Origin of the sequence: Siminovitchia sp. FSL H7-0308, assembly GCF_037980985.1 — a bacterium.
Lineage (GTDB): Bacteria > Bacillota > Bacilli > Bacillales > Bacillaceae_C > Siminovitchia > Siminovitchia thermophila.
In genome coordinates, this window is sequence record NZ_CP150282.1 from 1,211,102 (window position 1) to 1,268,772 (window position 57,671).

General features: G+C 42.3%; 46 protein-coding genes and 1 other annotated feature (2 of these 47 running past the window's edge). Of the genes, 39 read left to right on the forward strand and 7 right to left on the reverse strand.

The features are described 5' to 3' along the window. Nucleotides 1-1,110 carry the 3' portion of a C45 family peptidase gene (locus MHB50_RS05700; RefSeq protein WP_340084998.1) on the forward strand. It extends 24 nt beyond the left edge of the window, so only the last 1,110 of its 1,134 coding nucleotides appear in the window; its start codon lies beyond the left edge, outside the window; its stop codon occupies nucleotides 1,108-1,110. 174 nt (nucleotides 1,111-1,284) lie between these two features. On the opposite strand, the gene MHB50_RS05705 is transcribed toward MHB50_RS05700, so the two are convergent. Beyond that, entirely contained in the window at nucleotides 1,285-3,405 is a 2,121-nt protein-coding gene (locus tag MHB50_RS05705) for a sigma 54-interacting transcriptional regulator (protein WP_340084999.1), read from the reverse strand. Nucleotides 3,406-3,990: 585 nt separating this feature from the next. On the opposite strand from MHB50_RS05705, the gene MHB50_RS05710 reads away from it, so the two are divergent. The 14 genes from MHB50_RS05710 to MHB50_RS05775 all read left to right on the forward strand — a co-directional run bounded on the left by MHB50_RS05710 (nucleotide 3,991) and on the right by MHB50_RS05775 (nucleotide 18,482). After that, the gene (locus tag MHB50_RS05710; protein WP_340085000.1) at nucleotides 3,991-4,182 is read left to right on the forward strand and encodes a hypothetical protein; all 192 of its coding nucleotides are present in this window, start codon (nucleotides 3,991-3,993) and stop codon (nucleotides 4,180-4,182) included. Between the two features lie 12 nt (nucleotides 4,183-4,194). Continuing rightward, a complete protein-coding gene (locus MHB50_RS05715; protein ID WP_205178313.1) occupies nucleotides 4,195-4,980 on the forward strand; it encodes an enoyl-CoA hydratase-related protein in 786 nt (261 codons plus the stop codon). 11 nt (nucleotides 4,981-4,991) lie between these two features. Continuing rightward, a complete protein-coding gene (locus MHB50_RS05720) occupies nucleotides 4,992-5,207 on the forward strand; it encodes a biotin/lipoyl-binding carrier protein (protein WP_339165616.1) in 216 nt (71 codons plus the stop codon). Between the two features lie 25 nt (nucleotides 5,208-5,232). Continuing rightward, nucleotides 5,233-6,597, forward strand: coding sequence for an acyclic terpene utilization AtuA family protein (locus tag MHB50_RS05725; protein ID WP_340085001.1), 1,365 nt, complete (start codon nucleotides 5,233-5,235; stop codon nucleotides 6,595-6,597). Nucleotides 6,598-6,603: 6 nt separating this feature from the next. After that, nucleotides 6,604-6,939, forward strand: coding sequence for a hypothetical protein (locus tag MHB50_RS05730; RefSeq protein ID WP_340085002.1), 336 nt, complete (start codon nucleotides 6,604-6,606; stop codon nucleotides 6,937-6,939). A 25-nt stretch (nucleotides 6,940-6,964) separates the two neighbouring features. Then, nucleotides 6,965-8,122, forward strand: a complete 1,158-nt coding sequence (locus tag MHB50_RS05735) for an acyl-CoA dehydrogenase family protein (RefSeq protein WP_340085003.1) — start codon at nucleotides 6,965-6,967, stop codon at nucleotides 8,120-8,122. 14 nt (nucleotides 8,123-8,136) lie between these two features. Next, entirely contained in the window at nucleotides 8,137-9,282 is a 1,146-nt protein-coding gene (locus MHB50_RS05740; RefSeq protein ID WP_340085004.1) for an acyl-CoA dehydrogenase family protein, read from the forward strand. A 101-nt stretch (nucleotides 9,283-9,383) separates the two neighbouring features. Beyond that, nucleotides 9,384-9,815: a MaoC/PaaZ C-terminal domain-containing protein gene (locus MHB50_RS05745; RefSeq protein WP_340085005.1), complete on the forward strand. Its 432-nt coding sequence runs from the start codon at nucleotides 9,384-9,386 to the stop codon at nucleotides 9,813-9,815. A 150-nt stretch (nucleotides 9,816-9,965) separates the two neighbouring features. Beyond that, nucleotides 9,966-11,309 carry an acetyl-CoA carboxylase biotin carboxylase subunit gene (locus MHB50_RS05750; RefSeq protein ID WP_339162517.1) on the forward strand — a complete coding sequence of 448 codons (1,344 nt, stop codon included), beginning with the start codon at nucleotides 9,966-9,968 and terminating at the stop codon, nucleotides 11,307-11,309. Between the two features lie 14 nt (nucleotides 11,310-11,323). Continuing rightward, a complete protein-coding gene (locus tag MHB50_RS05755; RefSeq protein WP_339162519.1) occupies nucleotides 11,324-12,859 on the forward strand; it encodes an acyl-CoA carboxylase subunit beta in 1,536 nt (511 codons plus the stop codon). 79 nt (nucleotides 12,860-12,938) lie between these two features. Next, nucleotides 12,939-14,495: an AMP-binding protein gene (locus MHB50_RS05760; protein ID WP_340085006.1), complete on the forward strand. Its 1,557-nt coding sequence runs from the start codon at nucleotides 12,939-12,941 to the stop codon at nucleotides 14,493-14,495. A gap of 43 nt (nucleotides 14,496-14,538) precedes the next feature. Further along, nucleotides 14,539-15,306 carry a 2,4-dienoyl-CoA reductase gene (gene fadH / locus MHB50_RS05765; RefSeq protein WP_205178287.1) on the forward strand — a complete coding sequence of 256 codons (768 nt, stop codon included), beginning with the start codon at nucleotides 14,539-14,541 and terminating at the stop codon, nucleotides 15,304-15,306. A gap of 143 nt (nucleotides 15,307-15,449) precedes the next feature. Beyond that, nucleotides 15,450-17,006 carry an AMP-binding protein gene (locus MHB50_RS05770; RefSeq protein WP_205178285.1) on the forward strand — a complete coding sequence of 519 codons (1,557 nt, stop codon included), beginning with the start codon at nucleotides 15,450-15,452 and terminating at the stop codon, nucleotides 17,004-17,006. Nucleotides 17,007-17,324: 318 nt separating this feature from the next. Next, on the forward strand, nucleotides 17,325-18,482 hold the full coding sequence (locus tag MHB50_RS05775) for a saccharopine dehydrogenase C-terminal domain-containing protein (protein WP_340085007.1): 1,158 nt from the start codon (nucleotides 17,325-17,327) through the stop codon (nucleotides 18,480-18,482). Between the two features lie 386 nt (nucleotides 18,483-18,868). On the opposite strand, the gene MHB50_RS05780 is transcribed toward MHB50_RS05775, so the two are convergent. Both MHB50_RS05780 and MHB50_RS05785 read right to left on the reverse strand, forming a co-directional pair. Further along, nucleotides 18,869-20,062, reverse strand: coding sequence for an acyl-CoA dehydrogenase family protein (locus MHB50_RS05780; RefSeq protein ID WP_205178282.1), 1,194 nt, complete (start codon nucleotides 20,060-20,062; stop codon nucleotides 18,869-18,871). 12 nt (nucleotides 20,063-20,074) lie between these two features. Then, complete coding sequence (locus tag MHB50_RS05785; RefSeq protein ID WP_205178524.1) at nucleotides 20,075-21,262, reverse strand: CaiB/BaiF CoA-transferase family protein; 1,188 nt, start codon at nucleotides 21,260-21,262, stop codon at nucleotides 20,075-20,077. Nucleotides 21,263-21,453: 191 nt separating this feature from the next. Between MHB50_RS05785 and MHB50_RS05790 the strand changes: the two genes are divergently transcribed. The 6 genes from MHB50_RS05790 to yihA all read left to right on the forward strand — a co-directional run bounded on the left by MHB50_RS05790 (nucleotide 21,454) and on the right by yihA (nucleotide 30,286). Next, a complete protein-coding gene (locus MHB50_RS05790) occupies nucleotides 21,454-22,440 on the forward strand; it encodes a tetratricopeptide repeat protein (protein ID WP_340085008.1) in 987 nt (328 codons plus the stop codon). 128 nt (nucleotides 22,441-22,568) lie between these two features. Beyond that, nucleotides 22,569-23,858 (forward strand): trigger factor, encoded by a 1,290-nt coding sequence (gene tig / locus MHB50_RS05795; protein ID WP_205178280.1) that lies wholly within the window; start codon nucleotides 22,569-22,571, stop codon nucleotides 23,856-23,858. 328 nt (nucleotides 23,859-24,186) lie between these two features. Beyond that, nucleotides 24,187-25,437 (forward strand): ATP-dependent protease ATP-binding subunit ClpX, encoded by a 1,251-nt coding sequence (clpX, locus tag MHB50_RS05800; protein WP_077111233.1) that lies wholly within the window; start codon nucleotides 24,187-24,189, stop codon nucleotides 25,435-25,437. 120 nt (nucleotides 25,438-25,557) lie between these two features. Then, complete coding sequence (gene lonB, locus MHB50_RS05805; protein ID WP_339162530.1) at nucleotides 25,558-27,225, forward strand: ATP-dependent protease LonB; 1,668 nt, start codon at nucleotides 25,558-25,560, stop codon at nucleotides 27,223-27,225. Nucleotides 27,226-27,380: 155 nt separating this feature from the next. Continuing rightward, a complete protein-coding gene (gene lon / locus MHB50_RS05810; protein ID WP_340085009.1) occupies nucleotides 27,381-29,705 on the forward strand; it encodes an endopeptidase La in 2,325 nt (774 codons plus the stop codon). Beyond that, nucleotides 29,702-30,286 (forward strand): ribosome biogenesis GTP-binding protein YihA/YsxC, encoded by a 585-nt coding sequence (gene yihA, locus MHB50_RS05815; RefSeq protein ID WP_205178276.1) that lies wholly within the window; start codon nucleotides 29,702-29,704, stop codon nucleotides 30,284-30,286. The genes lon and yihA overlap by 4 nt, the downstream gene beginning before the upstream one ends. 663 nt (nucleotides 30,287-30,949) lie before the next feature. Here the strand turns inward: yihA and MHB50_RS05820 are convergent. Continuing rightward, nucleotides 30,950-31,438 carry a DUF5668 domain-containing protein gene (locus MHB50_RS05820; protein WP_340085010.1) on the reverse strand — a complete coding sequence of 163 codons (489 nt, stop codon included), beginning with the start codon at nucleotides 31,436-31,438 and terminating at the stop codon, nucleotides 30,950-30,952. Nucleotides 31,439-32,178: 740 nt separating this feature from the next. On the opposite strand from MHB50_RS05820, the gene hemA reads away from it, so the two are divergent. From hemA to ysxE, 8 genes are all read left to right on the forward strand, one after another. Continuing rightward, a complete protein-coding gene (gene hemA / locus MHB50_RS05825) occupies nucleotides 32,179-33,534 on the forward strand; it encodes a glutamyl-tRNA reductase (RefSeq protein ID WP_205178272.1) in 1,356 nt (451 codons plus the stop codon). 12 nt (nucleotides 33,535-33,546) lie between these two features. Further along, a complete protein-coding gene (ccsA, locus tag MHB50_RS05830) occupies nucleotides 33,547-34,377 on the forward strand; it encodes a cytochrome c biogenesis protein CcsA (RefSeq protein ID WP_340085011.1) in 831 nt (276 codons plus the stop codon). 28 nt (nucleotides 34,378-34,405) lie between these two features. Further along, complete coding sequence (gene hemC / locus MHB50_RS05835) at nucleotides 34,406-35,338, forward strand: hydroxymethylbilane synthase (protein WP_205178266.1); 933 nt, start codon at nucleotides 34,406-34,408, stop codon at nucleotides 35,336-35,338. Beyond that, nucleotides 35,335-36,135: a uroporphyrinogen-III synthase gene (locus MHB50_RS05840; RefSeq protein ID WP_205178257.1), complete on the forward strand. Its 801-nt coding sequence runs from the start codon at nucleotides 35,335-35,337 to the stop codon at nucleotides 36,133-36,135. Before hemC ends, MHB50_RS05840 begins: the two co-directional genes overlap by 4 nt. Before the next feature lie 2 nt (nucleotides 36,136-36,137). After that, nucleotides 36,138-37,121: a porphobilinogen synthase gene (gene hemB / locus MHB50_RS05845; RefSeq protein ID WP_340085012.1), complete on the forward strand. Its 984-nt coding sequence runs from the start codon at nucleotides 36,138-36,140 to the stop codon at nucleotides 37,119-37,121. Between the two features lie 12 nt (nucleotides 37,122-37,133). Next, nucleotides 37,134-38,423, forward strand: a complete 1,290-nt coding sequence (hemL, locus tag MHB50_RS05850; protein ID WP_339162534.1) for a glutamate-1-semialdehyde 2,1-aminomutase — start codon at nucleotides 37,134-37,136, stop codon at nucleotides 38,421-38,423. 321 nt (nucleotides 38,424-38,744) lie between these two features. Next, nucleotides 38,745-39,920: a stage VI sporulation protein D gene (gene spoVID, locus MHB50_RS05855; protein WP_340085013.1), complete on the forward strand. Its 1,176-nt coding sequence runs from the start codon at nucleotides 38,745-38,747 to the stop codon at nucleotides 39,918-39,920. A gap of 136 nt (nucleotides 39,921-40,056) precedes the next feature. After that, nucleotides 40,057-41,079 (forward strand): spore coat protein YsxE, encoded by a 1,023-nt coding sequence (gene ysxE / locus MHB50_RS05860; protein WP_340085014.1) that lies wholly within the window; start codon nucleotides 40,057-40,059, stop codon nucleotides 41,077-41,079. Nucleotides 41,080-41,094: 15 nt separating this feature from the next. Here ysxE and MHB50_RS05865 read toward each other — a convergent pair whose 3' ends face one another. Both MHB50_RS05865 and MHB50_RS05870 read right to left on the reverse strand, forming a co-directional pair. Then, complete coding sequence (locus MHB50_RS05865) at nucleotides 41,095-41,286, reverse strand: hypothetical protein (protein ID WP_340085015.1); 192 nt, start codon at nucleotides 41,284-41,286, stop codon at nucleotides 41,095-41,097. Between the two features lie 299 nt (nucleotides 41,287-41,585). Continuing rightward, nucleotides 41,586-41,780: a hypothetical protein gene (locus MHB50_RS05870; protein ID WP_205178233.1), complete on the reverse strand. Its 195-nt coding sequence runs from the start codon at nucleotides 41,778-41,780 to the stop codon at nucleotides 41,586-41,588. A 482-nt stretch (nucleotides 41,781-42,262) separates the two neighbouring features. Between MHB50_RS05870 and MHB50_RS05875 the strand changes: the two genes are divergently transcribed. Continuing rightward, complete coding sequence (locus tag MHB50_RS05875) at nucleotides 42,263-42,442, forward strand: hypothetical protein (RefSeq protein WP_205178232.1); 180 nt, start codon at nucleotides 42,263-42,265, stop codon at nucleotides 42,440-42,442. 757 nt (nucleotides 42,443-43,199) lie between these two features. Here MHB50_RS05875 and MHB50_RS05880 read toward each other — a convergent pair. Further along, entirely contained in the window at nucleotides 43,200-43,334 is a 135-nt protein-coding gene (locus MHB50_RS05880; RefSeq protein ID WP_340085016.1) for a hypothetical protein, read from the reverse strand. Nucleotides 43,335-44,600: 1,266 nt separating this feature from the next. Next, nucleotides 44,601-44,835, forward strand: a binding site (T-box leader). A gap of 98 nt (nucleotides 44,836-44,933) precedes the next feature. Between MHB50_RS05880 and MHB50_RS05885 the strand changes: the two genes are divergently transcribed. The 9 genes from MHB50_RS05885 to mreC form a co-directional block, all read left to right on the forward strand. Continuing rightward, nucleotides 44,934-47,582 carry a valine--tRNA ligase gene (locus tag MHB50_RS05885; RefSeq protein ID WP_205178230.1) on the forward strand — a complete coding sequence of 883 codons (2,649 nt, stop codon included), beginning with the start codon at nucleotides 44,934-44,936 and terminating at the stop codon, nucleotides 47,580-47,582. Between the two features lie 72 nt (nucleotides 47,583-47,654). Beyond that, the gene (locus tag MHB50_RS05890; RefSeq protein WP_339162541.1) at nucleotides 47,655-48,968 is read left to right on the forward strand and encodes a folylpolyglutamate synthase/dihydrofolate synthase family protein; all 1,314 of its coding nucleotides are present in this window, start codon (nucleotides 47,655-47,657) and stop codon (nucleotides 48,966-48,968) included. A 98-nt stretch (nucleotides 48,969-49,066) separates the two neighbouring features. Then, entirely contained in the window at nucleotides 49,067-50,782 is a 1,716-nt protein-coding gene (locus MHB50_RS05895) for a sensor domain-containing diguanylate cyclase (RefSeq protein WP_340085017.1), read from the forward strand. 37 nt (nucleotides 50,783-50,819) lie between these two features. Next, nucleotides 50,820-51,560: a prepilin peptidase gene (locus MHB50_RS05900; protein ID WP_339162546.1), complete on the forward strand. Its 741-nt coding sequence runs from the start codon at nucleotides 50,820-50,822 to the stop codon at nucleotides 51,558-51,560. A gap of 121 nt (nucleotides 51,561-51,681) precedes the next feature. Further along, nucleotides 51,682-52,701 carry a hypothetical protein gene (locus MHB50_RS05905; RefSeq protein ID WP_339162548.1) on the forward strand — a complete coding sequence of 340 codons (1,020 nt, stop codon included), beginning with the start codon at nucleotides 51,682-51,684 and terminating at the stop codon, nucleotides 52,699-52,701. Nucleotides 52,702-52,799: 98 nt separating this feature from the next. Further along, entirely contained in the window at nucleotides 52,800-53,381 is a 582-nt protein-coding gene (locus MHB50_RS05910; RefSeq protein ID WP_340085018.1) for a Maf family protein, read from the forward strand. Nucleotides 53,382-53,402: 21 nt separating this feature from the next. Continuing rightward, complete coding sequence (gene radC / locus MHB50_RS05915; protein WP_340085019.1) at nucleotides 53,403-54,089, forward strand: DNA repair protein RadC; 687 nt, start codon at nucleotides 53,403-53,405, stop codon at nucleotides 54,087-54,089. Between the two features lie 1,660 nt (nucleotides 54,090-55,749). After that, nucleotides 55,750-56,760, forward strand: a complete 1,011-nt coding sequence (locus tag MHB50_RS05920) for a rod shape-determining protein (RefSeq protein ID WP_077113066.1) — start codon at nucleotides 55,750-55,752, stop codon at nucleotides 56,758-56,760. A gap of 135 nt (nucleotides 56,761-56,895) precedes the next feature. Continuing rightward, nucleotides 56,896-57,671, forward strand: the 5' portion of a protein-coding gene (gene mreC, locus MHB50_RS05925; protein ID WP_077113065.1) for a rod shape-determining protein MreC. 88 nt of this gene lie beyond the right edge of the window; the window shows 776 of its 864 coding nt (coding positions 1-776); its start codon is at nucleotides 56,896-56,898; the stop codon falls past the right edge of the window.

Consider the following 57,671-nt stretch of genomic DNA (forward strand, 5'->3'; position numbering starts at 1 on the left):
CCTATGATATTTGACATCCATGTGGCTGAGGGAAGCCATTATGAGGTAGGAAAACAGCGGGCCATTACTTTAAAAGAGAATTATCCGGAAGATATCTCTTATTTTATTAGTCCCATGGAAGGACGGGACTATCTATCTCCGGCAATTGCCCATAAGAGAATGATGTTAATAGATAAAATATGTCCCGGTTTTGTGGATGAAATCCAAGGGTTTGCTGATGTAGTAGGGATAGAATCCGAAAAAATAATTGGTTACGCGAATTCATATCACGACTCTCCTCATTGCTGCCAATTTGCGGTGCTCCCTTCAAACACGAGCGATGGACATTTTTATGTGGGAAGGAGCTATGAATATTTCGTAAGGGATGAAAGAAGCTTATGCATTACCCGGGTAACTGGAAAGCCAAAGCATATTGGTTTTTCGCTGCAAAATGCGGGCAGAATGGACGGCATGAATGAATATGGACTCGTTGTTTCCATGTCCAGTACCGCCTACTTGAAACCTCTCGCTGGAAACGGTTGCGAGTTTTGGGTTGCCATTCGTGCCATTTTAGACCGCTGTAAAGATGTTTATGAAGCGAAATGTTTGCTTGAAGAAATCCCGTTGTGTACGAATGCGAACTTTTTAGTAGCAGATGCTTCGCATCATGCATCTGTTTTTGAGGTGGCAAGTTTTTCAACCGACAAGAAAAGAATTTCCGAACGGAAACCTTTTGGTGATGTATTAGTCGCCACCAATCACTATACAAGCCCAGAAATGAAAGAATTTGATGAATATCATTTTTGGCATTCCGAAATGCGTTATTCTTCCGTGTGGAATTCATTATTGCGAGAAGCCCCTTATTTGAATGATGAAAAGATAAGGAAGCTGCTTTCTACATGCTATCCAGATGGTCCCTGTTGCCATTTTTATTCCAGTGGAATGGGTACACTTAGAAGCATGGTATTTGATATAACTGAAAAAAACCTGAAGGTTAGCTTTGGTCCGCCAGACAAAAATCCTTGGTATGAAGTTGATTTTGACGCGCCAATCGGTCTTGAAGAGATTGTATGCGAATATGATGATGTGAAAATAGAGAATCCAGAGCAATTTTGGAGAGAAATGTATTAATCGTTTGCGGAAGCGGGCTACTGGATAGAGGGACTGGAGTGAACTGCGTGGGAAAGAAAACGGGGCGGCCCATGATGGGTTCCCCGTTTTTGTTTGGGATAAGTGTTTGTCTTGAACCAAAGCCACCAAGTAACAGGTGGAACAATCATCATGTTCATCAAAAAGAAAAAGCCGCTAATGGAAATCGTTTAACTCTTTAATATGATATTTTTTCATCTTGTAATAGAGAGCAGAGCGGCTAATATGTAATAGTTTGGCGGCCTCTGTTCGATTTCCGTTTGCTGTAGTAAGGGCTTGAATAATCAGTTTTTTCTCCGTATCATCCATTATTTTTTTAGCATTGGACAAGTTGTTTTTATGATGATTGCTTTCCGCTTTAATTGTTTTTCTTTCTTTTGGGAGATCTAGAAGTATATTCTCGGGAAGAATCCATTGTTTATTGCAAAAGTGAAAAGCACGCTCTAAAATATTTTCTAACTCTCTTATGTTCCCTGGCCAATGATAGTCTTTTAACATGAGCAATGCTTCGGGTGTGACCCCGCGAATTTTTTTATTCATTTTCTGATTGAATTTTTGGATAAAATAGTCACAAAGATAGGGAATGTCTTCTTTCCTTTCTCTCAATGGCGGAAGGTGTAGATGAATGACATTAATTCGATAATATAAATCTGCCCTAAATGTTCCCGCTTGTACCATACTAAGTAAATCTCTATTAGTCGCGGAAATGATTCTTGCATCTGTATAAATGGTGTTTGTGCCGCCGATCCGTTCGAATTTTTTATCTTGAAGAACACGTAACAGCTTTACTTGTAAAGAAATCGGCATATCTCCAATTTCATCCAGAAACAGAGTCCCTTCATTGGCAAGATCGAATTTTCCTGCCTTTCCGTCTTTTTTTGCCCCCGTAAAGGCTCCTTCTTCATAACCGAAAAGTTCAGATTCCAGTAAGTCAACGGGAATGGCGGCGCAATTAATTTTGACAAATTGTCCCGTTCTGCCGGAAGCATTGTGAATACCTTGGGCAAATAATTCTTTTCCTGTCCCGCTTTCACCTGTCATTAATATATTAGAGAATCCTTTGGCAGCAACATGAGCATTACTTTTTAAGCTTTGAATGAGTGGACTGGATGAAATGATGTGATTAAAATGTGCTTCTTGTTCGGAGACTTCCTTTAATTTGCTCCGATAGTAAGATATTTCTGTTTCCAGCCGATCCATGTGATGAAATAAATCTTTCCATAATTCTAGTTGTCTAAAGATGATTTTAATGATGATTCCAATATTTTCATTATTTCGATATATCGGTGTTTGCGTCACTACAGATTTATAGCCGTTGATATGTATGTATTCACCTTCTATTTGTTTTCTTTGTTTAATACTTTTTTCGCTTGGTATTTCAGGAGCGATGGTTTCTATCGGTTTTCCGATTAGTTCATTCTCATGATGGTAATCCAGTAATTCTAAAAAGCCTTGATTCACTTTCATGATCTTTCCGTTTGGGTCTGTGATGACTATGCCGTCGTAGGCGGCTTCCAAAGCACTGTCGAGCATTTTTTCAATTCTTTTTGTTGTTTCCAATTCACTGGCGATTTTTTCATATTTTGAAACATTTTCTAAAACGATCATGACTCCGTTTATTTGTCCCCACGCTTTAATGGGGATAAAAGAACTGATATATGTGGTGTTGTTGATCACGGTGTTTTCAAAGTCGATTAATTGATCTGTTTGAATGACATCTACAATATGTTGCGTTAGCTCCGGAAGAAAATGTCCAATATGTGTACCAATACAATTTTTGTTCGATGATCCAATGATTTTTTTCGCTGAATGATTAAGGGTTGTAATCGTGAGGTTTAGATCGACCGAAATGATCATCGTTTGCAGGTTGTTCATTAAATTATTTAACTTCTTTGATAAATGTTGTGTTTCCGCCACGAGTCCTTGAAATATATTAGCTCTGGAAATAATCCCGACAACATGGTTGCGATCATCAACAACGACGGCATGGGCGACTTTCAGATTCACTAGCTTCTCTCTTGAACGATAAATGTTATCGTTTTGATTTAATGTGATGGGATTGTAAATGATGGCCTCTTTAACGGGGTGATGAATGTCGTTTGTCGTTAAGAGCAAACGATATAATGAATATTTGGTCACAATCCCGATTAGGCGGCGCTTTTCTACGACACAAGCAATATCCTGATGCTTTTTTAAAAATAAACTTAACACATCTTTTATCTTGTGGTGTTTGGATAAAGAAATGAAGTTTGTAGAAAGGATTTTTTTCACTTTCATTATGACACCTTCTTCCCCATTCATGTCTCATTTATCCCGCATGTAAGGTGCCGTAAGACTCCCACTTCAAAATCTGAGTTGATACAAAAGGTCCAAGTGGTAGAAAACGGCACCTAAATGCCCGATTGGTTCAACTAACATTCAGTAGGAGCCCTACTGAATGAAGTTTCACTTTATCCCGCATGTAAGGTGCGTAAGACTCCCACTTCAAGACCTGAGTTGATACCAAAAGGTCTAAGTGGTAGAAAACGGCACCTAAATGCCCGATTGGTTCAACTAACATTCAGTAGGAGCCCTACTGAATGAAGTTTCACTTTATCCCGCATGTAAGGTGCGTAAGACTCCCACTTCAAGACCTGAGTTGATACCAAAAGGTCCAAGTGGTAGAAAACGGCACCTAAATGCCCGATTGGTTCAACTAACATTCAGTAGGAGCCCTACTGAATGAAGTTTCACTTTATCCCGCATGTAAGGTGCCGTAAGACTCCCACTTCAAAATCTGAGTTGATACAAAAGGTCCAAGTGGTAGAAAACGGCACCTAAATGCCCGATTGGTTCAACTAACATTCAGTAGGAGGCTACTGAATGAAGTTTCACTTTATAATCAAATATACAATAAACGACACAATTGTACAAATATTAAAACAAATGAGCGGGACGTTTTTGAACAGGGGAGAGGCTATCTTCTGGGCTTTGTTCTATGTTATCTATTTGGCATGTAAATTGCATTATATATTTGCAACTAGCTCATTCGCAACAACACTTTATGCAAAGTGAGGGGAGAAGAGGATGGCATATGAAACCGTTTTATATGAACAAAGTGATCATGTTGTAAAAATACAATTAAACCTCCCGAAATTAAGGAATCCATTGACAGAACAGCTGGCGGGAGATTTGGTGAACGCTATTCGAAGAGCTGATCGGGACAAAACAGTTCGGGCCATTGTTGTTACTGGCAGTGGAAAAGCATTCTCGGCAGGTGGTAACTTGAAAGAGTTTAAAGAGAACTTTGTGAAGCCGGTGCCACAATTATATGATGAGGGAATAAAAAGTAATGAATTATTTCGGTTAGGGGCCGAGGTTTCAACTCCCATTATTACGGCTGTAAATGGCCCGGCTTTGGGTGGCGGGACGGGTTTGGCAGCAATGAGCCATATCGCCATTGCTTCAGATCAGGCCACACTTGGTTTAACTGAATTGCGATTAGGATTAGTTCCTTTTGTGATATTACCGTGGGTTCGGCGTGCTGTTGGGGAAAGAAAAGTAATGGAAATGATGCTCACCGCGAAAGTGTTATCTGCAAAGGAAGCCGAGGAAGTAAATCTTGTTCATAAAGTCGTTCCGCACGCTCAATTAGAGGAAGAGACTTGGAAAGTAGCAGAAACGATCTGTTCGTATAGCCCCCTTGCAGTAAGATTGGCATTGGATGCATTTTATACAACAGAACAAATAGATTTGGCTAAGTCGTTTGATTTATTATCGACACTTCGCTTGGTATCATTTCGCAGTGAAGATTTAAAAGAAGGCGCTTCAGCCTTTTTAGAAAAACGGAAACCGGAATGGAAAGGTAAATAGTGAGGAGGAAAATAAAAATGAAGGCATATGCACCAATGGGGGGTACTGTATGGAAGATTCAAGTTGGCGAAGGAGATCTGGTGAATAAAGGTGATGCTTTGATTATTTTGGAGTCCATGAAAATGGAAATTCCAGTGGAAGCACCGCTGGACGGAAAAGTATCGAAAATAAATGTACAGGAAGGAGATTTTGTTCAGGAAAATGATGTAGTCGTAGAAATGGAATAACGAGTACTTGAAAGGATGACCTTACTTGAAATCAATCAGAGTAGGTGCTGCCCAAGGATTTTATGGAGATTCAGTAGATGGCGCCATAGCCAACGCAAAGTATGGAAATGTCGATTATTTGGCTTTTGATGCTTTAGCTGAATTAACGATGGCCATTCTTGCCAAAGATAAAGACAAAAATCCGGATATGGGGTATACACGTGATTTATACCTATTTATGAAAGCGCTTTTACCTTATGTAAAAAAGAAAAGGTTTAAAATACTGACGAATGCAGGCGGGTTAAATCCAAAAGGGGCACAAGCAATCGTATTGCAGATGGCAAAGGAACTGGGCATAACGGATTTGAAAGTCGCGGTGGTCACCGGTGATAACATTTTATCCGATAGTGATCCATTAAAGGAAAAAGGGGTCTTTTTTCAAGATGTGGAGACAAAGCGGCCTTTAGCGAAAAATATTCAAGAAAGATTGCTGTTTGCCAATGCTTACCTTGGAGCGCAACCGTTAGTGGAGGCGTTAAGGCAAGGGGCTGATATTGTAATTAGTGGCCGGACAACGGATACTGCGCAGTTTTTAGCTCCGTTGATATATGAATTTGGCTGGCTGGAAGATGAATGGGACCGGTTGGCAAGCGGCGTTTTTATGGGACATTTGTTAGAATGCTCCGCTCAGTCGACGGGAGGAAATTTTATCGGCGGTTGGCAAGAGGTCGAAGGGTATGAAACGATTGGCTACCCCATTGCCGAAGTCAATGAGACCGGGGAATTCGTCATCAGTAAGGTGGAAGAGTGTGGCGGGATCGTGAACAAGAAAACGATCAAAGAACAAATGCTATATGAAATTCATGATCCGGCGGCATATGTGACACCGGATGTTGTGATGGATGTGACAAATGTCCAGTTAGAAGAAATCGTGCCCCATAAAGTGAAGGTAACAGGTGTAAAAGGGAAAGAAAAACCGCCAGATTTAAAAGTCGTGATGGGATATGCGGACGGCTTTTTGGGGCAAGTGCTTATTGGCTATTGTTGGCCCGACGCATTACAAAAGGCAAAGTTGGCCGAGCAAATTATTTATCGGCAGATGGAAAGAAAAAAGCTTGAATTTGATGAAATCCGAGCGGATTATGTCGGCTATAACTCTTTGCATGGACCTCTGTCTCATGAGCCGGAAGGAGAGCTGAATGAAATATACTTGCGCATGGCTGTAAAATCCGAATGCAAGCAAAAGGCGGATTCTTTCTTTCGCTTATTTCCGCCGCTGGGATTAAACGGCCCGCCATCCATGTCATATATCGGGAATATACCGACGAGACAGCAAATTGGTATGTGGTCATCTCTTATACCGAGAACGTTGATTGAAGAGAGGGTAACAGTTGAAGTAAAGGAGGTGTGATATTTAGTGGCTAAGGTTAGGTTAAAAGAAATTGCCCATGCTCGTTCAGGAGATAAAGGAAATACGGTGAATATCGCGGTGTTTGCCAATCACAAAGATTACTATCCCCTTCTTGTTGAACAAATGACTGTTGCTAGAATGACAGCTTTTTTTAAAGGCCTTGTGTTAGGGGAGATCAATCGGTATGAACTTCCAAATATTGAAGCGTTAAATTTCGTTTGTTATGAAGCGTTGGATGGTGGAGGTTCTTCTTCGATGCGGATTGATCATTTAGGAAAATGCTTTGGATCGAATATTTTACGTTTTGAAATAGAAGTTCCTGATTCATTTAACGTGAAGTGAGGGGGAAAAGCAAGGTGATGAATCGATGAATTATGCGCCCTATTTTACAGAGGAACATCGTTTATTGAGAAAAACAATTCGGCAATTTTTAGAGAAAGAGGTGACGCCATTTTTAGGCGAATGGGAGGAAAAAGGTGAATTTCCAAGAGAGATTCTACAAAGGATGGGCGAGCTTGGTTTTTTAGGCCTCCGCTATCCGAAAGAGGCCGGCGGGCAAGGATGGGATTATTTCGCGGGAGTTATTTTGGCGGAAGAGTTAAGTCGCACGGGCTTTGGCGGTTTTCCAATGGCGATCGGTGTCCAAACCGATATGGCGACCCCACCAATACTAGAGTTTGGTAATGAGGAGCAAAAGGAGCGTTTTTTAAAACCGGCTCTTCAAGGTGAAAAGCTGGCGGCCATTGGTATTTCGGAACCTAATCATGGCTCTGATGTCGCATCGATTCAGACGAGAGCGGTGAACGACGGGAATGATTGGGTCATTAATGGAGCAAAAATGTTTATTACAAATGGGCCGCGAGCTGATTTCATTACTCTTGTCGTTCGCACGTCTGATGCGCCAGGGTATAAAGGGCTGAGCATGATTCTTGTTGAGATGGATAGGCCGGGAATTACGGTGAGTAAAAAACTAGATAAGGTCGGTATGAGGTCAAGTGATACAGCCGAAATTGTGTTTGAAAATGTCCGAGTTCCTTTGGACAATATACTTGGAAAAGAAGGGAACGGATTTGCTCAAATTATGTGGGAGTTGCAAGGTGAAAGAATGATCTCCGCCGCCGGCTCGATCGGGATATCCGAATATGCGTATGAATATGCTTATCGTTATGCAAAAGAGCGAAAACAATTTGGACAGCCAATCGCCAATTTCCAAGTGATCAGCCATTTGCTTGTCGACATGAAAACAGAAATCGAAGTGTGTAAAGAAATGACGTATGCACTTGCTTACCGCTTTTCAAAAGGTGAAATTCCGAGTAAAGAAATTTCAATGGTTAAAATGGCGGCTGCGCAAACAGCTCATTGGGTGGCGGATCGCGCTTTGCAAATATTAGGCGGAAACGGCTATATGATGGAATATCCGATTCAGCGAGTTTGGCGGGACACCCGGCTGCATCGAATAGGCGCCGGAACAGACGAGGTTATGAAAGAAATTATCGCAAAACAACTGGGATTAGAAGAATATTGAAGGGGTGTGCCAGGGTGAAGCATTGGATGTTTCAAGAAGAACATGAGATCTTCCGCAAGGCGGTGCGCCGCTTTGTCGACAAGGAAATATCTCCACATATCGAGCGCTGGGAACAAGAGGGCCAAGTTCCGAGAAGCCTGTTTAAAAGGTGTGGGGAGCTTGGATATTTAGGAATTAAATACCCGGAAGAATACGGTGGAATGGGTTCGGATTTCATTATGGAAACCGTCTTTGTGGAGGAGTTAATGAATTGTGGTTCGGGAGGAGTAAGCGCCTCGATCGGCGGCCATGTCGGAATTGCCTCTACACCCATTTGGCGCTTTGGCAATGAGGAACAAAAGAGAAAGTACTTAATTCCGTCTGTAAAAGGAGAGATGGTGGCGGCATTGGGCATTACAGAGCCATATGCAGGAAGCGATGTCGCGTCTATACAATCAACTGCCAAAAAGCAAGAAGAGTACTATATTTTAAATGGAACAAAGACATTTATTACAAATGGGGCAAATGCCGATTATGTTGTCGTCGCGGCCAAAACGCGGGAGCGTCCCGTTCACGAAAATATAAGCCTGTTCATCGTTGAAACCGACTGGGAAGGCTTTTCAATTGGAAAGAAGCTGCAAAAGTTAGGATGGCGGGGCTCGGACACTGCGGAGCTGTTCTTTGAAAACGTGAAAATACCAAAAGAAAATTTACTCGGAAAAGAAAATGAAGGCTTTAAATATTTAATGGAAAACTTTCAGTGGGAGCGCCTTACTCTTGCTTTATCGAGCATTGCTTTAGCGGAAAAGGCGCTAGAAGAGGCGATGAAGTATAGCAAAGAACGCATTCAATTTGGGAAGCCGATCCGCCAGTTCCAAGTGTTGCGCCACAAAATGGTTGACATGGCTGTCGATATCGAAAAGGCAAGATATATCACATACCGTGCCATTTACAACTATAACAAAGGTGAAAATGTCATAACCGAAGCAACGATGGCAAAAGCTTATGCGGGCGAAATGGGTAGTAGAGTATGTGATGAAGCTGTGCAAATCCACGGCGGAAACGGCTATATGATGGAATTTCCTGTACAGCGTTACTGGCGGGATGCAAGAATTCAAGCGATCGGCGGCGGTACGACGGAAATCATGAAGGAGATTTTAGTGAAGCAACTTGATATATAGATATAAGGAAGATGGCGTTAACTTTGAGAAACGCGACTGGGAAAGTATTAAAGATTGTTCTGCGTAAAAAAGCCATCGAGCATGATGAGGAGGCATAACAATTGTTCGCAAAATATTTTGAAGAGTATCAAATCGGTGAGTCATGGCAGTCAAAAGGGAGGACCATTACCGAAGCGGATATTGTAAATTTTGCTTCTCTAAGCGGAGATTGGTATCCGCTCCATACGGACGCTGAATATGCACGGCAAACACCTTTTCAACAACGAATTGCCCACGGTTTGCTCGTTCTTTCTGTTGGATCGGGATTACTGCATTTTGAACCTGGTATTGTAGTTGCTTTTTACAGTATGGATGTGGTGCGTTTTTATCATCCAACTTTTATTGGTGATACGATTCACGTAAACCTGGAAGTGACGGAATTAACAGGGCATAAGAATGAAACAGGTTTGGTGACGGTCCGTCAACAGTTGGTCAAGCAAACGGAAGAGGAAGTCGCCACATCAAAAGTGAAAATACTCGTAAATAAAAAATGAATGAACAAGATGTAGTACTTGAACGTTGTAAGTTTCTATAGCTTGCTGAAGATGTAAGCAGTCGGGTTTCTAAAAAGACAAAGTTGTTCAAGCTGAAAAAACCAGATTGATGTAGGGATATTTATACCGCGAATAAAGAGGGAGATACAAATGATGTTGCAGAAAGTTTTAGTGGCTAATCGTGGTGAGATTGCGTCCAGGATTATTCGCACGTTGAAGAGATTGAATATTCAATCCGTAGCTGTTTATTCCGAAGCTGATAAAGATGCCCCGTTTGTTCAGATGGCTGATGAAGCCTATTATATTGGGGAACCACAGGTGCAAAAAAGTTATTTGAATGTGGAGGCAATCATGGAAGCAGCTCGAAAAGCAAATATTGATGCGATTCATCCGGGATATGGCTTTTTATCTGAAAGCAGTGATTTTGCCATGGAGTGTGAAACTAATGGGATCACTTTTATCGGTCCCCAGGCGGGGATCATTCAAAAAATGGGCGATAAATTAGAAGCGCGTAATTTAATGAAACAGGCTGGTGTTCCAGTCGTTCCCGGCTCTCAAAAGAGTTTACAACATATTGGAGATGCGAAACAACTGGCCAAAGAAATTGGTTATCCAATTATGCTGAAAGCAAGTGCGGGAGGCGGGGGAATTGGCATGTCGGTCATTCATTGTGAAGCTGAATTAGAGAAACATTTTAATCCTAGCCAAAAAAGAGCCGAAATGTATTTTGGCAATGGAGCGTTGTTCATTGAGAAATGGATTGAACATCCCCGCCATATTGAAGTACAAATTGCATGTGATCAAAAAGGAAATGCCCTTCATTTATATGAAAGAGAATGTTCCATTCAAAGACGGCATCAAAAGGTGGTTGAAGAATCGCCCACCCCCGCTTTGTCAAAAGAAGTAAAGGAGAATCTATTAAGGACAGCTCTTAAGGGCGCCAAGGAAATCGGTTATCAGAATATAGGAACGATGGAATTCATTTTTGATGAACATATGAACTTCTATTTTCTGGAAATGAATACGAGGCTTCAAGTGGAGCACCCAATAACAGAAGAAACGACTGGGGTTGATTTAGTTGAAATGCAAATAAACATTGCGGCAGGATACGAATTGGATGTTGAACAAACAGATATTAAACAACATGGACACGCCATCGAATGCCGGTTATACGCAGAGGATCCCGTGCGCTTTTTCCCATCTCCCGGCATGTTGACAACATTAAAATTACCTGAACATGGAGCCCGTTTTGATTTTGGTGTGGCAGAAGGAAATGTCATAACGCCATTTTACGATCCAATGATTGGAAAAATCATTACCCATGGCGGTACGAGGGGTGAAGCCATTGCAAAAATGAAAGAGGTTTTAGCAAAAATTGAGATTACAGGGGTAAAAACGAATTTGCCCATTTTAATAGACACAATGAATGATAGCCGTTTTACGGAAGGAATGTATACAACGAGCTTTTTAAATAAAGAAAAAAGGTACAGATGAAAGGTTGAGTGGTGATGAATCGAGAGCAAAACGTAATGAATGAAATAGAGCGGATTCGAAAAGGAGGGCCGCAGCGAAATCATGAGAAATTAAAGAAAATGGACAAGCTGTTTGTCCGGGATCGGCTTAGGCTCTATTTCGGCGAAGATAATATATATTATGAGACGGGCACATTTGCAAATGTTTTTGAGAAAGAGTTACCTAATGATGGCATCATAACGGGTGCTGGAAAGCTGGACGACAGACTCATTTATTTTACAGCAAGTGATTTTACGGTCAAAGCAGGGTCTATTGGAAAAAAACACGGTGAAAAAATTTTGCGCGCACAAGAAGCTGCGTTAAAAGGAAAGAGGCCTATTCTTTATTTAATCGATTCTTCTGGTGGAAGAATTGATGAGTCGAATGGCTACCATGTTGAAAAATACTCTGGCGGTAAAATTTTCTATAATCACAGTATTATGTCGGGGAGAATTCCCCAAATTGGCGTTTTATATGGCCCTTGCTTTGCAGGAACAGCTTATATGCCAGTGTTTTGCGATTTCGTGGTAATGGTGGAAGAAATGGCTGGGATGGCAATCGCTTCTCCGCGAATGGTTCAAATGGCGACCGGCCAAAAGGTGGATGTGGAAGAGTTGGGTGGTGCAAGAATGCACGCGGAGAAAAGCGGTTCGGTTGATTTTGTTGTCAAAACAGAAGAAGAAGCGGCCGAAACGGTCAAAAAATTACTGTCTTATTTGCCTGATCATTTTGAATTGGCGCCTGAAAGAGTAGCAGCCAAAAGCCCAAGTCGCAGTCCGGAAGAGATAGATCGGATTATCCCGCAAGAACCAAATCAGGCGTACGATGTGAAAGAATTAATTGACTGCCTTGTAGATGGAGACAGCTTTTTGGAAGTGAAAAAAGATTACGCGAAAGAACTTGTTACAGGTTTTGCAAGAATGGATGGCAGAACGATAGGAATCGTTGCCAATCAGCCCGCGGTGAAAGGAGGGGCTATTTTTCCAGAATCTGCTGATAAAGGGGCGAAATTTGTCTGGACATGTGATGCTTATAATATCCCGTTATTATTCCTTTGTGATACCCCCGGGTTTATGGTGGGTACTCAAGTGGAGCAAGCTGGTATTTTACGACGCGGGCGAAATTTTATATATGCAAGCTCCGTTGCTAATGTGCCCAAGCTATGTGTAGTTGTTCGTAAAGCGTATGGGGCTGGAATTTATGCAATGGCCGGGCCGGCATATGAACCGGACGCGACCATTGCTTTGCCATCAGCCGAAATTGCCATTATGGGTCCGGAAGCGGCGATAAATGCTGTTTATTTTAACAAGATTCAAAGCATAACCGATCCTAAAGAAAAAGTAGAAATGGTGAAAATGCTTCGGGATGAGTATAGGGCAGAATATGATATTTTTAAACTTGCCGGAGATTTAGTCATTGATGAGCTGATTATGCCCAGAAATCTAAGAAAAGAAATTTCCAATCGTTTTGAATTAATTGGAAGGAAAGATTTTCCACTGCCAACGAAAAAGCATAGTACCATTTTAAGCTAATGATTGCTTTGCGAAAACAGCAACATTCAAATGATCTCATTCTTGGACTTTTATTCACAATAGTTGGGAGGATAAAAAAATGAATGATATCTCAGTTATCAATCGTATTGCTGTTGGTGATATCGTGCGGCGTTCGGCAAGTCGGCATCCAAATAAAATAGCGATCATTGACGGGGAGACAAGAATGACATTTTCCCGGTTGGATGAAGCAGCAAATCAGTTTGCACATTATTTATTAAAAAAAGGATTCGAAAAAGGGGATCGGATTGTCACAATTAGCGCGAATTCTTGGCAGCTTATTGTGGCAATATTGGGTATTCAAAAAGCCGGATTGGTTTGGGTTCCGATCAATCCCGCTGTAAGTCTGAAAGAAAAGAATTTCATCATATCGGATGTAAAAGCGAAATTAATATTGGTCGATAAAGATTTTATTCAACAAGCCGATGTGATGAAAAAAAGCTGTCCCAACATATTATATATGCGTAGCCAAAGTAGTGACCAGAGCAGTTTTGAAGCACTCTTACATGGCGAAGATACATCAGAACCTGAAGTTCATATTCAAGATCGGGATTTGGCACAAATTATGTATACAAGCGGTACGACTGGAAGTCCGAGGGGAGTAGCCATACCCCATGTCGCCGTTTTTATTTCCAGTTTGGGCAATATTGTCGAGATGATGATTAAAAAAGATGATATCGTGGCAGTTATCTTGCCAATTTTTCATTGTGCCCTGCACTCGGTTGTGATGTCTTTTATTCATATTGGCGGTACGATGGTCGTTTTTAGGCAATTTGAACCAGCTTCCTATCTGGAAGCGGTAAAAAAAGAAAAGATTACGATTATGATCGGACTTCCGATGATGTATCGTGCGCTGCTCCATGTTCCGACAAGAACGAAGAAAGATACTGAATCGTTGCGTTATTGTGTATATGCGATGGCGCCGATGGATGAAAAAACATTAAAAAGCGGTATTGAGGAATTTGAGGCAAAGTTTTGTTTAGCTACGGGGCAAACAGAGATGTACCCGGCAACCGTTATTTTTGGGCCAGAATATCAATTGAGCAAATTCGGATCGTATTGGGGGATTCCTTCTCTTATTAATGACACAGCCATTATGGGTGAAGATGGTCATATTTTAGATAAAGGTGAAGTGGGAGAAATTGTTCATCGCGGGCCCAACGTGATGGCTTGCTATTATAATCGGCCGGATGAAACTGAGCAAAGCCGTTTATATGGTTGGCATCATACAGGAGACTTGGGATATTTTGATGAAGATGGTTTATTAGTGTTTGTGGATCGAAAGAAAGATATGATTAAAACAGGGGGTGAGAATGTAGCATCCATTCTAGTCGAGCAAACTCTGCTCTTACATGAAAAGATTGAAAACGCTGTCGTCGTAGGATTGCCACATGCCCATTGGATAGAGGCAATCACCGCTTTTGTCATTCCGAAGGAAGGCGTAAATGTCACGAAAAACGAGATTGTCACGCATTGTAAAGAACATCTCAGTGCCTTTCAAGTACCAAAAGAAGTTATATTTGTTGATAAGCTGCCGATCACTGCCACGGGAAAAATTAGAAAAAATATATTAAGAGAGCAATACAAAACGTATTATACGGAGCAAACAATAACATAAAGAATTTTTTCAAACATTTCAGCAAATACAGGGAGGATATGATATGAAAGATGAAGTTGTTATTGTTACAGGCGGTTCTAGTGGATTAGGGAAAGCGATGGCGCGGCGCTTTGCGAATGAAGGCGCGAATGTCGTCATCACGGGAAGAAATGAAGAACGTCTGCAAGCTGTAAAAGATGAATTGATGGAAACGGCAAAAGGGGAAGTAGCATATGTTCCAATGGATGTCCGCAGTATTGAAGATGTAAAACGAATGGTTGAAGAGACAATCCGCGTTTTTGGCACGATCGATCACCTTGTGAACAATGCCGCCGGCAATTTTGTCGTGGCTGCCGAGGACTTATCCATTAACGGGTGGAACTCAGTCATTGATATTGTTCTGAACGGAACGTTTTACTGTACAAAAGCAGTGGGGCAGTATTGGATAAATGAACAGAAAAAAGGGACCATTTTAAATATGGTGGCCACCTATGCCTGGGATGCCGGGGCAGGGGTTGTTCATAGTGCCGCAGCCAAAGCTGGCGTGTTAAGTTTGACTCGCACCCTTGCCGTAGAATGGGGCAGCAAGTATGGCATTCGTTCAAACGCAATAGCTCCCGGACCAATTGAAGGAACAGGCGGCGCTGATAAGTTGGTGCTTTCTGAGAAAATGGCGGAAAGAACTTTACAATCGATTCCCTTAAAAAGGTGCGGCAAACCTGAGGAAATTGCGGCACTTGCCTATTTTCTCCTCTCAGATGAGGCTTCTTTTATGAATGGAGAAGTCGTCACAATGGACGGGGGACAGCATTTAAACCAATTTCCATTTTGATCATGGAATTGTGGAGAATGAGTGAAGTAGGAAAAATGTGCTTCATTGTATTAACGTTGTACTCATTTAGGAGAAAAATAAGCAGTATATGATCTTCCAGTGCGACGCTCATACAAATCATAAACCGAAAGGAGATGGTAAAAATGAAGCAGATGCTTGTTGGCGATCCGATCAAGCTCAATTCTATTCGTTACCCGGAAAAGGTAGCGCTTTCATTTAAAGGGAAGAGATTTACCTATCGTCAATTTAATAATAGGGTCAATCAATTGGGCAACGCTTTACTGGATAGAGGAATTCAAAAAGGTGATAAAGTGGCATTTATGTTGTTTAATGGCAATGAGTTATTTGAAATCATAGTAGCTTGCAGCAAAATTGGCGCTATGTATGTCCCGATAAATTCACGTTTTACAGCGAGGGAAATAAAGCATGTGTTAGATGATTCCGGAGCTATATTATTTATGTACGACTACCGTTTTGGTGATGAGGTTTCAAAAATTCACCAAGAATTGTTGACAACAAAATATTTTGTAACTGTTGGGAATCAAGATCGCTTATCTTTTACAATATATGACGAATGGATAGAACGTTTCCCTGCCAGCGAGCCCGAAATAGCGGAACCGTTAAGCGAGTTAGATGAATTATGTTTGATGTACACGGGTGGAACAACTGGGCTTCCCAAAGGGGCTATTCATACTCATAGAAGTTTATATCTCGTACTTACACACTTTAGTATTGAATTTTCAATTAGCCGAAATGGAAAGGGACTTGCTGCCGGGCCGCTGTTTGGTGCGGCTGCGATATCCATTGCAATGCCGAATCTGTTCGTGGGAAATCCGATTCATATAGTAGAACAATTCCATCCATTAGAAGTATTAAAAGCGATCGATCAGGAAAAGACCACTACCGCTTTTTTAGCGCCACCCATGTTAGACGCGATTTTTGCATTGCCAGATGAAATAAAAAATAGTTTTGATGTATCTTCAATGAAATCAGTTATTTCAGTTGGTGCACCACTACTGACTCGTACAAAGACAAAAGCGCTCGAGTTCTTTCCGAATGCAGAACTAAATGAATTTTATGGCGCGTCTGAGCTTGGTGGCGCTGCCAATTTACATCATGAATATATGAGAAAAAAAGACCGTTGCGTCGGTTTGCCTATGTTGGGAATGGAATTAAAAATAGTAGATCAAGATGGCAACGAAGTAAAGCAAGGAGAAGTGGGAGAAATCCTTGTTAGGGGTCTTACACTTTGCAAAGGATATTATCATAATGCTCAAGCCACGAATGAAGCTTTCCGGGGGGAGTGGCTTGGCTTAGGTGATATGGCTCGACAGGACGATGAAGGCTTTTATTATTTGGTAGAAAGAAAGCAAGATATGATTATCTCAGGAGCATTTAATGTCTATCCTGCTGAAATAGAGGCCGTTTTACATGAGCATCCTTCAGTACGGGAAGCGGCAGTGATTGGAGTCCCCCATGATCAGTGGGGAGAGGTGCCAATGGCGGTTATCGCTTTACATGATGATCAAGATGTTAGTGAGAGAGAAATCATTGAATACTGTACTGGAAAAATGGCGAAATATAAAATCCCGCATAAAGTCGAGTTTGTGAAGATGTTGCCAAGAAATTTACAAGGTAAAGTATTAACATATACTTTGAAAGAAAAGTATGGAAAAGTGAATCAATCCAACATCAATTAAAAGCGCTTTCGATTTCTTTGTACAATTGCCGAGATTGGTGGTTATTGCACCAAAAAAGAGACACACTAGCTGGTAATAAAAATTATACTGTTTGGGATTCACAATGATGAAGAAGCGTTATTTGCCCCGCCCTTCATTAAGTGGTAATAAAATCCTTCCTTACTGTTTGGGATAAAGTAACCTCTTTTTCTGAAAGTCTATATGGCGAAGGCTGATTCATTCGCTAAAAGAGGTATTCGCTTGTATTTTTGCCCGCTCTTTTAATTCTTCCGTCGCCCCCGGCATAAAATGATAAAAAAGCTGGGGAGGGGAAGAAGTATGCGTGCAGCAGTATTAGGGGCAGGATTGATGGGTAAGGAAGCGGCGAGGGATCTTGTAAAAGGGAAACATGTAGAGGCGGTGGGTTTGGCGGATATCGACTTGGAACGGGCAGAGGAAGTGTGCCGCCAAATACATTCCCCGAAAATAAAGGCGTTCCGTTTGGATGCGGGCAATTCGCAAGAGCTTGTTCGATTTTTACAACATTATGATGTTGTTCTCAACGCCCTTTTTTACTCATTTAATGAAAAGGTTGCAAAGGCGGCGATTGAAGCCGGAACGAGTGTGGTGGATCTTGGGGGACATATTGGCCACATTACCGATAGAGTCCTGGCGCTTCATGAGGAAGCTAAGAGGGCGAATGTTACTTTGGTTCCCGATCTAGGTGTAGCGCCCGGCATGATCAATATATTGTCTGGCTATGGCGCCAGTAAACTGGATTCCCCGCAATCGATCAAACTATATGTCGGCGGCATTCCGCTTCGGCCGGAGCCTCCGCTTGAATATCATCATGTTTTTTCTTTGGAAGGGCTGCTCGATCATTATACAGATCCATCCTTGATTATTCGCGACGGAAAAAAACAGGAAGTTCCCTCCTTATCAGAAGTGGAGCCAATTTATTTTGAAAAATTCGGGCCACTGGAAGCTTTTCATACATCAGGAGGAACGTCGACGTTGTCCAAGTCGTATCCGGAATTAAATACATTGGAATACAAAACGATCCGCTACCCGGGCCACCGCGACAAATTTCAATTGCTTGTCGACCTCCATTTAACCCGGAATGATTATTGGGTTCAAATAGGTAAAACGAACGTAAAGCCGCGTGATGTTTTACTAAAGGTACTCAACCCCATTACGGAATTGGGGGACCGGGATGACGTTGTTTTGCTGCGTGTCATTGTCTCAGGTGAAAAGGATTTTAAAAATAGAACATTTGCATATGAGATGGCGGCATATAAAGACCGCCGGGAAAACGTGACAGCCATGGCGCGAGCCACAGCCAATACGATCTCTGTCGTGGCCCAAATGATCGGAACTGGCGTCATTAACAAAAGAGGTGTGTTTCCTCCCGAACAGATCGTTCCGGGTCCGCTTTATATAAAAGAAATGGCAGACAGGCAGGTTTTGATCAAGGAGACCGAATACGAACGAGCTTGATATTATTCGTATCCAACAAGAATGCAAGAGAAGGCGAGACATAGTTAAAAACGAATTGCTATTCGTACAAATCGTGAAAAAACCGCGTGAAATCAAGGTTTTAAATTTGATTTCATGCGGTTTACTCATTTTTATATGGTTTTGGTCCTTCCTTTTCTGCAATGTGGATCGATTCAATCGGGTATTTTTGTGCTGAACTATTTTTTTACTAGATCATATCCGCTTTTTGAGGAATACTTGCCAATTTTTTAATCACTGCTTTAAGACTATTCACTTTTCGAAAATACAATCCAACTTTTTCAAAAATGCTCAGGCACTTATCCTGAAAAACTATCTATCTAATCCAATATAAACTTTTTCCAAGCCACGAATAACGAGCAAACATGTTACTCCTCAAACGGCCAGGCCGGAAGCATTTTATTTAACGGCTTATCTTTCCTGTAGCCCAACACATAATCTGCTTGCATGATTGTATGAATTTCCCGAGTTCCTTCATATATAACTGGCGCTTTGGAGTTTCTTAAGTAGCGCTCGACGGGATATTCGTTGGAATATCCATAAGCTCCATGAATTTGCACCGCGTCGTCTGCCGCTTTATTGGCAAAATCGCATGCTTGCCATTTGGCAAGGGATGTTTCCCGTGTATTTCTAACGCCTTTATTTTTCAACTCCCCGGCCCGATATACGAGCAGCCGGCTCATTTGCAAGCCTGCTTCCATATTGGCGAGCATTTGCTTGACAAGCTGATGTTCCCCTATCTTTTTCCCGAATGTCTCTCTTTCATGGCAATACGTTAAGCTTGCTTCCAAACAGGCCATAATCAGTCCGCAGGCGCCCGCAGCTACTGTAAAGCGGCCGCTGTCCAGTGCAGACATGGCAATTTTAAAGCCTTCTCCTTCCTCGCCAAGCAAGTTTTCCTTTGGCACTTTCATATGATCAAAAAATATCTCGCCGGTATTTCCCGCGCGTATCCCCAGTTTGCCCTTGATGGCTTTTGATGAGAACCCTTCCATCGTTCTCTCTACGATGAACGCGGAAATGCCATGATGCTTTTTGCTTTTATCCGTATAGGCAAACACAAGGAAGTGATCGGCCACATCACAAAGGGAGATCCATGTTTTTTGGCCATTCAAAATATAATAATCTCCATCTTTGACAGCGGTAGACTGCATGGCGGCTACGTCAGACCCAGCATTCGGTTCGGTCAAGCCGAATGCTCCAATTTTTTCCCCTTTTGCTTGCGGCACCAAATATGTTTGTTTTTGCTCTTCTGTTCCCCATTGCAGCAGTGTCATGCTGTTTAAGCCGGTATGTACCGACACCGCCGTGCGAAAAGCCGTATCTCCTCTTTCAAGCTCTTCGCATACGATGGCGAGGGAGTTGTAGTCCATGCCGCTGCCGCCATATTTTTCCGGTATACAAACCCCCATTAATCCAAGGGTGGCAAGTCTTCTGATGATTTCCGGATGAAACTCTCCCTTCTCATCCCATTCACCGATATAAGGCATGATTTCTTTGTCTACAAAGTTGCGCACTGTTTTTCTCAATAACAATTGTTCCTCGGTAAAATCGAAATTCAATGGGACCCCTCCTCAAACGATATTGTTCATTTTCAAAGATTGTATTTGATCTTTTCCGTAGCCGAGAGCTTGCAAAACTTCTATTGTATGCTCTCCGGCATCAGGCGGGTAATATTTAATCGCGGCCGGTGTTCGTGATAGTTTTAACGGACTTCCAACCAGTTTGATTTCTCCGGCTGTTGGATGATCCATAGAATGGAACATACTTCTTGCTTGAAGCTGGGGATCGCTTTCCAATTGGTCCATACTTTGAATCGGGCCGCATGGAATGTTTTTCTCGCGGAAACGATCGATCCATTCGGCGGCCGTTTTTGTGAAAAGTTGCGTTTGCAAAAGCGGTATTAGCTGTTCGCGATGTTCGACCCGTTTTGAATTGGTCAGAAATCTTTCGTCGCATGCCAAATGGGGAACGTCCAAAATCTCGCATAATGTCATAAATTGCTTGTCAGTGCCGACAGCAATGACAACTTTATCGTCTTTTGTCGAAAAAGCTTGATAAGGAACGATGTTGGCGTGCTCATTGCCGATCAGCTTGGGAGCAACTCCCGACATTAAGTAATTGCTTGCCATATTGATTAAAGCGCTTACCGCACTGTCATATAGCGCCATGTCAATTTTTTGCCCTATTCCCGAATGCCGGCGCTCAATGAGGGCTGCCTGGATGCCAATGCAGGCATATAAACCAGTCAGTACATCGGATATGGCCACACCTGTTTTTTGGGGCCCGGAACGCTCGTCCCCCGTGATGCTCATGAGGCCGCTCATTGCTTGGATGATAAAGTCATAGCCGGCCAAATGCTTATATGGTCCTGTTTCTCCAAATCCGGTAATGGAGCAGTATACGAGTCCGGGGTTTATTTCTTTTAAAGATTCATAGCCCAATCCAAGGCGTTGCATTGTCCCGGTTTTAAAGTTGTTGATTAACACATCGCTTTTTCCAACGAGTTTTTTAATAATTTCTATGCCTTCGTCTGTTTTTAAATTGACAGTGATACTTTTCTTGTTTCTATTGGCGCATAAATAATAGGCACTCACTCCTTTTTTGAACGGGGGTCCCCATTTTCTCGTTTCATCTCCTCCATTGGGCGCTTCCACTTTAATGACTTCAGCACCCAAGTCCCCCAGTATCATGGAACAATACGGTCCTGCCAAAACTCTGGATAGGTCGAGCACTCTTATTCCTTGCAGTGCACCAGCCAGTGAATACCCCTCCTTCCAGCTTTTGAGTGAAAAATTTGCTGAATTTTGTCCTATATCATGTATATTCTATTAAAATTACAAATATTCCTTCTTATTTGTACTCTTTTCATGTTTGTTTTTGAGGGAGGCTCGTGCTAAACTATTTTTTACTATCTTATAGAAGTTGTGTCGACAGATAAGAAGGGATGGAAATGAAAAAAGATAACGTAATCCTTTTTCCGGGATTAAAAGAAAGGCTGTTCCGGAAGGGGATTGACAGCTTGGAAAATCTTCAATATGCAGATGCGGTGAATTTGCTGCAGCAGGCAAAAGAATTGTCGCCTGAAGACCCTCAAATTGATAAAGCGCTTGTAATCGCTCTTTATGAAAAGGGAGATTATGAAGAAGCGAAAGATATTGCGAAAGAAATGCTTCTGCAAGGAGCAGGAGATTATTATGAAGTATTCGATCTTTATTTAATGATTTTAATACAATTACATTTGCATGACGAGGTGGTCCACACACTGGAAACCCTTTTTGAAGAGCAGCATGTGCCGGAAGACAAAAGAGAGCACTATCAAACGCTTTTGAACTTTAGCAAAAAAACAGTTGACAATAAAAAGAACGATTTTGTTGAAAAATCCGTGTCCGCAGAAGAGGTAACCGAAGGAAGCTTTCAAGAGCAGATTATAAAACTCGGTTCGCTGGCTGATAAAAATATTCAGCCTTACTTGGAATCGGTTGTGGGGTTACTGAAGAATGGCCAGGCGCATCCGTTTTTACAGACAGTCGCTTTGAATGTTTTGAAAGAACATCACATCGAGCGAACAGTTGAAGTCAGAAAGCTAGGCTTTTCGGGGACATTCAATCCGTCAACTCTTCCAGACGTAACAGAAACACCTTTTTTTCAATCAGTTCAATCAGAGTTGGAAAAAGAACTTGAACATGAAAATCCGGTTTTGATGAGACAGGTCAAAGAAATGATAAAGCGCCATCAGTTCCTGATGTTTCCTTTTGAACCCGAATACGAAAAAATGATGCTATGGGCAGCCGTCTACCGCGGATATAGCCGAATGATGTACGGGGAGGATTGGAACAAAAAAAAGGCGGCGGAAAAACTTGGATTGGAAGAGACAGAGCTTGATGAAGTCCTCTCATTTTTGGAGCTTCTTGAACAAGTATCAGAACAAATGGGTTGAGTACATGGCTTTTCATGAAAATAATATTATGTTACAATGTAATGGTTATGCCAGTGCCAGTAATATCAAAAGTTATAAGGTTTACATAATCTTAAATAATGAAGTAATCGTGGTTGGAGGTAATAAATATGTCAGCAAAATGGGAAAAGTTAGAAGGAAATAAGGGGATTCTTACCGTGGAAGTTGATGAAGGAACGGTAAGCAAAGGACTTGACGAAGCTTTTAAGAAAGTTGTCAAGCAAGTGTCCATTCCCGGCTTCCGTAAAGGAAGAATTCCGCGTTCTTTATTTGAAAAGCGTTTCGGAGTAGAGGCCCTGTATCAGGACGCGCTTGATGTCATTCTGCCTGAAGCTTATATGGCCGCGATAAAGGAAACGGGAATCGAGCCCATTGATCAGCCGGAAATTGACATTGAGCAAATGGAAAAAGGCAAAGAGTTAATTTTCAAAGCAACTGTCCAAGTCAAACCCGAAGTAAAACTTGGTGATTATAAAGGGTTAGAAGTGGAGAAGATGGATACGGAAGTAACAGACGAAGATGTGGAGAATGAATTGAAAATGCTCCAAGAGCGTCAAGCAGAACTCGTGATTAAAGAGGAAGGCAAGGCTGAAGAGGGCGACACGGTCGTCATCGACTTTGAGGGCTTTGTTGACGGAGAACCATTCGAAGGCGGCAAGTCAGAGAATTATTCGCTTGAATTAGGTTCGGGAGCCTTCATCCCTGGTTTTGAAGAGCAGCTCGTAGGGGTTGAGCCTGGTGCGGAAAAAGATGTGGAAATCACATTCCCAGAGGAATATCATGCGGAAGAATTAGCCGGCAAGCCTGCTGTTTTCAAAGTAAAAGTTCACGAAATTAAAGCGAAAGAGCTTCCTGAGCTTGACGATGAGTTTGCCAAAGACGTCGACGATGAAGCTGAAACACTTGATGAGTTAAAAGCATCGATCAAAGAACGTTTGACAAAAAGCAAAGAGCAAGAAGCGGATCAGAAACTGCGTGACACGCTCGTTGAAAAGGCGACGGACAATACAGAAATCGATTTGCCTGAAGTGATGGTTGACAATGAATTGCAGAACATGATGCGGGAGTTTGAACAGCGTCTGCAAATGCAAGGCATGAACCTCGATTTATATTACCAATTCTCCGGCCAGGATGAAGAAGCGCTTCAGAGCCAGATGAAAGAGGACGCCGAAAAACGCGTTCGCATGAACCTAACGCTCGAGGCTATCTCTAACGCGGAAAATCTTGAAGCAAGTGATGAAGACGTCGAGAAAGAACTTCAAAAAATGGCGGATACGTATAATATGTCTGTTGAAGAAGTTAAAAAAGCGTTCGGCGAAAACCTTGATCACATTAAAGCCGACTTAAAAATTCAAAAAGCAGTCGAATTTCTTGTTGAAAACAGTAAAACTAGTGCATAATATAAATAAACATAACGTTCACTTACTCAACATACGATAGATAAAACAAGGCGCGGGTTACTTCGTGCCTTGTTTTATACCAATTACAGATTTTGCCAGTGCGGGACCGCTCCAATCATTTTTCGCTATTCAAACATAAAAAGCTTCCGAAATACATACATAATAAATTTAGCCGACATATCAAGCAAGAAACACAACATACTATTTCATGAGCGAAAAATTGTATATTTTATGAAAAAGTATGCTACAATGCAATACATAACTATTTAACAGCAGCATCATTTCCACGATGAAACCAGCGTATAGTTATTAAAGGGGTGAGAGTTCATTGTTTAAATTCAATGAGGAAAAAGGACAACTAAAGTGTTCCTTTTGTGGAAAAACACAGGAGCAGGTTCGTAAACTGGTTGCCGGACCAGGTGTATATATATGTGATGAATGCATAGAGCTCTGCACCGAGATAGTCGAGGAAGAGCTTGGAACAGAAGAGGAATTTGAGTTTAAGGATATCCCGAAGCCGCGTGAAATTCGCGAGATTTTAAAAGAATATGTAATTGGCCAGGAACAGGCGAAAAAATCACTTGCTGTAGCGGTTTATAACCATTACAAGCGGATAAATTCCAACAGCAAAATCGATGATGTGGAATTGACGAAAAGTAACATCTGTTTAATTGGACCGACTGGAAGCGGAAAAACGCTCCTTGCCCAAACACTCGCCCGGATTTTGAATGTGCCATTTGCGATTGCGGATGCGACTTCTTTAACTGAAGCGGGATATGTCGGGGAAGATGTCGAGAACATTTTATTAAAATTAATCCAAGCCGCAGACTACGATGTGGAGAAAGCGGAAAGAGGGATTATTTATATTGACGAGATAGACAAAATCGCCAGAAAGTCGGAAAATCCTTCCATTACACGTGACGTATCCGGAGAAGGGGTACAGCAAGCTCTCTTGAAAATTTTGGAAGGAACCGTTGCCAGCGTTCCGCCCCAAGGCGGAAGGAAGCATCCCCATCAGGAATTCATCCAAGTTGATACAACCAATATTCTCTTTATATGTGGAGGAGCATTTGATGGAATTGAACAGATCATCAAACGCCGCCTTGGACAAAAAGTGATTGGGTTTGGTTCTGATAATCAAGGTGATGAGGTTGAGGAAAAAGGATTACTGGCCAAAGTGCTGCCGGAAGATCTGCTTCAATTTGGGTTAATTCCGGAATTTATCGGACGCCTTCCTGTCATTTCAAGCTTGGAACCTCTTGACGAAGACGCGCTCGTTGAAATCTTGACGAAACCAAAGAATGCCCTCGTCAAGCAGTATCAAAAAATGCTTGAGCTTGACAACGTGGAACTTGAGTTCGAAGAACAGGCCCTCCGTGAAATCGCTAAAAAAGCAATTGAAAGAAAAACCGGAGCGCGCGGCCTTCGCTCCATTATTGAGAGCATCATGCTGGATGTCATGTTCGACTTGCCTTCTCGAGAAGACATCAAAAAATGTATCATTACAAAAGAGTCCGTTTTGAACGACTTGCCTCCAAAACTCGTACTGGAAGACGGTACCATTTTAAAAGGGGCATAATATAAGATGAAAGGAAGCAAAATTGCTTCCTTTTTTTGTTTGAAAGAAATGTACCGTTTATTCCTGATCGCCTACGGAGATACTACCCATATGCAAAAAAAGTGATCAGGAGGGAAGGCGATGAACTGGACAGTCATAGTTTTGTTCATTCAATTATTTTTTGGGACGGTTATCGGGCTCTATTTTTTTAACTTGCTCAAAAATCAAAGGACCCAAAAAGTAACAATTGATCGCGAATCGAAAAAAGAAATGGAGCAACTGCGTAAAATGCGCTCCATTCAATTAACGGAACCGCTATCTGAACGTGTCCGTCCAACAGACTTTGCAGAGATTGTTGGCCAGGAGGATGGAATCAAAGCACTGCGGGCAGCACTTTGCGGCCCAAATCCCCAGCATGTCATTATTTATGGCCCCCCGGGAGTAGGTAAAACAGCAGCCGCTAGGCTTGTTCTTGAAGAAGCTAAAAAAAATCCGCGTTCTCCCTTCCGTTCAAATTCCGTATTTGTTGAGCTTGATGCGACTACAGCCCGATTTGACGAACGAGGAATCGCAGACCCGTTAATCGGCTCGGTGCATGACCCCATTTATCAAGGTGCGGGGGCGATGGGTCAAGCGGGAATTCCGCAGCCTAAGCAAGGTGCTGTTTCGAATGCCCATGGCGGTGTGTTATTTATTGATGAAATCGGCGAACTTCATTCAATCCAAATGAACAAGCTGTTGAAGGTTTTGGAGGACAGAAAAGTATTCTTTGAAAGTGCTTATTATAGTGAAGAAAACAATCAAATTCCCGCGCATATTCACGAAATATTTCAAAGAGGGCTTCCTGCCGATTTCAGGTTAATCGGCGCCACTACCAGGACGCCCAGTGAAATCCCACCAGCCATCCGTTCGCGTTGTATGGAGGTTTTTTTCAGGGAACTTGATCAGCCTGAAATAATGAGCGTAGCAAAAAATGCAGCAAATAAAGTCAATCTTTCTATATCGGAGAAGGGTCTTTCCACTTTATCGTCTTTTGCTTCAAGTGGTAGAGAAGCCGTAAATATGATTCAAATTGCCGCGGGAATTGCCATCACGGAGAACAGGAACCATATTCTTGACTCTGATTTGGAATGGATTGTGCAGGCGAGCCAATTAACACCAAAATATGAAAAGAAAATAGGAAAAACGCCCACGGTGGGCATCGTCAATGGACTGGCGGTTACCGGGCCAAACAGCGGCGCACTCCTCGAAATTGAAGTTATCGTCATTCCTTCAAAGGATGCCGGCTCCATCAATATTACCGGAATCGTCGAGGAAGAAAGCTTTAATGGACAGGGAAAATCGGTTAAACGTAAAAGCATGGCGAAAGGTTCATTGGAAAATGTGTTAACGGCATTAAGGTCGATGGGAGTTCCGGCGAATCAGTACGATATCCATGTAAACTTTCCGGGAGGTATTCCGATCGACGGTCCTTCGGCCGGCGTTGCGATGGCCGCGGGGATTTATTCCGCCGTTTATAAATTGCTCGTGAAAAACACTGTCGCCATGACAGGGGAAATCGGTATCAAAGGGGATGTGAAACCTGTCGGGGGAATTTATTCGAAAGTAAAAGCGGCCAAACGGGCCGGAGCGAAAACGGTACTCATTCCAAAAGAAAACATGCAAGCGATTTTAAAAGACATTCAAGGCATTGAAATTGTTCCTGTTTCAAGAATAGAAGAGGTATTTTCAGCAGTGTTCGTCAACAACGCCGAACATGAATTTGTTTTCCCGGATATATTTGAAAAGGACAGTAAGAAAAGTGTTTAGTGCGACTTGCCGATTTGTACAAAAGCTTTGAACTTGGACCAATGTATGTAACAATGCCTGTTCCTCGACATAAACTGTCTTCATAAGCTAAAATGATATAAGCGGTCAGAACGTCTTTTTATAAAGGAAGATATTTTATTGGGAGGTGCACGAATGTGACGAAACAAAAAGAATCGTTCGTTCCCCTGCTTCCATTACGTGGAATGCTTGTGTTCCCTACAATGGTGTTGCATCTTGATGTCGGGAGGGAACAATCCGTACAAGCATTGGAACAGGCGATGCTCACCGACCATCTTATTTTTTTGACGACTCAAAAAGATACATCCATTGATGAACCCGGTGAGGACGATATATATAAAATGGGGACGCTGACGAAAGTCAAACAAATGCTCAAGCTGCCAAATGGAACGATCCGCGTTCTTGTAGAGGGGCTTACCCGGGCTGAAATGAAAAAGTATGTTTCGATGGAAAATTACTTTGCAGCCGATTTGGAGCTTTTTAAGGACGATGAAGAAAAAGATGTTGAAATTCAAGCATTAATGAGAACGATGCTTGAATATTTTGAGCAATATATCAAGCTTTCCAAAAAAATCTCGGCCGAAACATTTGCGACCGTTTCTGATATTGAAGAGCCTGGAAGAATGGCTGACATAATCGTGTCACACTTGCCATTAAAGCTGCAGGACAGGCAACAAATCTTAGAAACGATTGATGTGAAAGAAAGACTCGCCAAAGTGATTGAAATCATCCACAATGAAAAAGAAGTCCTTCATTTGGAGAAAAAGATTGGTCAGCGGGTCAAACAATCCATGGAAAGGACTCAAAAAGAGTACTATTTGCGTGAACAGATGAAAGCGATCCAAAAAGAGCTTGGCGAAAAAGAAGGGAAGACCGGGGAAATTGCGGAGCTTACCGAAAAAATTGAGAAAGCCGGAATGACCGAGCATGTCAAGATGGCCGCGCTCAGGGAGTTGGACAGGTATGAAAAGGTCCCCGCCACATCTGCAGAAAGCTCGGTTATAAGAAATTATTTGGATTGGCTTATCGCTTTGCCATGGACGAAAGCAACAAAGGATGATTTGAACATCAATAAAGCGGAGAGAATTCTGGAGCGTGATCACTACGGGTTGAAGCACGTCAAGGAGCGCGTGCTTGAGTATTTGTCTGTTAAGCAATTGACGAAATCACTAAGAGGCCCGATTCTATGTTTAGTCGGTCCCCCGGGAGTCGGTAAGACAAGCTTGGCCCGCTCCATTGCCCAATCAATGGGAAGGAATTTTGTGAGAATTTCGCTTGGTGGCGTTCGGGATGAATCGGAAATCAGAGGGCACAGGCGCACTTATGTCGGTGCGATGCCTGGCCGAATTATACAGGGAATGCGAAAAGCGGGGACCATAAATCCTGTTTTTCTTTTGGATGAAATTGATAAAATGTCCAATGATTTTCGTGGAGATCCATCTTCTGCCATGTTGGAAGTGCTTGATCCGGAACAAAATAAAACTTTCAGCGATCATTACATCGAAGAAACATACGATCTCTCCAATGTGATGTTTCTCGCTACGGCCAATGATTTGGCAACCATTCCGGGGCCATTGCGCGACCGGATGGAAATCATTACGATTGCTGGATATACGGAAGTCGAAAAAATTCATATAGCGAAAGACCATTTATTACCAAAACAAATTAAGGAACATGGTTTAACCAAAAGCCAGTTGCAAATCAAGGAAGAGGCTTTGAGGAACATCGTCCGTTACTATACGAGGGAAGCCGGCGTTCGTGAACTGGAAAGACAGCTTGCTTCAATCTGCCGAAAGGCCGCCAAAATGATTGTTTCCGGGGAAAAGAAGCGGGTGATTGTCACAGTACGAAATTTGGAGGACTTACTTGGCAAGAAAAAGTACCGCTATGGCCAAGCTGAAATGGAAGACCAGGTTGGAGTGGCGACCGGGCTTGCCTATACAACAGTGGGAGGCGATACGCTTCAAATCGAAGTGACGCTAACGCCTGGTAAAGGAAAGCTCATATTAACGGGAAAGCTTGGCGATGTTATGAAAGAATCGGCACAAGCCGCATTTAGTTATGTCCGTTCCAAAGCGGAAGAGTTGAAATTGCCCGATGATTTTCACGAAACATGTGATGTGCATATTCATGTTCCGGAAGGAGCGGTTCCTAAAGACGGGCCTTCAGCTGGAATTACGATTGCTACTGCTCTTGTGTCAGCATTGACTGGCCGCAAGGTAAAAAAGGAAGTAGGAATGACAGGGGAAATTACACTCAGAGGCAGAGTATTGCCAATCGGCGGGGTAAAAGAAAAAGCGATGGGCGCCCACCGGGCAGGCCTGACAACGATTATAATACCAAGGGATAATGAAAAAGACATTGACGATGTTCCAGAAAGTGTTCGCGCGTCTTTAACATTTTATCCCGTATCCCATATGGATGAAGTGCTTGAATTGGCATTGACAGGAGAAGCAAAATGAATGTAAACAATGTAGAGCTCGTCATTAGCGCCGTAAAACCGGAACAATATCCTAATGAAGGTCTGCCGGAATTTGCCCTTGCCGGCAGATCGAATGTGGGGAAGTCTTCTTTTATAAATAAAATGATCAACCGCAAAAGCCTGGCCCGGACTTCATCCAAGCCGGGAAAAACCCAGACGTTAAACTTTTACAAAATTGAAGAAAAGCTATTTTTTGTAGACGTTCCCGGCTATGGATATGCGAAGGTATCAAAGAAAGAGCGGGAAGCCTGGGGGAAGATGATAGAAACGTATTTTACGAGCAGAAAAGAGCTGAAAGCAGTTCTGCTGATTATTGATTTGCGCCATCCCCCGATGGATGATGATGTACTCATGTATGACTTTTTAAAGTATTATGAACTGCCTTGTATAGTTATTGCCACAAAAGCGGATAAAATCCCTAGGGGCAAGTGGCAAAAACACGTTAAAATGGCAAAAGAAACGTTAAACCTGCAACAGGAAGACAAAATCATCGTCTTTTCCTCGGAAACAGGGGAAGGCAAGGATAAGGTATGGGGAATACTGGGAGATTTTCAAAATTAAGATAGAGTTTTTTCTTGATCAGAGGCTGAGACACAACAAAATCAGCTGATGAAAAAACGAACAATAAAGTAAATTTATTCAGTAGGCGTTTTTTTCCCTCTCCTATTGATGTTAGTTGAACGAATCCGGCATTTAGGTGCCGTTATCTCCCACTTAGCCCTTTTGTATTCACTCAAGATTTTGAAATGGGAGTCTTACGGCGCCTTACATGCCGGATAAATAGTCCTAGTGTATAATACGCAAGCTTTTAGCGTAGTCAAAATAGGTAGACTCCTGCGGGAATAGCTCGAGTTGAAGATCCCGCAGGAAAGCGACCTTTGCTTTCCGAGGAAGCTGAAGAGACCTGCGGAAAGCGAAATATGTTGACGTAGTAAAATCTTGAGAATAAACCGCATGAAATCAAGGTTTTTAAACTTGATTCCATGTGGTTTATTTCATTTTTACAGGGTTTTGTTCCGGCCCTTTTGCTATTTCGTATTTGCTTATGTCCCAGCCTTTTTTACAGCTTGGCTTTTGATCTGTTGGCCATCAAAAATTGGTTATAGAGCTGCTCGGAAATTGACTGATTGAAAAGATCACGCGTCTTTGACTTTCGGGCATATAAAAAAAGCTTGTGGAGAAAATGGTTATCTCGATCAGCTGATTTGGAATATGCTCCTGCTGCTATTTTTTTCGCTGGAGAAATAGAAAGTATAATCCAACACCAATAAAGAATATGGGCCAAAAATTCCCAACGACTGAAAGATCATAACCCTTGGCGGCTGCCCACTGAGTTAAGCGGTCAAAAAACAGCAGGAGGGTTGCGGCCATTAAAAAAAGCAGCCCCAACATAAATCCTGATCCTGTTTTAATATATGTCAGCAACAACCCGACAGAGACAAGCAAAAGAAACACTCCGGCATGGTCTTGAAACAGCTCGAACTTATGGATGACATGAAAGTGAATGCCAATACCTGTTAGGACGACGCCCGGCAAAATAAATTCGTAATCTTTCTGCTTGTAAGCCTGGATGATAAAGCCGACGCCCAAAATGATGATAAGCGTCGGCCAGGTGTATAACCCGTCAAAGAATTGTACATTATATTGTTGTAACAGGAAGTATAGGCCAAAGCCCAAAAACGTAATTCCGGAAAGAATTGCCTTTTTTGTCAAAATACTCACACCCAACTCTAATTCATTGATTTCAGTATGTTTATTTGATATGTTCCATTAAGGGAATAATCCGGATTATAACTTGTGAATAGGCATGTTCACAAGCCTATCAGTAAAGGTGTTTGGCTTTCGCCCTCCAGACCTTTAGGTCATAACCCGGGGACAAATATACACTTGCGGTGATTGCCGCCAAGATGGATTGAAGTCAACAGTCTATCATATATTCGACTTTGCGGCCACGCTGAATACAGGAAGAATACACGCTTATTCGGCAAAGCTTATCCAGAGTTCACCTCGTCGCCAAGCTTCATCGTAGAAGCTTTCACGATGTGATAGAAGCCAGGTAGCCTGTCTACGCGCTTATTGCCCGTCGAAGTCATAAGGAAAGCTGAGAAGAATGCGCTCCTGCGGCACTTCCTATACAGGAGAGCGTTCACCTAGTCACAAAGCAGCACGAAGTTTATTCGAGGAATTTGTACATGAGGTGAATGAAATCAGCAGCTTGTCTCCGCATTTATATATCCGGCTGCGGCTCCTAGCCCCTCGAGGTCATGAGTCATTCAGCCTGTGCGGCAAAATACGCCGCCGTGCTGTCTGTCTTATGCTAGTCGGGGCTGATCAGTCGTCTCCGCACTTAAATATATCATATTTCGGTTTCTGTTCACATCTTTTTTAGAATTCTTCTAATCTAAATGGTATACTAGTTGTAGTAGCATTTACATGGAGGTGCCTATATTCATATGCACATCATCGTTGTAGGATTAAATTATCAAACGGCCCCCGTGGAGATCAGGGAGAGGCTTGCTTTTGCCGAAAATGATTTGTCTTCAGCCATGCTGGAGTTAAAAGGCAGAAAAAGCATTCTGGAAAATGTTATCGTATCCACCTGCAATCGGACGGAAGTGTATGCAGTGGTGGATCAACTTCATACAGGGCGCTATTATATAAAGCAATTTTTGTCTGATTGGTTCCAAATCGACAAAAGTAAATTCGAAGAGCATTTATTCATTTATGAAAGTGACGCGGCTGTCAAGCATCTTTTTAAAGTGACATGTGGTCTGAACTCCATGATTCTCGGCGAAACCCAAATTTTGGGACAAATCCGTGACAGCTTTCTTTTGGCACAAAAGAACGGAGCAACCGGCACAGTGTTTAACCATTTGTTAAAGCAGGCGGTTACATTGGCCAAGCGTGCCCATTCCGAAACGGATATTGGAGCAAATGCCGTATCGGTAAGCTATGCCGCGGTGGAGCTCGCCAAAAAAGTGTTTGGCCACTTACAGGACAAGCATGTGTTAATTATTGGCGCAGGAAAAATGAGCGAGCTTGCCATTAAAAATTTATATTCTAATGGTGCCACAAAAGTAACGGTTATCAATCGGACATTTGAGCGGGCAAAAACATTGGCCGACCAATTTTCCGGACATGCCAAATCCTTAAAGGAACTCCAATGCACTGTCATGGACGCGGATATTGTGATCAGCTCGACTGGAGCTAAAGATTACATTCTTACAAGCGGCATGATGACTGTAATGGAAAAAATGAGAAAAGGCCGTCCGCTTTTTCTCGTTGATATAGCCGTACCGCGTGATATTGATCCTGCCATATCGCAAATGGAGAACGTTTTTTTATACGATATAGACGATTTGGAAGGAATTGTCCAAGAAAATCTTGCTGAGCGGAAAGCTGCTGCAGAGAAAATCATGGTAATGATTGAACATGAACTTTCAAACTTTAAAGAGTGGCTGAGCATGCTGGGAGTCGTTCCGGTAATTGCCGCTCTAAGAGAAAAAGCTTTATCTATCCAAGCGGAAACAATGAAAAGCATTGAACGGAAACTGCCAGATTTAACGGATCGCGAAAGGAAAGTATTGAGTAAACATACGAAAAGCATTATTAATCAGCTTTTAAAAGATCCAATTTTGCAAGTGAAGGAATTTTCGGGAGAACGGGATGCTGCCCAAAAAATAGCTCTTTTCAAACAAATTTTTGACTTGGATATAGTGGAGGAAGCGCAAGGCGAGCGGGAATCGGAAAAAAGCGCAGATAAGAAAAAAATACGCTTCGCAGCAGCTCTGCCTTCTCTCCACTCATAGAGGAAAAATACAATGATTGAATTGATTTTGGCGAGGCTCCCGGAAATTGTCATTGTGATTTATGCTTTATCTATCCTGTTTTATTTTATTGATTTTGTTCAACAAAACCGGGAGGCAAGCCGGCTTGCTTTCCGGTTGCTTTCGATTGTTTGGATTCTTCAAACAATCTTTTTGTTTATATATATGTATCATGCGGGAAGGTTTCCGGTGCTGACCCTGTTTGAGGGATTGTATTTTTATACGTGGGTGCTCATTACGTTATCGCTGGCTATTCATAAAATATTTCAAGTGGACTTTACTGTTTTTTTTACAAATATCATTGGTTTTATTTTTATGGCGATTCACGCTTTCGCGCCTGCGCAAAGCTTCGCGGTTTCAGCGGAACAGCTCATGTCCGAACTGCTCCTAATTCATATAACGATGGCGATATTATCGTACGGAGCTTTTTCTATCTCTTTCGTTTTTTCCATTTTGTATCTGCTTCAATATCGTTTGTTGAAGAGGAAAAAATGGAAAAAGAAGTTATGGCGATTAACGGATTTGGCGAAGCTGGAAAGGAGTTCCTTTGCGTTAAATGTCATTGGGGTGCCAATGCTTTTACTAAGTTTAATCCTCGGACTCCGCTGGGCGGTTATGAAACTCTCAGTCTTTTATTGGTATGATCCCAAAATAGTCGGTTCCTTTGCTTTACTGGGCATTTATGGGTTTATACTGTATCTTCATATGAAAAAGCAACTGTATGGACGGAAGTTGGCTTTATGGAACACTGCGGCTTTTTTGCTGGTCTTGATTAACTTTTTCCTGAACAGCCGACTATCCACATTTCATTATTGGGATTCTTAAATATTCATGTCGTTTGGAGGCAATATAAATGAGAAAAATTGTGATTGGATCAAGGAGAAGTAAGTTGGCTTTGACGCAAACAAATTGGGTGAAAGAACAGCTGAAACAACTTGGTGCCCCGTTTGAGTTTGAAGTGAAAGAAATTGTAACTAAAGGGGACCGCATCCTTGATGTCACTTTATCGAAAGTCGGCGGAAAAGGGCTGTTTATTAAGGAAATTGAACAGGCCATGTACGATGGGGAAATTGATATGGCTGTTCACAGCATGAAGGATATGCCTGCAGAATTGCCCGATGGTTTAATGATCGGGTGTATTCCCCCGCGAGAAGATCATCGTGATGCTTTTATTTCAAAAGGGAATGTCAAGCTGAAGGAACTGCCTCCGGGATCTATCGTTGGCACGAGCAGTTTGAGAAGGAGCGCCCAGATTCTTGCGCAGCGACCTGACCTAGAAATCAAGTGGATACGCGGCAATATTGATACAAGGCTTAGTAAGCTGGAAACAGAAGAATATGATGCGATTATTTTGGCTGCCGCGGGATTAATTCGAATGGGATGGAATGACGAGATTGTCACGGAGTACTTAGATCCTGATGTTTGTTTGCCGGCCATTGGGCAAGGAGCTCTGGCGATTGAATGCCGTGAGGATGATCATGAATTGCTTCGAGAGTTGGCGAAGCTAACGTGTGAAAGAGCCGCCAGAGCAGTCAATGCCGAGCGGGCTTTCCTTCATAAAATGGATGGAAGCTGTCAAATCCCCATCGGCGGATATGCAAGAATCCTGGAAGATGACACGATTGAACTGGCAGCTCTCGTCGCTTCACCTGATGGAAAACTTCTTTATAATGAAATCGTGAAAGGCACAGATCCGGTGAAGGTGGGTATGAAGGCGGCAGAAAGCTTGATGGAGCAAGGAGCCGGCGAGTTGATTGAAAAAGTTAAGAAGGAACTGGACCAATGATGGAAAGGCATCCCTTAAAAGGGAAGCATGTCCTCATTACAAGGGGCGGGGAGCAAGGAGAAAAATTTTGCCATGATGTTGCTTCTGCCGGCGGAATTCCCTACATGGTGCCGTTGATTGACTTCCGTCCGTATGAAGACTTGAATGCCCCATGTTTTATTCGATCGCTCGATCGGTATGATTGGATTATTTTTACAAGCCGGAACGGGGTAAAATACTTTTTTCGCCATATTGGACATGGGCGCGAGTCATTTGAACTCGTTAAACAACATATTCGCTTTGCGGCAGTAGGAGAAAAAACGAGAGCGGAACTAAGACGCTATCATATTTCAGCCGAATTTATGCCAAACGTTTATACGGCTGAAGATTTTGGACGTGAATTTTTTCAACAAGGATATACCGCAAATCGAGTGCTTATTCCAAAGGGAAACTTGGCAAGCAAGACAGTTGCGGAGCATTTTCGCAGACGAGGTATCATCGCTGACGAATGGATTGTTTATGAAACGTTTTATCCGACTAAGGATGTCACCAGGCTTGTCCAAATTTTGCGGGACAATCAGTTGGATGTGGCATGCTTTACAAGTCCTTCCACTTTTCATCACTTTATGAAATTGGTGAATCAGTATCATTTGCGCGAACATGCTGGTAAAATAAATTTGGCCAGCATTGGCAAAGTGACGAAAAAAGCGATCGAGGAAGAAGGATTTTCCGTGAAAATTTGTCCGAGAAACTATACAATCGACTCGATGTTTCATGAGCTGTGTCAATTTTACGGACAAAAAGAAAGGAAAGAATAGCAATGGAACCCATTCAGTTTAAACGTCATCGGAGACTGCGGAAATCCGCCAATTTAAGAAAAATGGTGAGGGAAACCCATCTCCATGCGGAAGATTTTATTTATCCGCTCTTTATCGTGGAAGGTGTAAATACAAGGAATGAAGTCTCCTCGATGCCGGGTGTAGAGCAAATTTCCTTGGATTTGCTAAAGGATGAAATTGATGAACTTGTGTCACTGGGGATTCAATCGGTTATTTTGTTTGGAGTACCCGATGAAAAAGATGAATGTGGAACAGGGGCATATGATGACGAAGGAATTGTTCAAAAAGCGACCCGTGTGATCAAAGAGCATGCTCCTGAAATATTGGTCGTTGCCGATACATGCTTATGTGAATATACGGATCACGGCCATTGTGGGCTTGTCGAAGACGGTGTGATTTTGAACGACTCCAGTCTTGAATTGCTTGTACAGACAGCGGTCAGCCAGGCGAAAGCAGGTGCGGATATCATTGCCCCTTCTAATATGATGGACGGCTTTGTTGCTGCTATTAGAAAGGGGTTGGACGACAGCGGATTTCAGGATGTGCCCATTATGTCCTACGCTGTGAAATATTCCTCCGCCTTTTATGGACCGTTTCGGGATGCGGCCAATAGTACACCTCAATTTGGAGACAGGAAAACATACCAAATGGACCCTGCAAACAGGTTGGAAGCCCTTCGTGAGGCAGAGTCGGATATGGATGAAGGAGCAGATCTTTTAATTGTCAAACCTGCATTATCCTATCTTGACATTATCCGTGATGTAAGAAACAACTTCAATGTTCCGGTTGTTGCCTATAACGTAAGTGGGGAATACTCGCTCATTAAAGCCGCGGCCCAAAATGGCTGGATTGATGAACGGGCAACTGTGTTGGAAATGTTGACGAGCATTAAGCGGGCCGGAGCAGATATTATCATTACATATTTTGCAAAAGATGCCGTGAAATGGCTGCAAGAGGATAAATAGGAGGTTTTATGGATGCGTTCTTACAATCGATCAAAGGAAGCATTTAAGGAAGCGGAAACGTTGATGCCAGGTGGTGTAAACAGCCCTGTACGTGCATTTAAATCCGTGGAAATGGACCCGATTTTTATGGAACGGGGAAAAGGAGCCCGTATTTTCGATATTGATGGAAACGAATATATCGATTATGTGCTGTCATGGGGGCCGCTTATTTTGGGTCATGCCGACGAACGGGTTGTTTCAGCTATCAAAGACACGGCTGAGAAGGGCACAAGCTTCGGGGCATCAACCTTGGTGGAGAACAAACTGGCCAAGCTTGTACAGGAACGTGTTCCTTCTATCGAAGTGATTCGCATGGTTTCTTCAGGAACTGAAGCAACAATGAGTGCACTGAGACTTGCAAGAGGTTATACTGGCAGGAATAAAATCATCAAGTTTGAAGGCTGCTACCATGGTCATGGGGATTCCCTCTTGATTAAAGCGGGCTCTGGCGTCGCCACCCTCGGTTTGCCGGACAGCCCCGGGGTTCCGGAAGGGGTAGCCAAAAACACTATCACTGTTCCATACAATGATCTGGACAGTGTACGGGTTGCTTTTGAACAGTATGGGGAAGATATCGCCGGTCTTATCGTGGAGCCGGTCGCAGGCAATATGGGCGTTGTTCCGCCGGTTGAAGGTTTTCTTGAAGGCTTGCGTGAATTGACAACGGAATATGGTGCTTTACTCATCTTTGATGAAGTGATGACAGGCTTTCGCGTCGATTATCATTGTGCACAAGGTTATTATGGCATCACACCCGACATTACTTGCCTCGGAAAAGTGATTGGCGGGGGTCTTCCTGTTGGGGCGTACGGAGGAAAAGCCGAAATTATGAGACAAATTGCGCCCAGTGGGCCTATTTACCAAGCGGGAACCTTATCGGGAAATCCGCTTGCCATGACAGCCGGATATGAAACGCTTGTTCAGCTAACGCCAGAAGCATATACAGAATTTAACCGCAAAGCGGAAATGTTGGAAAAAGGATTAACGGAAGTTGCAAGCAAATACGACATACCGCATACCGTCAACCGGGCGGGTTCCATGATCGGCTTCTTTTTTACAAATGAAACGGTTACGAACTATGACAAAGCAAAAACGAGCGACCTTTCTCTCTTTGCTGCTTTTTACAAAGAAATGGCCAACAACGGCATCTTTTTACCGCCGTCGCAGTTTGAAGGACTATTTTTATCCACAGCCCATACAGATGAAGATATTGAAAAGACGCTGGATGCCGCTGAACGGGCATTTGTCGCGATTACAAAATAGGAAAACCGGGATTGCTTCCCGGTTTTTTTGTATGTCAAAAAGTATAAAATGTGAGCCTCCAAGCCCGCCTAAAGCATGTAACATGCAGGCTGTTTACATGGAGCACATCTGGCAATCCGCCATTTCAGATTAGCTTTTACTATAATTAGTATATTGAATTGGTTGCTTATGACGATTGGAGGCATCCAGATTTTTCATCTTGGAAAAACAACTGTCAAGAGCTTCCTTCACTTTCACTTTTCATCATCATATTTTCATTTTTAGAATCATACGATGTAATTGAGCTATATTTTTGGCACGGAGTGAAAGGAGGAAGCCGTCTTGCCTGATCAACAACAATCGTCCATCAAGTTTTCATTGGAAGAATCCGTTTTGTTTCAAAGCGGACAGGAAGTCGATGAACTTGTGTCAATTTCATTGGATCCGAATATATCCATTTTAGAAGAAGATGATTTCGTTTTTTTAAGGGGATATTTGGGGCTTGCCGGAGAATATAAACCGGTTATACCAGAGCATGGAGAAGACCAGCCGCGTGATGATACAGGTCATTTTATACAAGTTCAGGAACGTGAAGAGGGGGATTTCGTATTTTCCCATCAATTTCCTGTCGATATTACCATCCCGAAACAGCGAGTAGCGAATGTCGATGAATTATTTGTAGAGGTCGAAAGTTTTGATTATGATCTTCCAGAGAATTCCTGTTTGAAAATTGACGCGGAAGTCATTGTTTATGGGCTACATGATTCCCAAGGAGAGGAACAAATTAAGAAGGACGATGGGGATGAGCCAGAAAGAAGTTCTTACGTGGACAAACATGAAGAACAAAGCGATATTGATGAGGAAAGCGGGGAAGGTGCAGTTGAAATTCAACTGCAACATGCTGAGGAAGAGACGCTAGAGAGTATAAACAGGAATGATACGGAGGAGGAAGCTGGTAAACATTCTGCAGAAAGCGACAGTCTATATGAACCTTTTACTGCGGAGGCGAGATCCATTTCTGATTCCAACGAGGCCGATCCTCCTGCACATCTCCAGCATCAACCGGCATTTCCGTTCCCATTTCCTGTCCTTCCGGAAATGGATATGGATGAACTTGCGATGCGAGCAAAAAAGTTTTTCAAAGAAATGGAAAAAAGTGATGAGTCCTCCTCATCTTCAACAGAGTCGCCGCAAAAGGTCGAGGAAACTTCCTCCTACGAATCAAGCGGTCAGGAAAGCAGCGATAAGGCCCAACCTAAATACAAAGAAAAGCCGAAGAAAAAGAAAGGGAAATATCATACGATGTCTTTCGCTGATTTCTTTTCCAGAAAAGAAGATGATGAACCGGCAAAAATAAAAGTTTGTCTTGTGCAACAAGGGGATTCAATTGAAAGACTGGCCGATAAGTATGAAGTCAGTGTTCAGCAAATTTTAAGAGCCAACAAGCTAGAATCAGAGCACGAGCTATATGAAGGGCAAGTGTTATATATACCGGAAAAAACAGCTTATAGAAAATAATGGTAAAGGCGGGGAGGACGATGCGGGGGAATGTCCTCCTTTTGTTTTTATGGATGTAATGATTGTTAGTAGAAGAGATTCCTGCCGGTTTATGCAAATCCATAGGCCATACGCACAGTAAGCGGGTGATGAAACGATGGACGATCCTGTAAAGAGCCTCAAGGAAATTGCCGGCCTTTATGGCCTGAATTTGAAATTTGCCGAGAGGTTTGGACGTGTGTATAAAATTTACACAGATAAAGGTGAATTTGCACTAAAGCGCATTAACGCCAATCGGGGAATCGATTTTCTTAAGTATGTGCAGCTTTTGTACCAGAGAGGGTATTATCGCATCGTACCCATTTATCCCGCATTGGATGGAAGGTATGCTTTGTTGTCTGGGAACAGCTTGTATTATTTAATGCCCTGGTTGGAAAATAGAGAAAGAGAAGGACAATTTAAGAAAAATCAGGAACTGTTTCGGGAGTTGGCGCGTCTCCACACCATTTCCGCCCGGGAAGTGGAGGTCTCACCAGATGATCGAAAAGAACATTATGAACAAACGCTGTCAAGGTGGGAAAAAGAAAAAGAAGGTTTGGAACAATTTGTGGAGCGATCGGAAAAACCTTGGTATATGTCTCCTTTTCAACTGCTTTTTTGTTCCTATTACCATGAGATTGCCCTGGCCCAAAGATACGCCATTGGAAAATTAAAAGAATGGTACGAAGTGACAGAGGATGAGAAAAAAGCCCGAAGTGTGATTATCCACGGAAAATTATCGCCAGAACATTTTCTATACCATGAAAGCGGCTTTGGATATTTTACAAACTTTGAAAAAGCTGGAACCGCATCGCCGATTCACGATCTACTCCCTTTTTTGGCCCGGACGATGGAAACGTATCCGAAGGCGTTTGATGAGTGTATTGACTGGCTTCACATCTATTTTAAATATTTTCCTTTTAGAAAAGAGGAAATGCTTCTTTTTTTAGGCTATTTAGCTCAGCCGGGAAAAATGTATCAAACAGTGGAAAACTACTATTCTGCGGGAAAAGAGAAACATGAATTAAGATGTGTTCAAGGACTTCAACGACAATATTGGTATATGAAAAACACGGAATATATCGTTATGCGCCTGGAGGAATATGAAAGACAAATGCAGGATCCCCCTTCCGAATCATAATTGGAAAGGGGATTATTAAATTAATTCATAATGATAAACGAGTGCGGTCGCAATAAAAACCGTCAACAACAACACGTCAAAAGTAGTCGGAAACAAAACTGTGCGGATCGCCTGAAAAATGGTAAACGGGATAATGAGCTGCTTACATACAGACTTAATTGTTCTTAACCATGACTGGAAAGTATGTTGATTTATTCTTCTCTTCATTTCCGTCCCACCTCCGAAAAATCCCCTTTCAATAAAATATGTGCAACGGAAAAAAATGTGAAAAGAGGCCATGGAAAAGTTGACTCTATCAACGATTTTCATATTATAAAGGTACGGCGGAAGCTTCACGATTGCGCACAGGACGGTGGTAAATTCAATCCCTTAAGGAAGTTCATTTCTCTTGCGAAAATAATTTTCATAGGCTTTAATATGACAATTTCACTTCCTCCACCTCTACGTCGATCCTCTCCCTTTCGAATTGGACCGGAACCGCGAAATCCGTCAGACAAAATCCGGTTCTAAGCATTGGATGGCGCTCCACCAAACGGCCCATCGCTTCGCAAATCCTCTCCTCTTCCAGGCCGGGCACCGACACTTTGTACACAAACTGGTCGTGATAAATGCCCGCACCCTTCATGGCGCATGTTGTGAAACACCATCCCTTGCTGAATATCGCTCATCGGAAACAGATCGACAACATCAGACGGCAGCAAAGAACGATAACATTCGCCCCTTCGCCTTACGAAATATTCGAAGCACTGCTAAACGGCGCTGCGCTGGTTCTCATCCGCAAATCCGCTGTCCCGAATGATTACTTGCTTCATTCCCAAAACAAACACCAATAGTGCAGAGCCGGAGCTTATTTATTCCATTTGGGCAAATGACCTAGCTAAGGAGCATATCTGGCCTCCATCTCATGGATACGCAGGACGAAGGAATGTATGGACTCCCGATCCGGAGAGACATAGGAGGGTGAGCGACCGTGAGTCGTGTGGAGATCTTACGCACGGTTATACCTTATATTTACCAAACTTATCCAGTTCGGTAGTTAGGATGGATCATACCCTAAAAGAATATTCTGTATATATCTCTTTTGAGGTGAGAGAACTATGCGGTGCTAATCCAATGTCAATGAAATTTTGAGAATTAGCGAGTATACTAAATATAATTTAACTTTATTGAAGGAGGAATGAACATGAGCAAGAAAAAATTCCGTTTCGGTATTATCAATGGTGAGGATGTACCGGAAGAGGTAAAAGAGGTAGAGGAAGAGTTGGAAAATTTGCCCGAGACGATCTCCGAAACGGTGCTTGAAGGAATCCGTGATGCTTTGACCGATGAAGAGGACAACAAAGATAAAAATAAACGCGATTAGTTTCACTTCCCGGGGCTGTCCGAAAAGTAATATTGGAGCTTGAAAAGCAAAAAAATAAAACATAAGAATGCTGTAAAATCAACATTCTTGGGTTTTAAGTTTTAGCGCCTTTACTCTAAGTTGGACTTTTTAGTCAGCCCCGGTTTTTTATATACTCCTGAATTTTGCAGTTATAATATATGGAAAACAGCCACGAACCCTTGCAAATACTGGGTTTGTGGCTGTTGTTTTTTTGCAAAAAATCATAGCGGATTTTAATTTCACCAAGGGAACGAATTCTTTTGGAAAAATCAATATTAAAAATGGATCCGAGATCATTAAGGATTTCATCAAAATAATCAAACAAGTAGCAGTTTTGTTTCAAGTGCGTGCACTCTGAATTAGAAAGACTTTCTAGAATGCGTCCAATACTGTATTTGTGGTTTAACTTGAGTTCAATAATCCTGGCACTGGTCAGTGCGATGGAACAAGTTGGAAAATGCGCATGTATGTGTTCTTCTCTGGAAACAAAAACAGGGCGTGCTTCAAGATCGCTTTTGGTCACACGAAAGGATTCTTCAATTTACCATAATCCTCGATAAATATCGATAATACGATCGTCAGTTTCTTTATATTCACTTGTTACAATCGCATAGTAGCCGTCAAGAGCTTCTTCCGCTTTTAATTTTTCCAAATCAAGCTCAAGGAATGTTTTTGGCGAAAGAATTTCACCCGTCTCCTTATCAAACGTTATATTCTTTATATAACTAGCGGCACCCTAGGTAGTCGCTCGAGAATATTTTCCGGGCTTTTGAATAATATCCATTGCTTTTGCGATGACCTTTGCCCGGTCTGCCTTTGCCTTTTTCGCATATTTTTCACTGTAGAAGACCACCTGTTTTTCATCGACCACTTTTTTATCTTTTTCTCATTCTTTGAAGTGACGTATATGGTTCGGGGATAAAGAGCGACTTTCTTTTATACTCTGAGCCATACCACGTGTAACCATCTTCATCCACCACATATTCTTTGAACTCTTTATCGGCACCTCGTACAGCCTCGTACCGACATACTAAATACATGACCATGTTTTCCGGACAGGGTGTAATAGATGTTGTCTCCAGTGGTCATGCCTTTATCGGCAACAACTATGATTTTACCAAGATTATATTCTTTTTGGATTCGTGAAAGTCCCGGCCTAAATGTTAGACAATCGTTCGTATTACGCAGGAACAACTCGAAGGTAATGAGAATACCCAGATTATCTATGAATAATCCCATTTGAACAATAGGGTTGGGCCGGTGTTCTTTGGATACGCCTTTCTTTCTTAAATGATCATTTTTATCAGTTTCAAAGTAATAATTTGTCACGTCATGGTCACAATATCGCTTTTACGCCCATACAGGTGTTAATACGTTCGTTAAGTCGTACCTGTAGCGCTGAACTATGTTAATAAAGAAAGGATAAACAACGGTAAACATCATCCAATGAATAGTTTTGCTTTTAAAAGTATCGTGTTCTATTTTCAAAGGTTTTTTCTTCGAGGCTGGATATAGCAGCCTTGAAAAGAGTTTCTTAATGTCATTACTACTAAAATCTATTTTTGAACCACGTTGCTTGTTCATAAGGAACTTATCAATTTCGAGTTCATGGTAGGTCTGACTAAGTACAACATAACCGAACTTTTTTCGTTAGTCTTGACCGTATATAAGTTTTTCGTCATGAGAAAACTCCATGGAAATAGGGGATAATCGCTCCGCCTTTTTCTGTTTAAGGATCTGAACCCTCTCGTTAAAAAAAACGATGGGGTCTTCATATTGCTTTTCCAGTTCATCCAGATATCCAACCTTCTCAATCGTAATGGTTCGGGAATGTCCTTTTTCTTTATCATAATAGCCATCAAAAAGATACGGCCGTTTTTTTGACGTGTTTTTTTAGATACATGCGAATCCCCCATTTGATTCGCTATATAAATTTATGTATAAAATAAAAATAGCCTGAAACACTAGGTGTACCAGCGCTTCAGGCTATATAAACTTTAATTTCAAGTGCAAAACTGTGGCGTCCCACCTCCGAAAAATCCCCTTTGAATAAAATATGTGCAACGGAAAAAATGTGAAAAGAGGCCATGGAAAAGTTGACTTTGTCAACCGATTTTCATACTATAATACATAATAAGCAATTGCTATGACAGGGAAGAGTATATTGTAACCTGCTTTCAGAGAGGGGAATCAAAGCTGGAAGATTTCCTAAGCAAGGACAATGGAATGTCGCCCTTGAGCAGCTTCCGCGAACTTTATCATGTAACGGAAGCCGGTGAAGAGCCGTTATCGATATTAGAGAGCCGGATTTATGTTCATTCCTTTATCCGGAAAAAAGGTGGTACCGCGAAACAAAACCCTTCGTCCTTTTTTACGAAGGGTTTTTTTGTGTGAAAAGAAAGAGTTAGCTTTGCTCGCCACAACAACTACTTCACCATTCAACCATATTCAATAAGAGGAGGAAGAGAATATGTCAAACAAGGAGCTGGAAATGGCCACAAAATACGATCCGCAGAAGGTTGAAAAAGATCGTTATGATTGGTGGCTTTCCGGAAAATTCTTTGAAACAAAAAATGATCATAAAAAGGAGCCTTATACAATTGTCATTCCGCCGCCGAATGTAACGGGCAGGCTTCACTTAGGGCATGCGTGGGATACCACATTACAAGATATCTTAACACGGATGAAAAGAATGCAAGGATATGATGTACTTTGGCTTCCCGGAATGGATCACGCAGGGATTGCCACACAGGCGAAAGTAGAGGAACAGCTTCGAAAAGAAGGAAAAAACCGCTACAACTTGGGGCGGGAAAAATTTCTTGAGGAAACGTGGAAGTGGAAAGAAGAATATGCTTCTTTTATTCGTGAGCAGTGGAAAAAACTCGGGCTGGGTCTCGATTATACGAAAGAGAGATTTACGCTTGACGAGGGGTTGTCCAAAGCTGTTCGGGAAGTATTTGTCCGTTTGTATGAAGAAGGCCTTATTTATCGCGGCGAGTACATCATTAACTGGGATCCTGCCACTAAAACCGCACTTTCAGATATCGAGGTTATTTATAAGGATGTCCAAGGAGCTTTCTACCATATGCGCTACCCGCTTGCCGACGGGTCCGGGGCGATTGAAATTGCCACAACCAGGCCGGAAACGATGCTTGGTGATACGGCGGTGGCCGTTCATCCCGAAGATGAGCGCTATAAGGGTTTGATCGGTAAAACGGTCATCCTGCCGATCATTGGAAGAGAAATTCCCATTGTGGCCGATGATTATGTCGATATGGAGTTTGGTTCGGGTGCTGTAAAAATTACGCCTGCCCATGATCCGAATGACTTTGAAATTGGCAACAGACATCATCTGGAGCGTGTCCTCGTCATGAACGAAGATGGAACGATGAATGAAAACGCCGGCCAATATCAAGGAATGGATCGGTTTGAATGCCGAAAGCAAATCGTCAAAGACCTGCAGGAAAAAGGAATATTATTTAAAATTGAAGAGCATATGCATTCTGTCGGTCATTCGGAGCGAAGCGGGGCAGTTGTCGAACCTTACTTATCAACCCAATGGTTTGTCAAAATGCAGCCTCTTGCCCAAGCGGCGGTTGAACTGCAGAAAACGGATGAGAAAGTCAACTTTGTACCCGACCGGTTTGAAAAAACATATTTGCACTGGATGGAAAACATCCGTGACTGGTGTATTTCCCGGCAACTTTGGTGGGGACACCGGATTCCGGCCTGGTACCATAAACAAACGGGGGAAATGTATGTCGGTCATGAAGCGCCGGAGGATGAGGAAAACTGGGAACAAGATAACGATGTTCTTGATACTTGGTTCAGTTCCGCCTTATGGCCTTTTTCCACAATGGGTTGGCCGGATACGGATGCAAACGATTATAAGCGCTACTACCCAACCAACTGTTTAGTGACCGGATACGATATTATTTTCTTCTGGGTTTCCAGAATGATCTTCCAAGGGCTCAAATTTACCGACAAAAAACCTTTCCACGATGTGTTGATTCATGGGCTTGTACGCGATGCCGATGGCCGTAAAATGAGCAAGTCGCTCGGCAACGGAGTCGATCCGATGGATGTGATTGAAAAATACGGGGCGGACTCTTTGCGGTTCTTCCTTGCTACGGGAAGCTCGCCGGGGCATGATCTCAGATTCAGTATGGAAAAGGTGGAATCTGTATGGAACTTTGCCAATAAAATATGGAACGCCTCGCGTTTTGCCTTAATGAACATGGATGGTTTTACGTATGAAGACATAGATTTAGAGCAGGAAATGATGGTCGCTGATAAGTGGATTTTAACAAGATTACATGACACAATCGAAATGGTGACTAGACTTTCTGATAAATATGAGTTTGGCGAAGTCGGAAGGGTGCTTTATCACTTTATTTGGGATGATTTATGCGATTGGTATATTGAAATGGCAAAAGTTCCATTATATGGTAATGATGAGGTTGCCAAAAATACGACACGCTCTGTTTTGGCGTACGTTTTGGATCATACGATGCGTTTGCTTCATCCGTTCATGCCATTTATTACCGAGGAAATATGGCAAAATCTTCCACATGATGGAGAATCCATCACAGTTGCTTCCTGGCCGCAAGTAAATGAACATTTGACCGACCGACAGGCAGCAAGTGAAATGAAGACGCTAATGGAAATCATTCGCGCTGTCCGCAATATTCGCGCGGAAGTCAATACTCCGATGAGCAAAAAAATCACTCTCCTGTTAAAAGCGAAGGATGAAACAGTACTTTCCGTCCTGGAAAAGAATCGTATATATATCGAAAGATTCTGCAACCCCGAGGAGCTTAAAATGGAGGTGGGGATGAAGGCGCCCGAAAAAGCGATGTCAGCGGTCGTAACCGGTGTCGAGCTTTATCTCCCATTGGCAGGCCTGATTAATATTGATGAAGAAATTGCCCGCTTGGAAAAAGAGTGGGATAAATGGAACAAAGAAGTGGAGCGGGTTCAGAAAAAATTAAGCAATGAAAAGTTTGTCAGCAAGGCTCCGCAGGCCATTGTAGAAGAAGAGCGTGCCAAAGAGAAAGACTATCTTGCCAAGCGAGCAGCGGTTGAAGAACGCATGGCGGAATTAAAATCAGCTACATGATGGGGCAAGAAGGGTGAATCCGCCATGCGGATTCACGTTCTTTTTATTGAAGGACCGATGGGAGGACAACGGATGAATACATATAGTGAAGCAATGGAGTGGATTCATTCACGGCTAAAGTTTGGAATCAATTTAGGGCTTGATCGCATGGAATGGCTGATGGAGCGGCTCGGGCATCCCGAAAGACGCATGAAGGCGCTACATGTTGGCGGAACAAACGGAAAAGGTTCGACAGTGGCTTTTTGCCGTTCTATTTTAAATGAAGCCGGATATGATGTCGGAACTTTTACATCACCATATATTGAACAGTTTAACGAAAGAGTCAGTGTGAACGGGATTCCGATTTCGGATGAAGAAATCATATCACTTGCCAATACCATTAAGCCAATGGTAGAGGAATTGGAATCGTCCAAGCTGGGGTCCCCAACAGAATTTGAAGTGATCACGGCGATGGCGATGTATTACTTTGCCGAGCTTCGTCCAGTTGACTTTGTTTTGTTGGAGGTAGGGCTTGGCGGCCGTTTTGACTCGACCAATGTTGTTTATCCAGTACTCTCTGTGATCACCAATATAGGAATGGATCATACTCGGATATTGGGAAATACGGTCGAAAAAATAGCTTATGAAAAAGCCGGTATTATCAAAGACGGTGTCCCGGTTTTTACGGCTGTGAAACAAGATCAGGCGATGCGCGTATTAAAAGCAGAAGCAAAAGAGAAAGCGGCTCCCTTTTTCCAACTGGGCATTGACTTTTCAGTTAGTCAGTACGAACCCCGGGCTACGGGAGAACGTTTCCGCTTTACTGGAAATGGAAGGGAACTTGATCAGTTAGAATTGTCTCTAATGGGAGCCCACCAGATTGAAAATGCGTCTCTGGCAGTGGCCTCTTTGCTTTATTTAAAAGATGCCAACATGATTTCGTTGAAAGAACAGCATATTCGAACAGGGTTGGTCAAAGCGTATTGGCCGGGAAGAATGGAAATGATCAGCAAGACTCCTATGATCATCGTCGATGGGGCGCACAATCCCGAAGGGCTGCGTGCTTTTGTGGCTACCATGAAACAGCGTTTTCCAGGGAAAAAGTTGACAGTTGTGTTTGCTGCGCTTGAAGATAAGGATTTGGGGAGCATGCTCCCGTTGTTAAAAGAGCTCGGGGAAAATATTTATTTTACTGAATTTGACTTTCCACGGGCTGCCCCTGCGGATAAGTTAAAAAAAGTGAGCGGTATAGCAGTAGCCAAAGTGGAAAAAGATTGGCAGGCACTTCTGAAAAGATTTATTCCATTATTGAATTCAGACAAAGTTTTGGCGGTTACCGGCTCGCTTTACTTTATTTCGGAAGTGAAACCGGCTATCGTAAAATTATTAACGAACCATCCAGCTTAAACATTCGCTTAACCACTAACCAATGACAAGGTCCCCTTAATTTGTTAATATGACTATAAGCCTAAGTCTTAATAACTATAAAATAAGGGGTGGAGTGTGTGAATACGAGGAAAAAAATAATTACATGGGCCTTATGGCTCATGATCGTCCCGATATGTCACTGGTATGCCTATCAAATTTCTCCACCCCAATATGTCGGCTTCTGGGACATTTTTGCGTTCTCACTTACTGCTGTTATTATCGCGTGTATTCCGCTGACGGTCAATAAAACAGTCGTGTTTTTAACGCAATGGATATCGATTGCCGTTTTTCTTTCTTACGGGATGTTTTATGAAATGGTTCTTCTCCAATTGGCGACGGTCGTTTCCATGCTTGCCATTCAAGATCAGTCGCAGAAATTTTACCGTTACCTCTTATACTCTTCTATGTTCACGTGCATATCATTCATATCAGGGATTGGCTTTTTTGCGGCAGGTGGGGAAGTTGGCTATGACTCCTCACACAATGCTGTATTTCCAATCGCAACTTATGTCATTCTTAGCTTTTCATCTGCATTATTATTACGGGGTTTGTTGCGTTTTTTTACAAATGTGAAAAGCACGCTTTTTGGAAGTGGATTGCTGTGGGACATTTGTCTCCGCCTTGTTGTTTATCCGTTAGGAATCGGCTTGTTCTATTTGAATAATATTATAGGTCCGGCCGCATTTGCTTTAATAGGGATTCCCGTATTAAGTTCTTTGCTCGTGTTAAAGATGTACCAATCTTCTTTGCGGGTAAATTTGCATTTGCAAACCGCCGCTGAAATTGGGCATCAACTCGCTGAACGCTTGAATGTCGAAGAAGTATTAAATTTATTTATGAAAAAAATCACAAAAACATTTCCAGTTGAATGGGCCTATATACTTGGTTTAAAGGGTGACATGCTGGTAGTGGTCAGACAATATGAAAAAGACAGTGATATATTAAACATGATTCCACCTATTCCGAAGGACAAGGGGATTTGCGGCATCGTTTTAAAGCGGGAAAAAGGCCTTATATATGGGGAAAAGTCAGAATGGAGAAAATTTTCACATGGATATTCTCCGAATCATGCCGAGAGTGTCATATGTGTTCCGATCATGCAGGCAAAACAAATCGAAGGCGTTCTATTTCTCGCGTCTTCCAGGAAAAATGCTTTTCATAAGTTTCAACTGATGATTGTCGATATTATGTGCTCTTATCTGGCGGTTGCGCTAAGCAATGCCCGTCATTATGAAGAAACGAAACGGGAAAGCGAATATTGTCCGATGACGAAGATTCCCAACTTCAGATATTTTGATAAATACATATATGAAAAATTTAAGGATCTTCAGGATAAAAAAATAGAATGCATTTCTCTCATTATCGTCGATATCGATCATTTTAAAACGATCAATGATCAATATGGACACCAGGCGGGAGATCAAATCTTAATCACACTGGCTGATAGGCTGCAAGCGCTTGTTGCTGTGCGTGGCGTTCTGGCCAGGTACGGAGGTGAGGAATTTGTCATCCTTCTCCCGGATACAGATGACAAAGAGGCACACGAGCTTGCCGAAACGGTTCGCCAAGCCATTGCCAACCATCCTTTTCTTGTGCATAATGAACTCGACCCTGCCAGAAATATAGTCGAAGTATCAATTACAGCCAGCATCGGAGTTTCAACCGCTCCAAAACATGCCAATGATCCTGTATCATTGGTAAAGTACGCTGACCGAGCATTGTATATTGGCGCAAAACGGGCGGGCAGAAACAGGGTTGCGAAATACGTGCAGGGAGAAAAAGAAACTGATTAGAGCTAGTTGAGTTTCATAAAGAGAGGTATCACAATCCATGACTTTTGCTGTTTTTATATACGGTCTTCTTTTAGGTTCTTTTTTTAATGTGGTGGGAATGAGAGTACCGGCCCAGAAGTCTGTCGTAAAACCGGGATCGGCTTGTCCGAAGTGTGGCCAACGGCTGTCTCCTTTGGAGCTGATTCCTGTTTTGTCATTTGTCATTCAGGGGGGAAAATGCAGGCATTGCCATTCAAAAATATCGCCTCTTTATCCAGTGGTGGAACTTTCAACCGCTTTGTTATTTGTATATGCATATTCCAGGTTTGGCTGGACCTTTGAATTTCTCTTCGCCTGTACCCTCATTTCTCTGCTTGTTATTATTTTTATGACAGACATTAATTATATGCTGATTCCTGACAAAATATTATTAGCTTTTACAGCAATTTTTTTCATTGAAAGACTTATAGAACCGCTTTCCCCCTGGTGGACTTCAGTCACGGGAGCCGCAACGGGATTTGCGTTGCTTCTCCTGATTGCGATTGTCAGCAAAGGAGGCATGGGAGGCGGAGATATCAAGTTGTTTGCCGTGATCGGCTTTGCCCTCGGGACAAAGATTGTTTTACTATCCTTTTTTCTGGCTTCGTTGGCTGGAGCTGTTTTTGGCGCTTTTGGGCTATTGACAGGCACATTCAAGAGGGGAGATCACATTCCATTCGGTCCTTTTATTTCAATTGGAACGTTAGCGGCCTATTTTTTTCATCATGAAATATTTCTTTGGTATTTTTCCCTTTTTTAGGAATACACTAGTAATTTGGCGAAAATCCTTCCCGGGCGAGACGACAAAAGTCTTGTCCTTTTTTTATTTTGACATGCTAGCATAAGGCAAAATACAAAATAGATCGGGAGGAATATAGCATATGGCAAAGAAAAGAAAAGCCGGCAAACAAAAAATGAAGGTTCATATTAATGGACAAGAAAGCCAGGTCTTAAAGGATATTGTCATAAATGACTGGACAAAAGCAGAGAACGAGACGGCGGCAGCGGGTGACAAAGCCGAAACGGGAGACTTTGACTGGGTTTTGCCAGAAAACAAAAAGAATGAGCCTGATGTAGAATATGAACCTATCAATACCCATTTGCCGAAAGAAACAAACAAAAAAGGTCCGCGACATTTTTTCAAAAGTTTTTCACCAAAAAAAGCAGGGGTCGCCCTCTCCACAGTGTTGGCAATCGTGGTTGGACTGGCGTTTGGACTGTTTGTGTATAAGCTGGTCGTTAACTCTGAAAACGATGCCCAGTTGACGGATGCGTCTGTATCACCCGCTGCCAATCGAAAAGCGGAAACCGCTAATTTATCCGTAAAAGCCCCGGAAATAAACACTGCGGTCATCCAAGGCGGTGTATTTAATACAGAGGAAGCCGCAAAAGCAGCTGTCGATAAGCTTTCTGAGAAAGGCATACCTAGCGCAACGATTGCGGTAGACGGGCAAAATTTTCTGTTTATCGGGGTAACGGCAGATGTGTCTTCGGCGAGGGTTTGGTCACAAGAGCTTGCAACATCGGGCATTGATGTATACCCGAAAGAATTTGCCATTCCGGAAAAGGAAATTAAGGTAGGTTCGGAGGCTGAATCTGCCCTATTGTCAGATTCAATACAAATCTTTCAGAGTCTTCTTGGACAAGCTTCCAGCGCTGAACTGAAAGGTGCAGCAGATCCAGATGAGTTAAAGCAAATCGGGGAAAAGGTAGGATCAATTAGTAAAAATAATGAGGGAAGTGACGGTATTAACGATTTAGGTAAATATTTAACAGAAGCGCAGAAGGCTCTTCTTGAATTTACGGAATCAGGAGGCCCGGACAGCTTGGCTAAAGCCCAGCAAGCGCTGTTGCTCTTTTTAAAAACATATCATGACCTAGGTCAAGAGCCCGCTGCGTAAAAGCCGGGCTCTCTTTTTTCGGACCAAGAGCAAGTATTGTTTCTTCGGATTTGATTTGGTACGATAATAGTGTATCTCCCAAGAAAGGAAGAAACTTTATGCCCCGACTCGTTTTAGCTTCCACATCTCCCCGCCGAAAAGAACTTCTAGAAATGCTTCATATTCCATTTACGGTTTGTTCCCCACAAGTAGATGAAACGATTTCCGCCTCCATATCTCCAGCGAACATGGTGATGGAATTGGCCGCTCGAAAAGCAAAAGCCGTCGCTAAGCATCATGGTGATAGCTGCGTGGTTGGCGCAGACACAATTGTAGCGATTCATGGCGATATGTTAGGCAAGCCTTTTGACAAAAAGCATGCTTTTCAAATGTTACAAACATTATCAGGACAGACCCATTTCGTTTTTACCGGGGTGGCCGTATTCTTTGCGGACACTATTGAAACATATTATGAAAAAACGGAAGTCACTTTTTGGGAACTGTCAGAAAAAGAGATTGAACGCTATATTGCAACAGATGAACCGTTAGATAAAGCAGGCGCGTATGGCATTCAAGGATGGGGATCCTTATTGGTAAAAGAAATTCACGGGGATTACTTTTCAGTTGTCGGTCTTCCAATCGCCCGTGTTGCAAGAATGCTTGAAAAAATCGGCTTCCCCATTTTTCAACAATACGAATGAAAGGATGAAAAAACAGCGAAATTGGATACTTTAATGATCAAAGACTTTCCCATTGAAGACAGGCCGCGCGAAAGACTTATTCAACATGGCGCAGCCAGTCTTTCCAATCAGGAACTATTGGCGATCTTGTTAAGGACAGGAACAAAGTCAAAATCGGCTCTTCAACTGGCGAATAAGCTGCTGGCACAATTTGATGGGTTATTATGGCTAAAAGAGGCGGCTCTGGAAGAGATAATGGGAATTAAAGGAATCGGCAAAGTGAAAGCGGTACAAATTGCTGCAGCGATAGAACTCGGGAGAAGAATCGGCAACCTCACCTATAATGATCGTTACATCATTCGCAGTCCTGAAGATGGTGCGAATTATGTTATGAACGATATGCGCTTTTTAACACAGGAACACTTCGTTTGCCTCTATTTGAATACCAAGAATCAAGTTCTCCACCGACAAACCATTTTTATCGGAAGCTTAAACGCTTCTATCGTTCACCCTCGAGAAGTATTCAAGGAAGCTTTCCGCCGATCGGCCGCTTCCATCATCTGTTTTCATAATCATCCATCAGGAGACCCGACACCATCGAGAGAGGATATTGAGGTGACAAACAGGCTCGTTGAATGCGGTAAAATGATGGGAATCGAAATCCTCGACCACTTGATCATCGGCGATAATAAATATGTCAGTATGAAAGAAAAAGGTTTTATACGATAAGACGTTAGGGAGTACAACATGTTTATTGGAATGCATCGGGGTTAGAAAGGGAGATACATGTTTGCTAGGATAATGGGGTTTTTTAAAAGTCCCGAAAAACCCGGTGGAGAAAGTAAATTTGTTGTTTTCTCCACCGGGTTTACGATTTTCCCACATAGATTCGCAAACTAAGCACCAAGAGCCGCATCCTGACGGCCCGACCTCGGCAAACTGTAAGAAATAAACAAGATTTTGATTCAGGATGAAAATTGCAAGAATCATTGTTACAGAGAAAGAAGTTGTGCGGGTATAGCAAAGTTATAAGGAGAACGGTCTCCCAATAATGATGTGGGTGAAAAAACAGACCCCCTGCAGCGAGTTATGAATCCGATTCTTCCACCAGAAATTTCTGAGTTAATGAGCGTCTGTTGCCGCATTATAAGCTGATCATTTAAATAAGAAGATAAAGCTTTCAATTTTTTTAATATCTCATATATACCATACAAAAGAGAGCCAGCTTTCGGTATAATTAAGTTTGCGAACGATTGCCTATATGGAAGAAAATAGACGCTATATTCCATGCGCGCGGTACTTTAAATTGAAATAATGGCCATTTTTCAATGGGAAAAAGACTTTCTTATCAAATATACAAAGTGACATCTATTCTAGCCCTTCAACATTTTAAAAGTGAGCTTTTTTTCTTGAAACCTACGGCGCACGATAAAATGCACCTTGGTATATGAGGAGGAATCAGGTATAATTCCCTTTATGCCAGCTAAAGTTCCAGCAAATAAAAAAGAAGATTTTTAAAATATTGATAAAAGTGCAACTTAGCGGGTAGAACCAGTTGAAGCTTTTGCCTTCCATTGACTTGGCTTACCTTTTCAATTTGTGCGCATTTGAAAAGGAGGGTTTCATCCGATAATAAATAGGCGCCATTTGGCTGATGCCATGTATGACGCTTTGTTAAGAATCTATGAACAAACAGGGTAATCATTGTTTAGGCAGATGTAGATTTAAATGGGTAATTTCATAAAAAATTCTAGAAGAGGAATGATTAGATAAAAGATCAGAAATACATTGTGATCATGAAAAATTCTACGAGGCTTTTGTAACTTCTAGTTACAGAATGAATGATTCGAATGCTAATTAGATTAACAGGCGGATCAAAAGCCCCACAGTCGAGCAAGGCTTTGATTTCATTTTTTAAACATATTCATTTTCGTTCGTATTATCTAGACTAAATGTTATGGAAGTGGTTTCTTATCTTAACCATATCAGCTATATTAAGTATATACCTCAACATGAAAAATCTGTTTTCCACTTCGGTGGCTTCAATACTTCGAGAATACACTCCGGGGAGTAAGCATCTCATTAGGCAGCCGCTACATCACTAATTATCCACCCGATGAGGGAAGATGTCTATATGACAAAGAGGCTTTGAAAAGCGCGAAAAAGACCATTTTGAATTCGCATGGTTCAGTCTATCGTCAGTCGTCGCTTACCAATATGTCAACATGAAAGAAAAAGGATTTAAGTGACACTATGCTTTTCATAAATGATAAGATATAATTAGTCTTGTGATTTTTTTTTCAAAGTTGTAATGAGGTTGTAATAAAACACAATTCATAATAAAGTCCATCCTGACCAATTGTAATGGGGTAGAAAGGGAGATACATACATGTTTGGAATCGGTACAAAAGATTTAGGAATTGACTTGGGCACAGCCAATACGCTTGTTTTTGTCAAAGGGAAAGGAATTGTATTGCGGGAGCCTTCAGTGGTTGCCATCAACACCGAGACAAAGAAAATCGTTGCAGTCGGAAATGATGCCAAAAAGATGATCGGCAGAACGCCGGGAAATATAGTGGCGATGCGGCCAATGAGAGATGGCGTTATTGCCGATTATGAAACGACAGCAACGATGATGAAATATTTTATAAAACATGCAGGAAAAGCAAAAGGAGCTTTTGGGGGCAAACCGTACGTTATGGTATGTGTGCCTTCCGGAATTACAGCAGTGGAACAAAGGGCGGTGCTCGATGCCACTAGAGAGGCGGGAGCCAGGGAAGCTTATCCAATCGAAGAACCTTTCGCTGCTGCGATCGGTGCTGATTTGCCTGTTTGGGAACCAACTGGAAGCATGGTCGTGGATATTGGCGGCGGAACGACGGAAGTGGCAGTCATTTCTCTGGGAGGGATTGTTACAAGCAATTCCATTCGAATTGCCGGAGACAATTTTGATGAAGCCATTGTCAACTATATCCGAAAAACATATAATTTGCTCATTGGGGAAAGAACGGCTGAAGCTATCAAAGTTGAAATTGGCTCGGCTGGAGCAGTCGAAACGAACGAAAAGATGGAAATTCGCGGCCGTGATTTATTGACAGGGCTCCCCAAAACAATTGAAATTACGGCGGAAGAAATTTCGGAAGCTCTCCGTGATACGGTTTATACGATCATTGATGCTGTGAAAAACACGTTGGAGAATACACCGCCTGAGCTTGCGGCAGATATAATGGATAGAGGAATTGTCCTTGCAGGAGGAGGAGCCCTCCTTCGCAATTTGGATAAAGTCATCAGCGACGAAACAAAAATGCCTGTTCTGATTGCGGATGAACCGCTGGATTGTGTAGCGATCGGAACCGGGAAGGCGCTGGACCATATTAACATGTTTAAAAATCGTGCGTAAGATTGTATTTGCTTTAATTGAGAAAATTGGCAGAGGTCGTCTTTTTTTTGCGGCCCTCTGCTTTCCTATGCAGACATCTGACTCCCTTTTTAGAAGGGACAGATACCGGCTAATTGAAAACTGGGGTGGGTTTTAATGCCACATTTTTTTCTGAACAAGCGGCTGATCATCTTGTTAATCGGAATCATTATTCTTGTTTCTTTAATCGGTTTTTCATTAAGGGACAGAGACAATATCTCGCGGCCAGAGCAATTTGTGAAAGATGTCGTGGGTTTTGGCCAATCCCTCGTTGCAAAACCCGCACACAAGATAGCGGGTTTTTTCGAGGGCTTCGAAGAGTTGCAAAATACATATAAAGAAAACAAAAAATTAAAAGCTCGCTTGGAAGAAGTGGCGAGACTTGAAAAAGAAATGACCGAGCTCAAAAAAGATAATGCTGAATTGCGCGAGGCTCTTGGTAAAAAAGAGAGCTTGAGAGATTTTACCCCGATTCAGGCCACTGTCATCGGCCGAACACCAGACCGCTGGTTTGAAAAGATCGTTATCGATAAAGGGGGAAAAAGCGGCATAAAGCCTGATATGGCCGTCATTACGTCCAAAGGACTTGTTGGGAAAGTTGTTTCTACATCAGAAATGACATCAACGATTGAATTGCTCAGTTCGGATAATACAAAAAACAGGGTTTCCGCTTTGATTCAAGCAAAGGGTTCCGTGCATGGTTTAATTGACGGGTACGACAAAGAAAAGAAAATGCTGATAATGAAGGATTTGCCCATTGATGAAGCCCAAATTGAAAAAGGACAAAATGTCATTACTTCGGGCTTAGGCGGTATTTTTCCAAAAGGACTTGAAATTGGAACGGTTGAAGAAGTGACCCTTGATCAATATGGACTGTCGCAAATCGCTTATAT

Bases quoted from the DNA above. Each gene is read 5' to 3' on its own strand.
- MHB50_RS05865 (WP_340085015.1), bottom strand. From the start codon at position 41,286: ATGAAGAGAAGAATAAATCAACATACTTTCCAGTCATGGTTAAGAACA.
- MHB50_RS05920 (WP_077113066.1), top strand. From the start codon at position 55,750: ATGTTTGGAATCGGTACAAAAGATTTAGGAATTGACTTGGGCACAGCC.
- MHB50_RS05775 (WP_340085007.1), top strand. From the start codon at position 17,325: ATGCGTGCAGCAGTATTAGGGGCAGGATTGATGGGTAAGGAAGCGGCG.
- ysxE (WP_340085014.1), top strand. From the start codon at position 40,057: ATGGACGATCCTGTAAAGAGCCTCAAGGAAATTGCCGGCCTTTATGGC.
- hemC (WP_205178266.1), top strand. From the start codon at position 34,406: ATGAGAAAAATTGTGATTGGATCAAGGAGAAGTAAGTTGGCTTTGACG.
- hemB (WP_340085012.1), top strand. From the start codon at position 36,138: ATGGAACCCATTCAGTTTAAACGTCATCGGAGACTGCGGAAATCCGCC.
- MHB50_RS05790 (WP_340085008.1), top strand. From the start codon at position 21,454: ATGAAAAAAGATAACGTAATCCTTTTTCCGGGATTAAAAGAAAGGCTG.
- MHB50_RS05885 (WP_205178230.1), top strand. From the start codon at position 44,934: ATGTCAAACAAGGAGCTGGAAATGGCCACAAAATACGATCCGCAGAAG.
- yihA (WP_205178276.1), top strand. From the start codon at position 29,702: ATGAATGTAAACAATGTAGAGCTCGTCATTAGCGCCGTAAAACCGGAA.
- MHB50_RS05705 (WP_340084999.1), bottom strand. From the start codon at position 3,405: ATGAAAGTGAAAAAAATCCTTTCTACAAACTTCATTTCTTTATCCAAA.
- MHB50_RS05900 (WP_339162546.1), top strand. From the start codon at position 50,820: ATGACTTTTGCTGTTTTTATATACGGTCTTCTTTTAGGTTCTTTTTTT.
- MHB50_RS05910 (WP_340085018.1), top strand. From the start codon at position 52,800: ATGCCCCGACTCGTTTTAGCTTCCACATCTCCCCGCCGAAAAGAACTT.
- MHB50_RS05905 (WP_339162548.1), top strand. From the start codon at position 51,682: ATGGCAAAGAAAAGAAAAGCCGGCAAACAAAAAATGAAGGTTCATATT.
- MHB50_RS05770 (WP_205178285.1), top strand. From the start codon at position 15,450: ATGAAGCAGATGCTTGTTGGCGATCCGATCAAGCTCAATTCTATTCGT.
- MHB50_RS05760 (WP_340085006.1), top strand. From the start codon at position 12,939: ATGAATGATATCTCAGTTATCAATCGTATTGCTGTTGGTGATATCGTG.
- lonB (WP_339162530.1), top strand. From the start codon at position 25,558: ATGAACTGGACAGTCATAGTTTTGTTCATTCAATTATTTTTTGGGACG.
- fadH (WP_205178287.1), top strand. From the start codon at position 14,539: ATGAAAGATGAAGTTGTTATTGTTACAGGCGGTTCTAGTGGATTAGGG.
- MHB50_RS05750 (WP_339162517.1), top strand. From the start codon at position 9,966: ATGATGTTGCAGAAAGTTTTAGTGGCTAATCGTGGTGAGATTGCGTCC.
- MHB50_RS05875 (WP_205178232.1), top strand. From the start codon at position 42,263: ATGAGCAAGAAAAAATTCCGTTTCGGTATTATCAATGGTGAGGATGTA.
- hemL (WP_339162534.1), top strand. From the start codon at position 37,134: ATGCGTTCTTACAATCGATCAAAGGAAGCATTTAAGGAAGCGGAAACG.
- MHB50_RS05715 (WP_205178313.1), top strand. From the start codon at position 4,195: ATGGCATATGAAACCGTTTTATATGAACAAAGTGATCATGTTGTAAAA.
- tig (WP_205178280.1), top strand. From the start codon at position 22,569: ATGTCAGCAAAATGGGAAAAGTTAGAAGGAAATAAGGGGATTCTTACC.
- MHB50_RS05890 (WP_339162541.1), top strand. From the start codon at position 47,655: ATGAATACATATAGTGAAGCAATGGAGTGGATTCATTCACGGCTAAAG.
- hemA (WP_205178272.1), top strand. From the start codon at position 32,179: ATGCACATCATCGTTGTAGGATTAAATTATCAAACGGCCCCCGTGGAG.
- MHB50_RS05735 (WP_340085003.1), top strand. From the start codon at position 6,965: ATGAATTATGCGCCCTATTTTACAGAGGAACATCGTTTATTGAGAAAA.
- MHB50_RS05840 (WP_205178257.1), top strand. From the start codon at position 35,335: ATGATGGAAAGGCATCCCTTAAAAGGGAAGCATGTCCTCATTACAAGG.
- MHB50_RS05710 (WP_340085000.1), top strand. From the start codon at position 3,991: ATGAAGTTTCACTTTATAATCAAATATACAATAAACGACACAATTGTA.
- ccsA (WP_340085011.1), top strand. From the start codon at position 33,547: ATGATTGAATTGATTTTGGCGAGGCTCCCGGAAATTGTCATTGTGATT.
- MHB50_RS05755 (WP_339162519.1), top strand. From the start codon at position 11,324: ATGAATCGAGAGCAAAACGTAATGAATGAAATAGAGCGGATTCGAAAA.